The sequence below is a fragment of the Dickeya sp. CFBP 2040 genome (genome assembly GCF_012273755.1).
Classification (GTDB): Bacteria; Pseudomonadota; Gammaproteobacteria; order Enterobacterales; family Enterobacteriaceae; genus Dickeya; species Dickeya poaceiphila.
In genome coordinates this window covers 56,171-113,841 of sequence record NZ_JAAVXH010000096.1, presented here as the reverse complement: position 1 = coordinate 113,841, position 57,671 = coordinate 56,171, and the positions used below count along the sequence as shown (strand labels likewise).

Below are 57,671 nucleotides of genomic sequence, written 5' to 3'. Positions count from 1 at the left end.
CTCACGCCTGCGGCCTTGGCGACTATTTCCAGTTTATTCTGCGTGCCGGCCCGGATGGCCGCTCAAAGCCCTGCCGTGATCTGTATCAGCGGGCTGCCGAGCGGTTGAATTTGCCGTTGCACAACCTGCTGCATGTGGGGGATGATCTGACCACCGACGTAGCGGGGGCGATTCGCAGCGGCGTACAATCCTGCTGGATTAACCTGCATGACGGTAACCTGATGCAGATCCACGATTCCCGACTACTGCCGCATGTGGAAATTTTCAGTTTGGCATCGCTAACCACATTGCTATAATTCTGCTATTTTTACTGTATAGATAACCAGTGGAATTTGTCTCCGATCCGGAGGCCGGGTTCCCTTTTGACGGATAACCGACGCCTATGGACGTATCTGACCTGCTAGACAGTCTGAATGATAAACAGCGTGACGCCGTGGCGGCGGCGCGCAGCAACATGCTGGTGCTGGCTGGCGCAGGCAGTGGCAAAACCCGCGTGCTGGTGCACCGCATCGCCTGGTTGTTGACGGTGGAGAACTGCTCGCCTTATTCGATCATGGCGGTGACCTTCACCAACAAGGCGGCGGCGGAAATGCGCCACCGTATCGATCAACTGATCGGCACCAGTCAGGGCGGGATGTGGATCGGCACCTTCCACGGGCTGGCGCATCGTTTATTGCGTGCGCACCATCTGGATGCCGGGTTACCGCAGGATTTCCAGATTCTTGACAGCGAAGATCAACTGCGGTTGCTCAAACGCCTGATCAAGGCGCTGAATCTGGATGAGAAGCAGTGGCCGCCCCGTCAGGCGATGTGGTACATCAACGGCAAGAAAGACGAAGGGCTGAGGCCACAGCATATCGACAGCTACGGCAATCCGGTGGAGCAGACCTGGCTGCGCATCTATCAGGCTTATCAGGAAGCCTGTGACCGCGCCGGACTGGTGGACTTCGCCGAACTGCTGCTGCGCGCCCACGAATTGTGGCTCAACAAACCGCATATTTTGCAGCATTACCGCGACCGGTTTAACAACATTCTGGTGGATGAGTTCCAGGATACCAACCGTATTCAGTATGCCTGGATTCGCCTGCTGGCCGGCGACAGCGCCAAAGTGATGATCGTGGGCGACGACGACCAGTCAATCTATGGCTGGCGTGGGGCACAGGTTGAGAATATTCAGCATTTCCTGCGTGATTTCAATGATGTGGCGACTATCCGACTGGAACAGAATTACCGTTCCACCGCCAATATCCTTAACGCCGCCAACGCACTGATTGCCCACAACGGCGACCGGCTGGGCAAAAACCTGTGGACCGACGGCATTGATGGCGAACCGATTTCGCTCTACTGCGCCTTTAACGAACTGGACGAAGCGCGGTTTGTGGTCAGTCGCATCAAGGTGTGGCAGGAAGCGGGTGGCGCGCTCAGCGAATGCGCCATTCTTTATCGCAGTAATGCCCAGTCGCGCGTGCTGGAAGAGGCGTTGTTGCAGCAAAGTCTGCCGTACCGGATTTATGGCGGTATGCGCTTCTTCGAACGCCAGGAAATCAAGGATGCGTTGTCTTATCTGCGTTTGATGACCAACCGTAACGATGACGCCGCCTTTGAGCGTGTGGTTAACACCCCGACGCGCGGCATTGGTGATCGCACTCTGGATGTGGTGCGCCAGACCGCCCGTGATCGCCAGTTGACACTGTGGCAGGCCACGCGCGCGTTGTTACAGGAAAAAGTACTGGCTGGGCGTGCCGCCGCGGCATTACAGCGCTTTCTGGAACTGGTGGACGCGCTCGCCAGCGATACTGCCGATTTACCGCTGCATGTGCAGACCGACCGGGTGATTCGTGATTCCGGATTGTGGAGCATGTACGAGCAGGAAAAAGGTGAGAAGGGCCAGACGCGGGTAGAAAACCTGGAAGAACTGGTAACGGCGACTCGCCAGTTCAGCTATCAGGACGAGGATCAGGACTTGCCGCCATTGCAGGCGTTTTTGTCTCACGCGGCGCTGGAAGCCGGCGAGGGGCAGGCGGATGCTTATCAGGACGCGGTACAACTGATGACACTGCACTCCGCCAAAGGGCTGGAGTTCCCGCAGGTGTTCGTCGTCGGTATGGAAGAGGGGATGTTCCCCAGCCAGATGTCGCTGGATGAAGGCGGTCGTCTGGAAGAAGAGCGTCGGCTGGCGTATGTCGGTGTGACGCGGGCCATGCAGAAACTGACGTTGACTTACGCCGAAAGCCGTCGCCTGTACGGTAAGGAAACCTATCATCGCCCCTCGCGTTTTATCGGCGAACTTCCGCCGGAATGCGTGGAAGAGGTGCGGCTGCGCGCCAGCGTCTCGCGCCCGGTTAATCATCAGCGGCTGGGTACGCCTGTCAGCCAAAGCGACACCGGTTATAAGCTGGGGCAGCGGGTGCGTCACGCCAAGTTCGGCGAAGGTACTATTGTTAACGTAGAAGGCAGCGGCGACCACTGTCGCATTCAGGTGGCGTTTGTTGGTCAGGGCATCAAATGGCTGGTGGCTGCGTATGCTCGTCTGGAGGCGTTATAGCGAGTTCTCGCCATGATGGAGCGGCGTCTGGTCTGTGCTCATCGGATGTTACGGTTGGACACAGACTAATCATTTGTTTGTCTGTTGACAGGCTTTTTCATCTCGGCGTAACATGCGCGCATCATTATTCCCGGAGGACCCACGCCTTGGACACACCCAGTCGATACTGGCTCAATAACCTATTGATTAGGCATTACTTCTAAGGCTATCTTCCCTGAGCTGATAGCCTTTGGGGTTATCAGCGATATCGTTTTATCGCATCGAGTCAGCACCGTCTCATGGCTTGAAACCTGATGGTGACTTTTCCACCCTGTTTCTGTGTTTCAATCGCGTTTCGTCCCTTTTTGTTACATTTTGGGAGCATGGCCAATGCTGAGCGCATTCAAACTCGATAACTGCCGTTTAACTCGCCTGGAACTGGATGAAAGTGATGACCTGACCACCTCGTTATGGGTGGACCTGGTCGAACCGGACGTCGAAGAGCGAGAATTTGTGCAGAATCAGCTGGGACAAAGCCTGGCAACCCGACCGGAACTGGAAGACATCGAGGCATCGGCCCGTTTTTTTGAAGATGAAGACGGCCTGCATATTCACTCCTTTTTCTTTTTCGAAGACGCGGACGATCACGCCGGCAACTCGACGGTGGCGTTCACTATCCGCGATGGCCGCCTGTATACGTTGCGTGAGCGCGAATTGCCTGCTTTTCGTCTCTACCGTATGCGCGCTCGCGCACAGACGCTGGTAGACGGCAACGCCTACGAACTGCTGCTCGACCTGTTTGAAACCAAGATCGAACAGCTGGCGGACGAGATCGAAAATATCTACAGCGATCTGGAATCGTTGAGCCGGGTCATTATGGATGGCCGTCAGGGCGATGAGTATGACGATGCACTGTCAACGCTGGCGGAACTGGAAGACGTGGGCTGGAAAGTGCGTTTGTGTTTGATGGATACTCAGCGCGCGCTCAACTTTCTGGTGCGTCGTGCCCGTCTGCCGAGCGGTCAACTGGAACAGGCGCGCGAAATCCTGCGCGATATCGAATCTCTGCTGCCGCATAATGAATCGTTGTTCCAGAAGGTTAACTTCCTGATGCAAGCGGCGATGGGGTTTATCAACATCGAGCAGAACCGCATCATCAAAATCTTCTCGGTGGTATCGGTGGTGTTCCTGCCGCCAACGCTGGTGGCGTCCAGTTATGGTATGAACTTCGAATTTATGCCGGAACTGAAGTGGGCCTATGGTTACCCTGGCGCGCTGGTACTGATGCTGCTGGCTGGTCTGGCTCCGTACCTGTACTTCAAACGTCGTAACTGGTTGTAATACCAACGGCCCTTTCTCATTCTGACGACCCTTTCTCTGATAAGGGACTCATCAGCCTTGTGGGCAACGAGTCCCTTGCCCTATTTTTCCCCCAATACTTTTTGATAACGGACAGATTTCGCACGGATAAATGCCCGCGTGACAGGTTTAGGGAGTAGAATCTTATTACTGTTCTGATGCGGTAACAGGTGATGTGCATGGAGAGATTTTCCACATCGACACAATGGATCATTTTGTTGTCGGGTTCGTTGGCGTTGGGGGCCGGGCTGCAGCTTTGTCATGTTCCGGCAGCATTGCTGCTGGGGCCGATGTTGGTAGGGGTGGCGATGGGCCTGAACGGCACGACCATCCGCATTCCCCGTACATTTTTTTACGCCAGTAATGCCGTGCTGGGCTGCCTGGTAGCGCAAAGTCTCTCCCCTTCTATTTTGACACCACTGGTAAAAGAGTGGCCGCTGGTGTTGTTTATCCTGATATCGACGCTGGTTGCCAGCGGGCTGTCGGGTTGGCTACTGATGCGTTACAGCGAACTGCCCGGTTCGACCGGTACCTGGGGGGCTTCTCCGGGCGGTGCGTCGGCCATGGTGGCGATGGCGAGTGACTTTGGCGCCGATGTCCGGCTGGTGGCGTTTATGCAGTACCTGCGGGTACTGCTGGTGACCGCATCGGCAGCATTTGTTGCGCGCGCGAGCCTCGGACAAGGCGCACAAGCCAGCAATGCGCTGCTGGTCTGGTTCCCCTCGCTGGACTGGCGCTTCCCCGGCACGCTGGCCATGGCATTCAGTTGTGCCTGGGTGGGGCGGCGGCTGCGTATTCCTTCCGGGCAACTGTTGGTGCCGATGATCGTCGGTTCACTGCTGCATTCCTCCGGGACCATGGCATTACAAACACCGGAATGGCTGCTGGCGATGGCCTATGCCCTGATTGGCTGGAGCGTTGGGCTGTCGTTTACCCGACCCGTGTTTTTGCTGGCGCTGCGCACTCTGCCGAAAATGATGATGTCGATAGTCATGCTAATGCTGCTGTGCGGCGGGATGGCGTTGATGCTAACGCGTCTGTTGTCCGTCGATATCCTGACCGCCTATCTGGCGACCAGCCCCGGTGGGCTGGACTCTATTGCCATTATCGCCGCCGGCAGTCGGGTGGATATCGCGTTTGTTATGGCCATGCAGACGATGCGCCTGTTCTCCACCCTGATTTTCAGCCCGATTTTATCCCGTTATATCTCGCGTCACGCTGCGGCTGGTGCGGCGTAACCGCTGCTGGGTATAGAGCGCATCAAGCGTGAATATGCCCAGCGCCATCCAGATGAGCGCAAAGGTGACCAGTCGGTCTGATGTGATGGTTTCGCCATAGACCAGCACCGCCAGCAGAAAGGTTAGCGTCGGCGCCAGATACTGAAAGAAACCCAGCGTAGACAATCGCAGGCGTATGGCGGCTGCAGTAAACAACAGCAGCGGTACGGTAGTGACGATGCCGGTTGCCATCAGCAACAGATTGAGCGATAGCGGATTTTGACTAAAATGGCGGGTAGGTGAATCGGTCAGCCATGTCAGATAAATCAGTGCGGCAGGCAGTAACCACAGGGTTTCGAACAACATGCCGGTCTGGCCATCGATAGCGATCTTTTTACGCAGCAGGCCGTAAAGTCCGAAGCTGAAAGCCAGAATGAGTGCAATAACCGGCAGCGAGCCGAGCGTCCACAACTGAACCAGTACGCCACACACCGCAAGCAGCATCGCTATCCATTGCATGGGGCGGAAACGTTCTCTGAGAAACAGCATTCCCAGCAGTACGCTGACCAGCGGGTTGATGAAATAGCCCAGGCTGGCTTCCAGCATGTGGTTATGATTGACCGCCCAGATATACGTCAGCCAGTTACAAGCCACCAGAATGGCGGTAATCGCCAACAGTAATAGTTGTCGCGGCTGCCGGCAGGCGGTGCGCACCACACCCCATTTACGGCTTAGGCTCAGTAGCAACAACATAAACAAGAACGACCAGATAATCCGGTGACTGAGAATTTCATCAGCCGGTACCTGCCCAAGCTGTTTGAAATAAATCGGGGCAATACCCCAGATGGTATAAGCGCCGAGAGCGAACAATGCCCCCTGGCGGTGTTGTGACATACTCATTGATAGGAACCAATAAACCGCAGATGAAAAATCCAGTCTACCGGACCGCAACGCAGGTGTCTTGTTGTGGTGGGTGGTGAATTCCCTTCGACAGTTCATTATCCGGCAGTTTGCTTAATCGATAGGTCGTTTAACTGACCGTTCGTTTAACCGCCAGTTTGTTTAACCGACAATGTAGGTCGCGATGGCGCTGGCGATATGTGACTGTTTTTCGTTATGTAATTCCGCACGAGCGACGGCGATTTTATTACCGCCGCGCAGCAACTGGCTGGTGAGAATAAAGTGTTCACCGCGACCAGGGCGCAGGTAATCCACTCTCAGGTCGATGGTGCCCATGCGCGACAGCCGCTGCTGAAGCTCCTGTTCGCTTAATATGGTGTGGCGCAGCAATGCGCTGCCGACGCACACCAACCCGGCTGCCACATCCAGACCGGCGGCGATCACACCGCCGTGCAGAATCTGCTGCAATGCGTTGCCCACCAGCTTGTTCTGATTGCGGAAACGTAGCGTGACCGCTTCTGGCGAGAATGACTCCAGTGTGAGTCCCAGCTCCTGATTGAATGGCATCTGATAGATAAAAATATCGCTGACACGCTGACGTACCTTGTCCTGAGTAAGTGGTGTAGTAAGCATGTGTGAGTCCTTAATCACGCCTGTTAGGATGGCTGGTTAAATTTCATGTGGTTATGGGTTAATAAGTTGTTATTTTAGGTGCCGTTATGGTTTCTTGCTACTGTCGGTTGTGATAAGGACAGGAGAACTGCGCAAACCGGTCAAGCTGTGTACACTATCTGCCATTATTTCAGTTCGTTAGATCACGTATCTATCACGTTCTTTTGGGAGACGACGTACATGTATAAATCAGCTGGAATGGCCGTTGCGTTGATGCTGGCGGCAACGGCACAGGCGCAGGAAGCCCGTACTCAGGAAATTCATGATGCTCCGGCCATACCGGGCAGTATTATCGCCGGGCTGCTGCAAAAGCATGATACGCCGTTCATACTCTATCCTTATGAAAGCAACTACCTGCTTTACACTTACACCAGCGACATTAATAAACAGGCGATTGAAAGTTACAACTGGGCCGACCATGCCCGTAAAGACGAAGTAAATTTTCAGATTAGCCTTGGTTTCCCGTTGTGGCGTGGTATCGCCGGTGAAAACTCACTGCTGGGGGCCTCTTATACCCAGCGCTCCTGGTGGCAAATGTCCAATAAAAGCGAATCGTCTCCGTTTCGAGAAACTAACTACGAACCACAATTGTTTCTTGGCTGGGCGACGGAGTACCGCCTGGCTGGTTGGACGTTGCGCGATGTGGAACTGGGGTTCAATCATCAGTCTAATGGACGTGCTGACCCAACGTCGCGCAGTTGGAACCGGGTCTATGCCCGTCTGATGGCGCAAAACGGCAACTGGCAGGTAGAAGTGAAACCGTGGGTACGGCTGCATGACAGCGAAGATGATAACCCGGACATCATCCGTTACATGGGGCACTATCGGGTGCGGGTCGGCTACCATTGGGGAGACAGTATTTTCAGTGCCGAAGGCCGCTATAACTGGAATTCCGGTTACGGCAGCGGCGAACTGGGATGGAGCTATCCCATTACCGATCATGTCCGTTTTTACACCAAGGTATTCAGCGGCTACGGCGAGTCGCTGATTGACTACAATCACTGTCAGACCCGCTACGGCATTGGCGTGACGCTCAATGATATGTTCTAGCCACTCCGTCATGATGCCGGGGTGACTGCGAACCGTTGCAGAAAACCCGGCAACAGACGTTGCAGTTTTGACGAACGGCGCTGAAAATAGCGCCTGTTTGTTTTTTCAAAAGCGGTGAATAACGGTGAAGGCGTGTCTACGGCAGACGTATTGAGTGCGGACGTATTGAATAGAGAAACGCTGGCAATGCAGGTGCTGCGTGAAACCTTCGGTTACCAGCAATTCCGGCCTGGCCAGCAGGCTATTATCAATGCTGCTATCAGTGGGCGCGATTGTCTGGTCATCATGCCGACCGGCGGGGGAAAGTCCCTGTGTTATCAGATCCCGGCACTGGTGCTGGATGGGCTGACGCTGGTGGTATCGCCGCTGATTTCCCTGATGAAGGATCAGGTGGATCAGTTGCAGGCTTACGGTGTGGCGGCGGCCTGCCTCAATTCTACACAGAGTCGTGAACAGCAGCAGGAGGTGTTCAGCGCCTGTCGTCGCGGCGAACTGAAGCTGCTGTACATCGCGCCGGAACGCCTCACCACCGACGGCTTTCTGGAGCAACTGGCGTACTGGAATACGGCGCTGATCGCCATTGATGAAGCGCATTGCATTTCACAGTGGGGACACGATTTCCGCCCGGAATACCGTGCGCTGGGGCAGATTAAGCAGCAGTTGCCCGCGTTGCCGATTGTTGCACTGACCGCAACAGCCGATGATACCACCCGTCAGGATATCGCCCGTCTGTTGGATTTGCGCGACCCGCTTATCAATATCAGCAGTTTCGACCGCCCGAATATCCGTTATACGCTGGTGGAAAAATTCAAACCGCTCGATCAACTGTGGCTGTTTATACATGGGCAGCGCGGCAAGAGCGGTATTGTGTATTGCAACAGCCGCGCCAAGGTGGAAGATCTGTGCGCCCGGTTGCAGAACCGCGGACTGAGCGCTGGTGCCTATCACGCTGGGCTGGAAAATGACCGCCGTGCTCAGGTGCAGGAAGCGTTTTTGCGCGACGACCTGCAGGTGGTGGTCGCCACTGTGGCGTTTGGCATGGGCATCAACAAGCCCAACGTACGCTTCGTGGTGCATTTTGACATCCCGCGTAATATCGAATCTTACTATCAGGAAACGGGCCGTGCCGGTCGTGACGGCTTGCCCGCTGAAGCCGCGCTGTTCTACGATCCGGCGGACATGGCTTGGTTGCGTCGTTGTCTGGAAGAAAAACCGGCTGGTATGCAGTTAGATATCGAGCGGCACAAACTGAATGCGATGGGGGCGTTTGCCGAAGCGCAGACCTGCCGTCGTCTGGTGTTGCTCAACTATTTTGGCGAAAACCGTCAGCAGGCCTGCGGCAACTGCGATGTCTGTCTCGATCCGCCCCGGCGCTACGACGGGCTGGTGGACGCGCAGAAAGCGTTGTCCTGTGTCTACCGCGTCGGGCAACGGTTCGGCATCGGTTATATCGCTGAGGTACTGCGTGGCGCTAATAATCAACGTATCCGCGAATTCGGCCACGAAAACCTGCCGGTGTATGGACTGGGTAAGGATAAAACCCAGGAACAGTGGGTCAGCATTTTGCGTCAGTTGATTCATCTGGGACTGCTGGCGCAAAACATCGCGCATCATTCTGCATTGCAATTGACCGAGTCGGCACGACCGGTGCTGCGTGGCGAAGTGCCGTTACAACTGGCGGTGCCGCGTGTGGGAAGCCTGAGCAAACCACGCGCCAGCCAGAAAACCTACGGCGGCAATTATGACCGCAAACTGTTCGCCAAGCTGCGTAAACTGCGTAAATCCATCGCGGATGAAGACAATATTCCGCCGTACGTGGTGTTCAGCGATGCCACGTTGCTGGAAATGGCCGAGCTATTGCCGGTGACCGCCAGTGAACTGCTGGCAGTCAATGGCGTCGGCCAGCGGAAACTGGAGCGATTTGGCGCTCCCTTTATGACGTTGATCCGTGATCATCTGGATAACGGCGACGACTGAGACGTGCTCAGTCTGTTAGCCGGAGTGTTTGCCTTTTTCTGGCGCCAAACCATCGATCAGGCTTTGCGGGCCGTTGCCAACAGCGCGCCGACCAGAATAAACAGCGAGCCGAAAGTTCGGTTCAACTGTTTGATCTGACGCGGGCCTTTCAACCATAGCGCAATGCGCTGCGCCAGTGTGGCGTAGCCAATCATGACGATAATATCGACCACCACGGTGGTGACGCCGAGCACCAGATACTGCATCGCCTGAGGTTGGTGCGGAATAATAAACTGTGGGAACAGCGCCGCCAGAAACACGATGCTTTTCGGGTTGGTCAGGTTGACCAGAATCGCCCGTTTGAACAGCCGACGGCGAGGCATACTGTTGGCCAGCGTCTGCAAGTCCAGCGAACCTGCACTGCGCCATTGTTGAATCCCCAGCCAAATCAGGTAGGCAGCGCCGAGCCATTTCAGAGCGTCGAACGCCAGAACCGACTGAGACAACAACGCCCCCAGGCCGATCCCCACCAGCACGATGTGAATGGTCAGGCCCAGTTGCAACCCGGCGATGGAGGCTATCGCACCACGGTAGCCGTGGCTGATGCTGGTGCTCATGGTGTTGATGGCGCCGGAGCCGGGTGACAGGCTCAGAATTAATGTGGTGACGAGGTAGGCTAACCACCAGTCTTGAGTCATGGCCGATGCTCCCTGATTGCGATTTTTTATGCCACAATACGCCAATGCCTGCCTTTGTGCTATAGCTCACAAAAACCAATCGCTCACAACAATCAATCTGTTCGGCATGATTTACCTTGGGAGAGCCTGATGAGTCCGTATACGGAGTATCTGCTGACAAGGGAATGGCAGTACGCCGCGTTTGTTACCGGGCCGCTGCTGGATTTCTGGCGGCAGCGCCAGGAAGGGATGTTCATCGGCGTGGATGAAGTTCCTGTCCGTTTTGTACGTTTTACCTCGCCGTCGCACCAGCATCTGGTGGTGGTGTTGCCTGGTCGCACCGACAGCTACGTAAAATATGCCGAGATAGCCTACGACCTGTTCCAGTGCGGTTACGATGTGCTGGTGATGGACCATCGTGGTCAGGGGCGCTCAGGCCGGTTGTTAAAAGACAGCCATCGCGGGCATGTTAAGCGCTTTAGTGATTATGTGGACGATGTGGCGACACTGTGGCAGCAGCAGGTAGCGCCGGGGCACTATACGAAACGGTTCGCGCTGGCCCATTCGATGGGCGGTGCGATTCTGGCGCTGTTTCTGGCGCGCCAGCCGCAGGCGTTCGATGCGGTAGCACTTTGTGCGCCGATGTGCGGCATTCTGTTGCCGATGCCGCACTGGCTGGCCTGGCGCATTCTGAACTGGGCCGAGCGTCACCCGGCGATACGGGATTACTATGCCATCGGCACCAGCCCATGGCGTCCGTTGCCGTTTATGGCTAATGTGCTGACCCACAGCCTCGCGCGTTATCATCACCATGTGCGTTTTTATGCCGATAACCCGGATTTGCGTATCGGCGGCCCGACCTATCACTGGGTACGGGAAGCGTTGCTGGTAGAAGAACAGTTACTGCGGCAAGCGTCGGCAATGACCACGCCATTGCTGATGTTGCAGGCGCAAGAGGAGCGGGTAGTGGATAATGCTTGTCAGGACGCCTTCTGTCAGGCGTTGGCGGCAGCCGGCCACCCATGTGTGGATGGCCGTCCTTACGTCATTCGCGGTGCCCGTCACGACATCCTGTCGGAAAAGGATGCGATGCGGGCCGATGCCTTCGGGCGAATTTTGCAGCATTTCAATCATTATCATTAATACGTCTGTGCGGCCATGCCGCCCGGCACCAGCGGAGGTTGAATTTCAACATATGTACCCGATTGTTGCTTCCGATCTTGACGGCACACTGCTGTCACCCGATCACACCCTGTCACCTTATGCCAAAGAAACCCTGCGCCTGATGACGGAACAGGGCATTCATTTTGTGTTTGCCACTGGTCGTCACCATATGGATGTGGCGCAGATCCGCGATAATCTGGCGATCAGCGCTTACATGATTACCTCTAACGGTGCGCGGGTACATAACACCGATGGCGATCTGATTTTCAGCCACAATCTTGACCGCGATATCGCCCAGGATTTGTATGGCATGGTGTATCACCACCCGGAAATCCTCACCCACGTTTATCGTGGCGATGAGTGGTTTTTGTGCCGTCCCAGACCGGAAGAAGAGCGCTTTTTCGCCGAGACGGTGTTCCGCTACACACTGTTCGACCCGGAAACCTTGGGTACGGACGACGTCGGCAAGGTGTTCTTCACCTGTGAGGATCACGACAAGCTGCTGACACTGGAAGACGCGCTTAACGCACGCTGGGGTGATCGCGTGAACGTTAGTTTCTCTACTCTGAATTGTCTGGAAGTGATGGCAGGCGGCGTATCTAAAGGTCACGCACTGGAGCAGGTCGCCAAAATTCTCGGCTACACCATCAAGGACTGCATCGCCTTCGGCGATGGTATGAACGACTATGAAATGCTGTCGATGGCGGGCAAAGGCTGCATCATGAGCAATGCCCACCAGCGGCTGAAAGATATGCTGCCGGACAACGACGTGATTGGCACCAACATCGAGCAAGCGGTGCCAGGGTACCTGCGTCGTCTTTATCTGGGCGATGACGCCTGAGGTGCCGGGTGCACGTTATGCAGAAAGGCGACGGCTTTGTCTGGGAAGTCGGTGGACAAGCCGTCCACATCGGCTTGCCGATAAAGCAGGGCATAAAGCGCGTTGATGTGGCTAAAATAGACATGCTGCTGATAACTCCCCGCCAGTCCGGATCGGTCCGGCGGGGATAACGCGTATGGTTTATCGTCAGTAAACCATAGCGGGATGACGGGATCAGGCGCGCTTCGCCAGTTCTTCCTTGTGTTTCTTCTCGTTGATCATGGTCATAATCAACAGCAATACTGCCAGTACGCTACCGCCGATCATTACCAGGAAACCGCCGTTCCAGCCGAAGAAATCGACGGTATAGCCGACGATGGCGCTTGCTGCCACCGAACCGCCGAGGTAACCAAATAACCCGGTGAAGCCTGCGGCGGTACCGGCGGCTTTCTTCGGTGCCAGTTCCAGCGCGTGCAGGCCGATCAGCATCACCGGGCCGTAGATCAGGAAGCCGATGACGATCATGCAGATCATATCCAGAGTGGGGTTGCCTGCCGGGTTCAGCCAGTACACTACGGTGGCGATAGTCACCAGACTCATAAAGAACACGCCGGTAGCGCCGCGGTTGCCCTTGAACACTTTGTCAGACATCCAGCCGCACAGCAGCGTGCCTGGAATACCCGCATATTCGTACAGGAAGTAAGCTATCGACGACTTATCCAGTGCGAAGTGCTTCACTTCTTTAAGGTAGGTCGGCGACCAGTCGAGAATACCGTAGCGCAGCAGGTAGACGAACACGTTGGCAAAGGCGATGTACCACAACAGTTTGTTGGGGAACACATACTGCATGAGGATTTCTTTCGCCGTCAGTTCCTGTTCGTCTTTTTCGCTGTAATCCGTCGGATAATCGTTTTTGTATTCTTCGATGGGCGGCAGACCACAAGACTGTGGCGTGTCACGCATCATGGCGAAAGCGAACAGCGCCACCAAAATGGCGGCAATCGCCGGCATATAGAGTGCGGCTTTCCAGTCGTGGAACCAGGCCATCCCCAGCAGGAACAGCAGCGGCGGGATGCCACCGCCCACGTTGTGGGCGCAGTTCCAGATAGACACAACGCCGCCACGCTCTTTCTGCGACCACCAGTGCACCATGGTGCGGCCACACGGCGGCCAGCCCATGCCCTGAAACCAGCCACAAATGAACAGCAACACAAACATCACCATGATGCTGGACGTCGCCCACGGCACGAAGCCCATGAACAGCATGACTGCGGCTGCCAGAATCAGGCCGGCAGGCAGAAAGACACGCGGATTGGAACGGTCGGACACCGCACCCATAATGAATTTGGAAAACCCGTAAGCGATGGAAATGCCAGACAGTGCAAAGCCCAGATCGCCTTTGGAGAAGCCTTGTTCGACCAGATACGGCATCGCCAGTGCGAAGTTCTTTCTGACCAGATAGTAGGCGGCGTAGCCAAAAAAGATTCCCATAAATATCTGCCAGCGCAACCGACGGTAGAGTGGGTCTACCTGATGTTCCGCCACTCGTGGTCGATGTGCCGCAGGCTTGAAAATACTCAGCATAAATAAACAATCCCCGATAGTTATTTTCTATAACGCTCGCCAGCGTAGCGAATACGCGTTGTCTTCAGTGTGAGTCAATACGCAATTGTTACACTTTTATGACGGCTGGCGCTATTTTGGGCTTTAGGTAACACAAATGAAATAACCATTTTTCATTTTTGAGTGATTCGAATCACATATTCGGTGTTGTCTCGCGATTTAATTTTCGTTTTTTGAGTGTTTTTGTTCTTTATCAATCATTTTGACGGCGGTTTATGCCCCACTATATACAGGCATGATCCGGATTGAGGTAAAACGGAAATGGCGAACAACGGTTTGCGGCGAGAAACAGATGTAGTGATTATCGGCGGTGGCGCTACCGGCGCGGGAACTGCCCGCGATTGTGCGTTGCGCGGGTTGCGGTGCCTGTTGCTGGAACGGCACGACATTGCCACCGGGGCTACGGGTCGCAATCATGGATTGCTGCACAGCGGGGCGCGTTATGCGGTCACCGATGCGGAGTCTGCCCGTGAATGTATTGAAGAAAACCAGATTCTGCGACGCATCGCCCGTCACTGTATCGAGCCGACTGATGGCCTGTTTCTGACGTTGCCGCAGGATGATCTTGATTATCAAACCCGGTTTATTGCTGCCTGCCAGCAGGCGGGGATACGGGCGCAGGCTATCGATCCGCAGGAAGCGTTGCGACTGGAGCCAGCCGCTAATCCGGCACTGATTGGTGCAGTGCGCGTGCCGGATGGCACGGTAGACCCGTTCCGGTTGACCGCCGCCAATATGATCGATGCCTGTGAACATGGCGCGGAAGTCTTGACCTATCACGAGGTCATCGGATTGATCCGTCAGGGGGGGAGCGTTGTCGGTGTGCGCGTTTTCGACCACAAACGCCACCTGGCCAGCGAAATTTATGCGCAGGTAGTGGTTAATGCGGGTGGCATCTGGGGGCAGCGCATTGCCGAGTACGCCGACCTGAGTGTTCGCATGTTCCCCGCCAAAGGCGCATTGCTGATTCTGGGCCACCGCATCAATAACCGGGTGATTAACCGCTGTCGCCCACCGGCTGATGCCGACATTCTGGTGCCGGGTGATACCATTTCGCTGATAGGCACCACCTCGACCCGCATCGATTACGACCAGATAGACCACATGACGGTGACCCCGGAGGAAGTGGACACGCTGATCCGTGAAGGTAGCCTGCTGGCGCCGCAACTGGCGCAGACTCGCATTCTGCGCGCTTACGCCGGGGTGCGGCCACTGGTGGCGAATGATAACGACCCGTCCGGGCGCAGCGTCAGCCGCGGTATTGTGCTGTTGGACCATGCCAGCCGCGACGGGCTGGAAGGTTTCGTCACCATTACCGGCGGCAAGCTGATGACCTACAGGCTGATGGCGGAATGGGTCACCAACAAAGTGTGTGAAAAGCTCGGCCATCGGGCTGAATGCACCACCGCGTCACGCCCGTTGCCGGGTTCTGAACTCTCGGATGCAGACCAGCCGCAGGCTGCTTCGCCGTTATCTGCTCCATTGCGCGGTTCCGCCATTTATCGCCACGGACATCGTGCTGCGCCGCTGGTATCCGGCCAGCGGGTGGACAGCAGTCTGGTGTGCGAATGTGAAGCCGTGACGGCAGGCGAGGTGCGGTACGCGGTGGAGTCGTTGCAGGTTAACAACCTGACCGACCTGCGCCGCCGTACTCGCGTCGGCATGGGCACTTGTCAGGGGGAATTGTGTGCCTGCCGCGCCGCTGGCCTGTTGTGCCGACTGGGGCAATCCACGCCACAACAGGCGGTGTCGCAACTGAGTCAGTTTCTTAATGAGCGTTGGAAAGGTATGCGCCCCATCGCCTGGGGGAATACGTTGCGGGAAAGCGAATTTACCAGTTGGATTTATCAGGGCTTGTGCGGGCTGACCGACCGCCCGGAACAGGAGGGCGGCGATGCGTTATGACGTGGTGATCATTGGCGGTGGGCTGGCTGGGTTAGCCTGCGGCATTCGCCTGCAAGAACAGGGTAAACGCTGTGCCGTGGTCAGCGTCGGGCAAAGTGCGTTGACCTTTGCCTCCGGTGCGCTGGACTTACTGGCCGCACTGCCGGATGGTACAGCGGTCAGTCAACCGTTGACCGCGCTGGACGAACTGGCGGCACAGGCACCGCATCATCCTTACACTCTGATGGGTAAGGCGCGTGTCAGCCAACTGGTGGCGGACGCTGAAGCACTGCTGGCACGTTGCGGGTTGTGGCTGCGGGGAGAGAGCGGAAGTAACCATCAACGCCTGACTCCGTTAGGCAAGTGGCATCCGTGTTGGCTAAGCCCATCGGATAGCGTCACGCACGGCCTGTCAGGGACGCCAGCGTGGCGGCAACCGCTGGTTGCCGGCATCGAAGGATTTATGGATTTTCAGTCCCGACTGGTCGCCGGAGAATTACAGGCGCAGGGGATCGCCGCTCGCGCCGATGATGTGCGCTTACCGTTGCTGGATGCGCTGCGGCAAAATGCCAGCGAATTCCGTTCATTGGCTATCGCCCGGTTGCTGGATACCCCGGCAGGCATTGCAGCGCTGGCCGAAGAACTGATGACGCGGGCGAGCGGTAATGATGCGGTGATACTGCCTGCCTGCATGGGGCTGGAGGCGCAGGCACAACTGAATGCCGCGCTGGGTAAACCAGTCGGGTTGCTGGCGACGTTGCCGCCATCGCTGCCAGGAATGCGCCTGCATCAGGCCCTGTTGGGGCGTTTTCGCCAAATCGGCGGGACACTGATGCCGGGAGATAAAGTCTTGTCGGCGCAGTCGCATGAAACGGGCGTGACATTGTGCACCCGCAGTCACGGCGAGGTGCCGATGCGGGCTGACCATGTGGTATTGGCAAGCGGCAGCTTTTTCAGCAACGGTCTGGTGGCTGAACGTGATCGGGTAGTGGAGCCGGTGTTTGGGCTGGATGTCGATTTTCTACCGGTTCATGAGAACTGGAGCAAGCCCAACCTGTTTGCAGACCAGCCGTATTTGCAATTCGGGGTAGTAGCGGATGAGCAGTTGCACCCGGCTATCGGCGGCCATACTCAGCCCCGGTTGTATGCGATTGGCTCGGTATTGCGGGGGTATGACCCGTTACGACAGGGATGCGGCGGCGGGGTTTCGTTGCTGACCGCGCTATACGCTGCCGAGATGATCACAAGGGAGAACCGATGATGAGCCGGTCTGACACCAGTTTTGAGAATTGCATCAAGTGTACCGTCTGTACAACTGCCTGCCCGGTTGCGCGTGTCAATCCGCTCTATCCGGGGCCAAAACAGGCGGGGCCGGATGGCGAACGCCTGCGACGCAAAGACCCGGCACTATTTGATGAAGCGCTGAAGTATTGCACCAACTGCAAGCGCTGCGAGGTGGCGTGTCCATCGGATGTCAAAATTGGCGACATCATCCAGCGTGCCAAAGCCAGCCATAGCCAGCACCGTCCGACGCTGCGAGACGCTATCCTCAGCCATACTGACCTGATGGGTTCCGTCGCCACCCCATTTGCACCGCTGGTGAATACCCTCACCGGGTTGAAACCGATGCGTCAGTTACTGGACAAGGCGTTGAAAATCGATCACCGTCGCCAGTTGCCGCGTTATTCCCACGGCACGTTCCGCAACTGGTATCGCCAGCAGGCAGCGCATCAGTTGCAGTTTGCCGATCAGGTGGCCTATTTCCATGGTTGCTACGTCAACTACAACCACCCGCAACTAGGTCGTGATCTGATCCGCGTGTTTAACGCCATGGGTGTTGGGGTTCAGTTACTGACCAAAGAGAAGTGCTGCGGTGTGGCGCTTATCGCCAACCGTTTTCTCGATAAGGCACGTAAGCAGGCCAGTTTCAACCTGGCCTCGCTGGATGATGCGATTAACAGCCGTGGTCTGCCGGTTATTGCGACCTCGTCCAGTTGCACCTTTACGCTGCGCGATGAATATCCCCATCTGCTGGGGCTGGACAATCACCACGTGCGCGATGGCATTGAACTGGCGACCCGCCACCTTTATCGCTTGCTGGATCAAGGTCGAACATTGCCGTTGCAACCGTTGCCGCTGCGGGTGGTGTATCACACTCCCTGCCATCTGGAACGAATGGGGTGGACAGCGTATACCCTGGAATTACTGCGACGCATTCCGGGGCTGGAGTTGCAGGTACTGGATTCTCAGTGCTGCGGTATCGCCGGAACTTACGGTTTTAAAAAGGAAAACTATGACACCGCGCAGGGGATTGGCGCGCCGTTGTTCCGACAGATCGAAGCCAGTGGTGCTGATCTGGTGATTACCGATTGTGAGACCTGCAAATGGCAGATTGAAATGTCGACCAGTAAAGCCTGCGAACACCCCTTCAGCTTGCTGGCCAGAGCATTGCCCGCGTAAAGCGCTGCTCACGTAAAGTACTGCCCGCGTAAAGCACCCATGTTGAACCTCGCCTTCCCGGTTATTGGCTCCGGGAGGGCGCACCGCGCTATTTCCCTTCCTTTTTCAATGGTTAAACATCAACCACTTGATTCTGAAAAATAAATTTTTGGGATACTGGCAGGAATAACGGGCACGTCAGCCGGAGCAGGCTGCCCGGCGAACATTTTCTTTAAATTGAACAAAAAATCGCTTTACAGATGCAAATGATAATGATTATTATTGCCATGCGTTCCGGGAAAGCCTAATGAATCCATCTCTGTGACTCATCGCGGTTTTGCTGTGAAGGCACGACATTGCTCACATTGCTTCCAGTATTACTTAGCCAGCTCGGGTGCTGGCTTTTTTTTTATCCTGAATTTTTTGGAATCTGATTTCCAAATGTTGTTCCTGTTAACGCTGTTGCTACTATCCCTGGCCGCCACCCTGCGGGCTATCGCATTGCGATATCAAAAATTTCTCCCGGAAATTTTTTGAATAGAGCGGTGAGTTTTTTAGGCTTTCTTATTCCCGGCTGCTCGCTAGACTGAAAAAAACATTCGAGGAGCGCACCATGATTTATTTACGCAAAGCACAAGATCGCGGCCATGCTAACCACGGCTGGCTGGATAGCTGGCACACGTTTTCGTTTGCCGATTACTACGATCCGGATTTTATGGGGTTTTCCGCACTGCGGGTGATCAATGAAGACTATATCGAAGGTGGGCAGGGTTTTGGAACCCACCCTCACCGGGATATGGAAATTCTCACCTATGTGCTGGAAGGCACGGTGGAACATCAGGATAGCATGGGCAACAAAGAGCAGATCCCGGCGGGTGAGTTTCAGATAATGAGCGCCGGTACGGGAATTCGTCACTCGGAGTACAATGCCAGTCGGGACACGTTGCTGCATTTGTACCAGATTTGGGTAATCCCGGAAAAAACCGGCTTGACGCCGCGTTACGAACAACGTCGTTTTGACGAACCGCAGGGTCGCCAGCTGGTGCTGTCGCCGGATGCCCGCGACGGATCGCTGAAAGTGTTCCAGGACATGACGTTGTGGCGCTGGGCGCTGAAATCACAGGAAGAATCGGTCTACCAGACTGAGCCGGGCCGTTATCTGTGGATTCAGGTAGTGCGAGGCACGATAGAGATCAACGGTCAGCCGGCGAGTACCAGCGACGCGTTGGCTATCTGGGATGAGGCGTCCATCACCGTACGCGCCAGCGAAGACAGTGAAATCCTGCTGTTTGATTTGCCGCCGGTAAAGTGACCACGACATGCCAAAATCAAGTCGTTGGACAGCGCTTAGGTTATAATGGGCAGAATAAAGGCAGGCTAATGAGCCTGCCTTTCCGGTTTACATGATGTGTTTAGCTGCCTGTTAGCGACCTTCTCGCGGTCAGCCGGTAGCTTGTTGCAACATCAGCTATCAGGACTTCACGCTACGCACCAGCGTTTGCTTGCAAATATGTCCGAATGTGAGGAACTTATAATTATCGCCTCCCACGCCTACATCCGTTTGCGTTGGGATTCTAATTATCCATCCGCCAACATCAAAGGTTGAGTTCCAGGTATTGTAGTAACCTAGGCTGTAATCTCTGAATTCGGTTGAAAAATCACCATTACAGGCGTTTAACGCAATCGTGCCTGATGCGTTACCACTGGCGTCAGTGATGATAGAGTGAGCCATACTTTCATCAAATTTGATGTCGGTTTTGATATTCGTAGTTCGCTGATTGAGATAGAGAACTGCCTCTACATTTGGAATTCCCGCCCCGGTTGAATCAGTAAGACGCACATTCCAGTTAACGTTACGGTAGGCTTGTGTGATTAGGAAGCTATAGGCTGAGTCATTTACACCACCAGGTATATACAGAACATTATTTTCCCCTTTAACCGCATTGGTAAGCTTGGCAATTTTTGAACCGAAAGACAGCTGATAATATTGAGCTGGCGTCGGTAATTTTGCTGGATTAGGCGACACTTTTACCAGAATGATTTCATTCGGCTGTGACGGGGTGATGGTATGTTGCTCACCGGTATTACGCGTTACCCAGGTACTGCCTCCATCAGTCGAGTACGACAACAGCCAATAGCTGCTTGCAACGTTGTCTGCACCTGTCAGACGAAGCACAACCTGCTGACCATTGGTTGCAGTAAATGCGTAGTAATCCTTATCTAACTCATCGTCAGAGTTAGCTTGGATATTATACAAGCCATCAGGTAAAACGGTTGCCCACGATGGTGCATCATTGAGTTCGTATGGATCAATATTTGTATTAACGATGCTGCCGAAGGTAAATGCAGAACCATCCGTAACATTACCTTGTATATACCAATAGTAGTGGCCAGGCTTAAGCCGGTTGAGTGTGACTTCATCGTTGTTATCTGGATTATCAGAAGACGATACCAATGTCAGATTATTTTTTCCATCATCGCTCAACAACTCCAACAACACGTTTGTGCCTGCACTCTGGTTGATTACGTACGTTGTGGTTTTCGCATCTTGCGTGATTTCAAAATGGTAACAGGCGAATTGACCAGTTTGCAGGCCACTGAATGTATAAGATGCGTTTATTGACAGGGTCGGACACAATGGCGTAAATGTGCTGTCACTGGTGGCATCCAGGCTGCGTGATAAGGCGTTGGCCTGCTTTTTTTGCGTTGCCGCCTTTAGCACGGAGGCATTGGGTTTAATAATAATAACGCCGTCTTTTTCATTTTTGGTCAAGAGAGGCTTATTGGCTGCTATTTGACGCATTTTCTCCGGTGCATTAAATAAGTCTACAGGACCTTTGTTGGGCAGTTTTTCGATATCTTTAACCTTAACAGAAACACTGGTTTCAGCCATGGCTGAGCTGAGACTGAATGTTAACCCTGCTGCTATAAAACATAACCCAAGACGATAGAGCTTCATTTCTATAATTCCTTTTTCATAAATGACAGACATATAACTAAACGAAAGGTTGTGCTGTGCACATATTTCACTTTTTGTGAATCAGGGGGCTTTTCTACACAGGCATTATCGTAAAAATAGCTTTTTACGGATGTGGGTTAAACTGGTCGTATCGTATCAACCGCGCCTGGTGTGTTGCGTAACAATAGTCATTCCATCTGTTTTTTTGTTCTTTTTTTAGGGTATGTAGCTAACTAAAAATTCCATAAAAGTAAACTGACTGATCATTCAGTGACAGCGAGAAGAAATAATCAAACATGGCAAACCCTCTCACATTACTTTATGAGAGCCCATTTAATGTCAGTGTGATAATGAGTGGTTTGAATATGCATCAATGCATTTACACTTTTATTCCGTTCTCTTGTCGCCAACTACAGTATTCCCATTAAGCTACTTTTTTTGTAAGAAAAAGTAAAGTGTTGCTATGGCAGGTTTCTATAAAAATTCATCTAATTGCCTTATTACGACTACTCGTATCATCGGACTGATTTTTAGTTATTTTTTATTCAAACTGAATTGATAACTTGAAAAATGATATATATAAAATCATTAATTTAATAACATTATTATCATGATAATTATATGTTGTTGTATTTAGGTATTCAGTAAATATCGACATTTCGGGTGGTGGGGAAGGATAACAACGGATAACAAAGAGCAGATCCCTGCGGGTGAGTTTCAGATAATGAACGCCGGTACGGGAATTCGTCACTCCGAGTACAACGCCAGCCAGGACAAACTGCTGCATTTGTACCAGATTTGGGTGATCCCGGAAAAAACCGGCCTGACGCCGCGTTATGAGCAGCGCCGTTTCGATGCGCCGCAAGGCCGCCAACTGGTGCTGTCACCGGATGCCCGCGACGGATCGCTGAAAGTATTTCAGGACATGACGTTGTGGCGCTGGGCGCTGAAGGCGCAGGAAGCGTCGTCCTACCAGACTCAACAGGGCCGTGTGTTATGGATTCAGGTGGTACGAGGCACGATTGAGATCAACGGCCAGCAGGCGACCACCAGCGATGCGCTGGCTATCTGGGATGAAGATTCTATTACCGTGCGCGCCAGCGAAGACAGCGAAATCCTGCTGTTTGATTTGCCGCCGGTAAAGTAACAGTAACCGGCGTATGTCAGTAAAGGCGAGTCCACCGGGCTCGCCTTTACTTTTGATGGCAAGGCTTACGATGGCTGTGTTGTCGAAGTATCAGCTTCACTGCTGGTTGTCACCGGCGTCGACTGGATGGGAACGATTTCGATGGTGGTGCCCGGTGTATAGGCGTTGTCCGGTGTATAAACGACGCTGCCCGCCGTGGTCGTGACCGGATTATCGGTACTGGTTGCTTTTTTGAATAGGTCGGCGTAGGTCAAGGTGGGCTCGCCTTCTGAAATGGTCACCCGGGCAGACTGAGGCGGCTCGGTACCTGCTTTTTGTGCCTCAAGATGGGCCATCAGTCTACGCACGGTTTCCTCGCCGTCTTGTTGGTTATTCGTGCTGGCTGTTCTTGTACCTTCTACCCTGACATAGTTCATGCCCGTTTCTTCAGATTTGATGAACGTGACTTTCGGGTTTGATATTACCATTGAGGGGGTGGCGGCATATGCTCCAGTTTGAGAAATGCTAGTCATATTATTGTCTCCAGAGTGTTATTCATGCTGCCAGTGGCAGCCAGATTGAGATTGATCAGCCTCGATACCCGTCATACTTCACGTTATAGGTGTGTTGACGTTATGGCTGCGTTGGCCGTATTACTCGCCCTGCAAGGGCGCAACGCATTGCACGGTGCAACACGCGAGCGTGTTGTCCTGCAACTTGACTTATTGAGAGTATCTATTCAGGTTTATTCGCTTTCACTGAGGGAAAGCCAGGTTTCTGTATCCCGACATTTTTTATGGCATGTAATGATGGGTGCCATTCCGGCAATAATACAATAGTCGTATGTGAAACGGCTTATAATAAAAAATCATTTGTGACCATGTTACTTCATTAAAAATTAATTAATTTATTGGCGTGTCTATTTATTGAAAAATTAATTAATAATAAAGGAATAATATAACTAGGTTGGTTTCGGGATACCGTCATACAGTTGTTATCATCGGTGTTCAGATAGATATTCTGCTAACCATTTCTTTAGTACAATCGGCGTTTTGAGTCGCGGGGATGTCAACGGATGATAAAGAAAAAAAGACCGGTATTGCAGGATGTCGCCGACCGGGTTGGGGTGACCAAAATGACGGTCAGCCGCTATTTGCTCAACTGCGAGTCGGTATCCGCCGTGTTGTGCGTGTTGAGATGCAAGATTGCTGCAACGCACCGCGCTACTACCTGGTCCAGCGTGCCGTTGCTATCCACCGTGATGACATCAGTTTCCGTCTCATCCGGTTCTTCCAGCGCATCAAACTGGCTTTGCAGCAGCGCTGTCGGCATAAAATGGCCGGCACGCGCCTGATGGCGTTGCACAATCACCTCAAAACTGCCTTTCAGATAAAGAAATACCAGGCCGTCGTTGCCTTCGCGCAAGCGGTCACGGTAACGCTTTTTCAGGGCAGAGCAGACAATAATGCCGGTTTCGTTTTTATTCAGCAGGCTATAAGCGACATCGTTCAGGCGTTCCAGCCAGGGGGCGCGGTCATCGTCGTTGAGCGGCTGGCCGCCAGCCATTTTCTGAATATTGGCTCTTGGGTGCAGATCGTCGCCATCAATGAATCTGGCGTTAATCTCCCGTGCCAGTTGGGCACCTACGCTGGATTTACCGCTGCCGGAAACCCCCATCAAAATAATACGTTGTCCTGACATAATCGTCATCGCTCTATCCCAAACGGTCACTTAAATGCTGCGCACGTGTTCTGGACCCTAGCACGTTACCGGCATCATGATACCGGTAACATTGTGCATTGTGATGTATGTCACGCCGGGTAAGTATGACCTACAGCCATTACGGCGATTACTTCTGGTGGGGTTGTCAGCGCCGGGCGTCAGTACGCATTGATGATTGACGGGATATATCCGTTCTCTGCGTTCTCAGGGAAACGGAGAGAACGGGGTGAGGTTACAGCTTCAGGTAGGCCCGAACGCCGTCCAGGAACATTTGGGTGGAGAGCATCACCAGCACCAACCCCATCAGCCGTTCCAGCGCGTTGACGCCTTTGTCGCCTAACAGCCTCAGGAACAGGTTTGACAACAACAGCACGACCACGGTGATGGCCCAGGCAATGAATAGCGCCAGCGTCAGATGCGGCAACTGGTTCGGGTACTGGTGGGAGAGCAGCATCAGCGCGGCCAGAATCGACGGTCCGGCCACCATCGGAATAGCCAACGGCACCAGAAACGGCTCATCACCGGCGGGCAAGCCGCTGGTAAAGCCTTCCTGTGTCGGGAAAATCATGCGGATGGCAATCAAAAACAACACGATACCGCCGGAAATAGACACGGTTTCTGTACGCAGATTCAGTATCGCCAGAATCTTCTCGCCCGCGAACAGGAACACCAGCATCACGCCCAGTGCGATGATCATCTCTCGAATCAGCACCACGCGTCGCCGTTTGGGATCAAGATGTTTTAGTACCGACATAAACACCGGCAGATTGCCGAGTGGGTCCATAATTAACAGCAACAGGACGGTTGCCGAGATCATTTCAGTCATGGTGGCGGTAAGCTCCTCTCATCCCAGCCTGTTGTCAGGCACATTAGGCGTGTTGCTGAAAACGCCTGAGTCATCGAATAAATTCACTTGCGACTTCTGATACATTTTGTAAGGTTGACAGACATCACTTAAAACTATGCTCCCTGCCTGAAACGGCAGTCGGATTGCTTTTTGTCACCCCAGGCAGGACGGTTACCATGAAAAATGTTGGTTTTATTGGCTGGCGCGGAATGGTCGGTTCGGTACTCATGCAGCGCATGGTGGAAGAACGCGATTTTGATTTAATCCGCCCGGTATTTTTTTCGACGTCGCAGCACGGCCAATCGGCGCCGGCGCTGGGCGGCCAGCAGGGTGTCCTGCAGGATGCCTATAATCTGGACGCGCTACGCGCGCTGGATATCATCATCACCTGTCAGGGCGGCGATTATACCAATGAAATCTACCCAAAGCTGCGTGAAAGTGGCTGGCAAGGGTACTGGATCGACGCAGCATCGTCTCTGCGAATGAAAGATGATGCGATTATTATTCTGGACCCAGTCAACCATAGCGTGATCAAGTCCGGTCTGGACAAAGGCATCAAAACCTTTGTGGGCGGTAACTGTACCGTCAGCCTGATGCTGATGTCGCTGGGCGGCCTGTTCGCCAACGACCTGGTAGAGTGGGCATCCGTTGCCACGTATCAGGCGGCGTCCGGCGCGGGCGCGCGTAATATGCGTGAACTGCTGATTCAGATGGGTCAGTTAAACGCAGAAGTCGCCGGCGAACTGAGCGACCCGGCTTCCGCCATTCTGGATATTGAACGCAAAGTGACGGCGCTGTCACGCGGCGGTCTGGACGTGGAAAACTTCGGCGTGCCGCTGGCCGGTAGCCTGATTCCGTGGATCGACAAACAACTGGAAAACGGCCAGAGCCGCGAAGAGTGGAAAGGTCAGGCAGAAACTAACAAGATCCTGAACACCGCCAGCACCATTCCGGTGGATGGTCTGTGCGTGCGTATCGGTGCGCTGCGTTGCCACAGCCAGGCTTTCACGCTCAAGTTGAAAAAAGATGTGTCGATTGCGGAAATCGAGCAGATGCTGTCAACCCACAATGACTGGGTGAAAGTGGTGCCGAATGACCGGGAAATCACCATGCGTGAACTCACCCCGGCGGCGGTAACCGGTACGTTGTCCACCCCGGTGGGCCGTCTGCGCAAACTGAATATGGGTCCACAGTACCTGTCTGCCTTCACTGTCGGCGACCAACTGCTGTGGGGCGCTGCTGAACCGTTGCGCCGTATGCTGCGCATCCTGCTGTAATTTCTGCTGCCTAAACGCGCCTTGCCGGGCGCGTTTTATTTTTCTTCACCCCTGTCTGGCAATCATCTGCTGTGCTGCTTGTCTCTCTTTGTCGTGTTAGGGATTTGCGTATCGTTTTGCGTTGAGTCACGATCATCATGACCAACCCCGGCATAATGGGGCGACCTGCGTGGCGCCACGCCGGAAGATTCTTTTCGCTTTTCTGTGAGGCTGACATGCAACGACTGACTATTTCTCTGGATGACTCACTGGCTGAAGCGCTGGATGCCCTGATGCTGCGCAAAGGCTATGCCAACCGTTCGGAGGCATTTCGTGACATGTTGCGGCGCGAACTGGGTGAAATGACGGCGGCGCAGGATAAAGACGTAGAGTGCGTGGCGGTGCTGAGCTATGTGTACGACCACCATGAACGCCAGTTGTCGAGCCGACTGGCGGGGATGCAGCATGAACACCATCACCTGACCGTCTCTACCATGCATACTCATCTCAGCCATGACGAGTGTGTGGAAACCGTGATTCTGCGTGGCCCGACCGAGCGTGTAGAACGGTTTGCCGCCTCAGTCATTGCCCAGACGGGTGTGCGCCATGGCCGGTTGAATCTGATTCCGATGGCGCAGGAGGCGAATGAAATATGACCGGCAGCGTACACACAAGCAGCAGAATGTGTGGACCCGGCTGACGCATAGGGTGAGATGCTAGCGGACCTGACGCGGGTCGTGCCGGGAAATTGCTGGGTCAGGATTCATCAACTGCATGAATTTAAATAATATAAAATATTTTCATGCTGTAATAATACATAGTGCTTGCTTTCAGGTCCGATGAATGCGTTAATAACCAAACGGTTTGTTAGTCAGACCTATTTATGCCAAGCATTTTACTAAAGTAGTCCTCAGTCCAAGCGTTATCCTCAGATATCACTTCCCCTGAATCTCTTTTTTTCTTGCTCATAAGTATTTCCTGCATTGCAGACCCCTGTTGCCCTCAAACGGGCTGGAAAAAAATTACGAGGTAATATGATGTCTAATAAAATGACTGGTTCAGTAAAATGGTTTAACGAATCTAAAGGTTTTGGCTTTATCAGCCCGGCTGATGGCAGCAAAGACGTATTCGTACATTTCTCTGCGATTCAGAGTGACAGCTTCAAAACGCTGTACGAAGGCCAGAAAGTGGAATTTGTTATCGGCAACGGTCCGAAAGGTCCTTCTGCTGAGAACGTAGTAGGGCTGTAATTTCACGGGTCATCCTCATCGACGATAGCGAAGATGGCGTTAGCCGGAGCAGTGACGTGATGTGATACCCTGATTTGCCTGAGAGCGGCTTCCCCAAAAGGGAAGCCGTTTTTTATTTCAGGTGTGTCGTTGTGGTAAGCGGGTTTCGCGCTACGTTATTCCACCCGCAACGGTACTCGCACCCGCACGCGGGTAAAACGTTCCGGCTCGCTGGTGACGGTGATGCCGTAGTGATGGCCGTACCGCGCCTTGATGCGCCGATCCACCAGATTCATACCCAGTCCATCGCCGCCGTTACGCGGGTTATAAGTGCCGGCGTTGTCCTCAATCGTCAGTTCCAGCATGTTGGCATAGGCGCGGGCTTCAATGTGCAGATGCCCATTGTCCAGCATTTGGGAGATACCGTGCTTGATGGCGTTTTCCACCAGCGGCTGCAAGGAAAAGGCAGGCAATCTGGCTGCTCTGAGCGATGACGGAATAGCTATCTCTACCGTCAGCAAATTGGTGAAACGTGCCTTTTCAATATCGAGATAGGCGCTGATGTGCTCCAGCTCATCATTGAGTGCGACTTCGTCGCCACTGCGTTTGAGGTTTTTGCGAAAAAAGGTCGATAGCGACAGTACCAGTTGGCGCGCCTGATCCGGATTACGACGAATCACCGCCGACAGGGTATTGAGGGCATTGAACAGGAAATGCGGATTGACCTGCGCATGTAGCAGTTTGATTTCGGATTGTGCCAACAGTTGTTTCTGCTGCTCGAAGCGTCCGGCGAAAATTTGGGCTGACAGCAGATGGCCGATGCCTTCACCCAGCAGCCGGTTAATACGGGAAAATAGCTTATTCTTCGGTTCATACAGTTTGATGGTGCCGATTACCCGTTGTTCTTCGCCGCGCAGCGGGATCACCAGTGCGGAACCGAGTTGACAGTGCGATGAGATAGCACAGCAAAAAGGTGCGTTGTTACTGTCAGCGTATACGACCTGATTGCTATCGATAGCCCGATGTGTGTGGGGGGAGGTAATCAGCGAACCGGCCAGATGGTGGTCATCGCCGGTGCCGATAAATGCCAGCAGTTTTTCCCGATCAGTGATGGCGACTGCGCCAACGCCCAGCTCTTCATACAAAATGCGCGCCACCTGCATACTGGTGCCGGAATTAAACCCTTCCCGCAATATGCCTTCGGCTCTGGCGGCAATCTGCAAAGCCCGCGTAGAGAATGTCGATGTGTAGGTTTCAAATACTGCCCGGCGGTCCAGCAGGATGCGCATAAACATGGCGGCACCGATGCTGTTGGTGACTATCATCGGTAAAGCGATGCTTTTGACCAGCGCCAGCGCATCGCCAAACGGTCGTGATAGCAGCAGGATAATACTCATCTGCAGCACTTCCACCACCAGGGTTGTGGCGGCGATGACCAGTGGCTGAAACAGCAGGTCGATGCGATAGCGTCGGGTCATGTAACGGTGCAGCAGGCCACCTGCCAATCCTTCCATGATGGTGGAAAACATACAGGCCAGCGCGGTCATGCCACCCAGCGAGTAACGATGCAAACCACCGGTCAATCCGACCAGAACCCCTACCGATGGCCCACCCAATACGCCGCCCAGCAGCGCACCAATCGCGCGGGTATTGGCGATGGAGTCACCAATGTGCAGACCGAACCAGGTACCAAGGATGCAGAACATGGAGAACGTCAGGTAGCAGATCAGTCTATGCGGCAGAGTGATGGTGACCTGCGTTAGCGGGATGAACAGGGGTGTTTTGCTTAAAAGATAGGCAATGACCAAATGGACGCATGTTTGTTGCAGCAATGACAGAATCAAATCAACCTGACTGATCATAAACGAGACACCTCCTTGTTGGGTCAGGCAATTTTACGTGCTGTTCTCTAAGGGACCCCGAACAGGATCAATATTCGCTAAGACTATGATTAATTATTTTTTCTTATGGTTTTGGGGCGCAAAAATTTATCCGATATCTCAAATCTTTTCTCTTTTCTTGACTAAGATGAATCTTAGGCTTACCTGAAGAACACTTCGCAGCGGCGAGTATTACTGCGATGTTTCATTTTCTTAGGTCAGTTCTCTTCTTGGTGGGGGCAGGCTGGTTCCTTTTCTGTTACTGCCGCGGGGCATTCGCATACCAACTCAGAATGCTGAAGAAATGGCCCGTTGCTTTAACAGCTTTACTTTATTTAGATAGTTAATTCAGAGGACGGATGCCATGTCAGGATTTTCCGATCAGAACGTCATTAATCTCCTTTTTTCCGGCCATTATGCCGATCCTTTCGCCGTATTGGGTATGCATGTCACCTCATCGGGGGTGGAGGTTCGCGCGCTTCTTCCCGATGCCAGTGATGTACAGGTAGTAGACGCACACAGTGGGCGCAAAGTAGCGAGCCTGCAGTGTCAGGACTCACGCGGTTTTTTCGCGTCGGTGATTCCCCGCCGCAAAAAACCATTCAGCTATCGGCTGGCGGTGACCTGGCAGCAGGATACACATGTCATTGATGATCCTTACCGCTTTGGCACGCTGTTGCAGGAATTGGATATCTGGCTGCTGGCGGAGGGGCGCCATTTGCGGCCATTTGAAACACTCGGCGCGCATCCATCCACGCTGGATGGCGTTGATGGCACCTGCTTTGCCGTCTGGGCGCCGAATGCCCAGCGCGTGTCGGTGGTCGGTGATTTTAATTTTTGGGATGGTCGCCGTCATCCGATGCGGCAGCGGCGTGAAAATGGCGTGTGGGAACTGTTTGTTCCCGGCGTCGGGCTGGGGCAGTTGTACAAATTCGAAGTCATCGACTGCTACGGCAATGTGCTGGTGAAGTCTGATCCCTATGCCTTCGCGTCTCAAATGCGTCCGGATACCGCATCGGTGGTCAGTGCGTTGCCGCCAGTATTGCCGGTCGATGAGGCACGAAAGCGCGCTAACGATTTGCAGTCGCCGATTTCCATCTACGAGGTGCACCTGGGTTCATGGCGGCGGCACAGCGACAATAATTTCTGGCTCAGTTACCGCGAACTGGCAGACCAACTGGTGCCCTATGTGAAAGAGATGGGGTTTACCCACGTTGAGTTGATGCCGGTGCATGAACATCCGTTTGACGGCAGTTGGGGCTATCAACCGTTGGGACTTTACGCGCCGACCAGTCGCTTTGGTTCGCCGGATGATTTCCGTTATCTGGTCAGCGCTTTTCATGACGCGGGCATCAATGTTTTGCTGGACTGGGTTTCCGGCCACTTCCCGACGGATAGCTATGGTCTGGCGCGTTTTGACGGCACCGCACTGTACGAATATGCCGATCCGAAAGAGGGCTATCATCAGGACTGGAACACGCTGATTTATAACTTTGACCGTCATGAAGTCCGTAATTATCTGTCGGGTAACGCGTTGTACTGGACTGAGCGTTTTGGTGTGGACGGGCTGCGGGTGGATGCGGTGGCGTCGATGATTTACCGCGATTACAGCCGCCGCGACGGGGAGTGGGTGCCGAACCATTACGGCGGTAAGGAGAACCTGGAAGCGATAGGATTCCTGCGCTACACCAACCAGATGCTGGGGCAAAACCACGATGGCGCGGTCACTATCGCTGAAGAGTCTACCGATTATGCCGGGGTGACATTGCCGCCGGAGCATGGTGGGCTGGGTTTTCACTACAAGTGGAACATGGGCTGGATGCATGACTCGCTGGCCTACATGCAACTCGACCCGGTGCATCGCAAATATCACCACGACCTGCTGACCTTCGGCATGTTGTATGCCTACAGCGAGAACTTCGTTCTGCCGTTGTCGCACGATGAAGTGGTGCACGGCAAGCGTTCGCTGCTCGATAGAATGCCCGGCGACGCCTGGCAGAAATTCGCCAACCTGCGCGCGTATTACGGTTTCATGTGGGCTTATCCCGGTAAAAAGTTGCTGTTCATGGGCAGCGAATTTGCGCAAGGACGGGAGTGGAACCACGATGCCAGCCTCGACTGGCACCTGCTGGATGAACCCGATGGCTGGCACGCCGGCGTGCAACAGCTGGTGCGCGACCTCAATCACTGTTACCGCCAGACCCCGCCGCTCTATCAGTGCGATTACCTGCATCAGGGGTTTGAATGGGTGGTGGTGGATGACCATGAAAATTCGGTATTTGCCTTTATTCGACGCGATGCCGACGGCAACGAAATACTGATTATCAGTAACTTTACGCCGGTGCCCAGAGAGGGGTATCGCGTCGGTATCAATCAGCCGGGGCAGTGGCGCGAAGTGCTGAATACCGATTCCTGGCATTACCACGGTAGTAACCTTGGCAATCAGGGATTGGTGCGCAGCGAAGCGGTGGGCAGCCATTCCCGGCCTCAGTCGCTGGTGTTGACGCTGCCGCCGCTCTCCACCCTGTATCTGGCGAAGGAGGCGTAATGGTTGACCTGCTGGCGGGGCGCCCACGACCGTTAGGCTCTTATTTCGATGGTGAAGGTGTGAACTTTGCCTTGTTCTCATCTGGGGCATCGCGGGTGGAGTTATGTATTTTTGATGGCCTGCGGGAGCAGCGGTTGCCGCTGATGGCCCGTACCGGCGATATCTGGCACGGCTACCTGCCGGATGCACAGCCAGGCTTGTGTTATGGCTACCGTGTAGATGGTGTGTTCGATCCGCAACGTGGGTTGCGTTTCAACCCCAACAAGCTGCTGCTTGACCCTTGCGCCCGGCAGATGGATGGCTGGGTGGTGGATGACGAGCGGCTGCACGGCGGCTACGACCAGCCCGATGCGGCGGACAGCGCTGAAGTCATGCCGCGCAGCGTGGTGGTGGATGAACGTTATGACTGGCAGGGCGACAAATTGCCGCGCACGCCCTGGAGTCAGACAGTGTTGTATGAAGCGCATGTGCGCGGGTTGACCCGGCGGCATCCACGCATTCCGGCAGCGATACGCGGCACCTACGCCGCGCTGGCTCACCCCGTGATGCTGGAGTACCTGACGCAACTGGGCGTGACCGCCCTGGAGTTGATGCCGGTCCAACAACATGCCGACGAACCCCGTTTGCAAGCGATGGGATTGCGCAATTACTGGGGTTACAACACGCTGCTGCCGTTTGCGGTGGACAGCAGCCTGGCGGCAGGGGATGACCCGCTCAACGAGTTCCGCGACACCGTACGAACACTGCACAACGCCGGGATCGAAGTGATTCTGGATGTGGTGTTCAATCACAGTGCGGAACTGGATGCAGACGGTCCGACCCTGACGTTGCGCGGCATCGATAACGTTAGCTACTACTGGCTGACGGAGGATGGCGGCTATCACAACTGGTCGGGATGCGGCAACGTGTTGCGGCTTGATAACCCGGCGGTGTTGCAGTGGGTGATTGAGTGTCTGCGGTTCTGGCACGAGGTCTGCCATGTGGATGGTTTTCGTTTTGATCTGGCGACGGTTTTGGGGCGCACGCCGGATTTTTCCGCTTCAGCCCCGTTCTTTACGGCGCTGCGTAATCACCGGTCGCTGCGCGACTGCAAGCTGATTGCCGAACCCTGGGACATCGGTCCCGGTGGCTACCAACTGGGCCAGTTTCCTGCGCCGTTTGTCGAGTGGAACGACCGTTTTCGTGACGACATGCGTCGTTTCTGGTTGCACGGCGACCTGCCTGTTGGGGTGTTTGCCCGCCGTTTTGCCGCCTCCAGCGAGGTGTTTGAGCGCAATGGTCGGCGGCCCTGGGCGTCGGTCAACATGCTGACCTCCCATGATGGTTTTACCTTGCGTGATCTGGTGTGTTTTAACCACAAACATAACCAGGCCAACGGGGAACAAAACCGGGATGGCACCAACAGCAATTTCAGTTTCAACCATGGAACCGAAGGGCTGGAAGCGGATGACGCAACGCAGGCACGGCGGCGTACCAGTCAACAGGCGTTGCTGACTACGCTGCTGTTATCGCAGGGAACGCCGATGCTGCTGGCTGGCGATGAATTTAGCAACAGCCAGCAGGGCAACAATAACGCTTACTGCCAGGACAATGCGCTGGCCTGGTTGCACTGGGATCAGGCGGATACCGATTTACTCGCGTTTACGTCTGGGTTGATCCGTTTGCGCCGCACCATTCCTGCTCTGCAGCGGGAGCACTGGTGGCGTGACGGCGAGGACGACGTACGGTGGTTGAATGCACAAGGAGAAACGCTGACACCGTACGAATGGGAGCAGGGAGAACATCGGTTGCAAATTCAGCTTTCTGAACGCTGGTTGCTGTTGGTCAATGCTGCGCCGCAGGCGAGCGATTTCTCTCTCCCTGAAGGGAAATGGCAGGTCGCACCGCCGTTTTGCACAGCAGATCATCCACTCAATGGACGTGTTTGGCGTGGGCAGGCGAATGCAGTGTGTGTACTGGTAAAACAATAAAAAAAGGAGTCTTACATGGTAAGTACTGACAAACACGATCCTCTCATGCTGGCCAGGCAGTTGCCTCTGAAATCTGTGGCGCTGATTTTGGCGGGCGGGCGTGGGACCCGGCTGAAAGACTTAACGGCGCATCGCGCCAAGCCCGCAGTGCACTTTGGCGGTAAATATCGAATTATCGATTTTGCCCTCTCTAATTGCCTAAATTCCGGTATCCGCCGAATTGGCGTGATTACCCAGTATCAGTCGCACACGCTGGTGCAGCATATCCAGCGTGGCTGGTCGTTTCTGAATGTTGAGATGAACGAATTTGTCGATTTGCTGCCGGCGCAGCAACGGCACGACGAAAACGATCACTGGTATCGTGGTACTGCCGATGCCGTATGTCACAACCTGGATATTATCCGGCGCTATGGCGCGGAATATGTCGTGATTCTGGCGGGTGACCACATCTATAAGATGGACTATTCCCGTATGTTGCTGGATCACGTGGAAAACGGCGCCGAGTGTTCGGTAGCTTGCATCCCGGTCCCCATCAGTGAAGCGCACGCCTTTGGCGTGATGAGCGTGGATAAAGACAACCGCATTATCAGCTTCGATGAAAAACCGGCCAAACCCACAGCGATGCCGGATAACCCGGATATGGCGCTGGCCAGCATGGGGATCTACGTATTTAACGCGAACTACCTGTATCGGATACTGGAGGAGGATATCTGTACCTCAGATTCCAGCCATGACTTCGGTAAAGATCTGCTTCCGAAAATTGTCGCTCAGGGCCATGCCTGGGCACACCCCTTCACGCTCTCCTGCGTTATCTCGTCTGACAATGCGCCGCCATACTGGCGCGATGTGGGAACGCTGGAAGCTTACTGGCGCGCTAACCTTGACCTGGCTTCGGTGATGCCGGAACTGGATATGTACGACCATAACTGGCCGATCCGTTCGGCAATGGAAGCGTTGCCGCCTGCCAAATTCGTACAGGACCGCTCCGGCAGCCATGGGCTGACGATGAACTCGCTGGTCTCCGGCGGATGCATTGTTTCCGGTTCGGTAGTGACGCACTCGGTGCTGTTTTCGCGGGTGCGAATTAACTCCTTCTGCAGCATCGATTCATCCGTGCTATTGCCGGATGTCAACATAGGGCGTTCATGCCGTTTGCATCGTTGCATTGTTGATCGCGCCTGCGACATTCCTGAAGGCATGGTGATTGGCGAGAACGCCGAGGATGACAGCCGTCGCTTTTATCGTTCTGAAGAAGGGATTGTGCTGGTGACGCGTGCCATGCTGGCCAGGCTCAAATCCTAGCCTGACGGTATCCGACCAATGCTGGTCGGAGGCTTGATGCTGCTCGCGTCTGGGGCGAGGGCAGCGGAATGGGAGACAAGATGCGGGTATTACATGTGTGTTCAGAGCTGTTCCCTCTGTTGAAAACCGGGGGACTGGCAGATGTAGTGGGGGCGTTGCCCAGCGCGCAGATTGAGGCGGGGATGGATGTGCGGGTGCTGTTGCCTGCGTTTCCCGACCTGAAAAAGGGGATTCCGGATACGCAGGTGGTACGGGAGCTGGATACGTTTGGCGGCCATGTCACATTACGTTACGGTCATTACAACGGGGTGGGCGTCTACCTGATCGATGTTCCTCACCTGTATGAACGGGCCGGCAGTCCTTATCACGACACCTCGTTGTTCGCCTATACAGACAACTTTCTACGTTTCGGTCTGTTGGGCTGGATGGGGGCGGAAATGGCCAGCGGCGTTGATCCGTTCTGGCGACCGGACATTGTACATGCCCATGACTGGCACGCCGGGCTGGCCTGCGCCTATCTGGCGGCGAAGGGCCGACCGGCAAAATCAGTATTTACCGTCCATAATCTGGCTTATCAGGGATTATTTGATGCCCGTCACATGTCGGATCTGCGGTTGCCGCCGGAGTACTTCCAGATGTACGGGCTGGAATTTTACGGCCAGATCTCGTATCTCAAGGCCGGGCTGTACTATTCGGATCATATCACCACCGTTAGCCCGACCTATGCCCATGAAATCACCCAGGCTGAATATGGCTACGGTATGGAGGGGTTGCTGAAATCACGGGAAGAGGCTGACCGCTTGTCCGGTATCCTCAACGGGGTGGATGACGATATCTGGAATCCGGCGCACGATTCGCTGCTCACTGCCACCTACAGCCGCGATGCGCTGGCGCGCAAGGCGGAGAACAAGCGGCACTTGCAGACGGCGATGGGGCTTAAGGTGGATGATCGGGCGCCGGTGTTCGCTATTGTCAGCCGTCTCACCAGCCAGAAAGGGTTGGATATCGCGTTGCAAGCCGTGCCGGATTTGCTGGAACAAGGGGGACAACTGGTGGTGCTGGGGGCAGGCGACGCTACCTTGCAGGAAGGTTTTCTGGCGGCGGCGGCGGCGTATCACGGTCGTGTCGGCGTACAGATTGGTTATCACGAAGCATTTTCGCACCGCATTATTGGCGGGGCGGATGTGATTATGGTTCCTAGTCGGTTCGAACCCTGTGGTTTGACTCAGTTGTATGGTCTGAAATACGGCACGTTACCGCTGGTCAGACGCACCGGCGGACTGGCGGATACCGTGGCGGATTGCTCGCTGGAAAATTTGGCCGATGGCCTGGCGAGCGGTTTTGTGTTCAGCGATTGCAATGCTGCGTCGCTGTCGCGGGCGATTCGTCGGGTTTTTGTATTGTGGTCGCGCCCTTCGCTGTGGCGCTATGTACAGCGTCAGGCAATGGCAATGGATTTTAGTTGGCAGGTTGCTGCAAAGGCCTATCGTGCGCTTTATCAACGTTTGTGGTAGTACGCATCTGTGGGAATGACATTATGAACTCTCCATTTATCTACAACTCACCTACGCTCAGCGTAGACGCGTTGAAACATTCTATCGCTTATAAGCTGATGTTTACCGTCGGCAAGGACCCCAGCGTCGCCAGTAAACATGACTGGCTGAATGCCGCCGTGCTGGCGGTACGGGATCGTATGGTAGAGCGCTGGCTGCGGTCTAATCGTGCACAGCTATCGCAGGATGTCCGGCAGGTTTACTACTTGTCGATGGAGTTCCTGCTGGGGCGTACGCTATCCAACGCTCTGCTGGCGATGGGCATGTTCGACGATCTGCGGGACGCGCTGGAAGCGATGGGGCTGGATCTGAACGAACTGCTGGAAGAAGAGGACGATCCGGCGTTGGGCAACGGCGGCCTTGGTCGGCTGGCAGCCTGTTTTCTCGACTCGCTCGCCACCATGGCGCTGCCGGGACGCGGTTACGGCATCCGTTACGAATATGGCATGTTTCGGCAAAATATTATCGACGGCAAGCAGGCGGAATCACCGGATTACTGGCTGGAATATGGTAACCCGTGGGAATTTGTTCGCCACAGCACCCGCTACAAAGTGCGCTTTGGTGGCCGCATCCAGCAGGAAGGCAGTAAAACCCGCTGGCTAGAAACTGAGGAGATCATTGCCTGCGCTTATGATCAGATAATCCCCGGTTTTGATACCGACGCCACCAATACCCTGCGGCTGTGGGCGGCGCAGGCCAGTAACGAAATCAACCTCGGTAAATTCAATCAGGGTGACTATTTCGCGGCGGTGGAGGATAAAAACCACTCCGAAAACGTGTCGCGTGTGCTGTACCCCGATGACTCTACATATTCTGGCCGCGAACTGCGCTTACGTCAGGAATACTTTCTGGTGTCCGCTACGGTGCAGGATATTCTCAGCCGCCATTGGATGATGCATAAAACCTACGCCAATCTGGCGGAAAAATTTGCTATCCATCTCAATGATACTCACCCGGTGCTGGCGATTCCGGAACTGATGCGCTTGTTGATCGACGAGCACAAGTTCACGTGGGATGCGGCCTGGGAGGTTGTCACCAAGGTATTCTCCTACACTAACCACACCCTGATGGGGGAAGCGCTGGAGACATGGCCGGTCGATATGATGGGCAAAATCCTGCCGCGCCATCTGCAACTGATCTTTGAAATCAACGAACGTTTTCTGGAGGATGTGCAGGCGCGTTTCCCGAACGACAACGCGTTGCTGACGCGGGTATCGATAGTGGATGAAACCCATGGACGCAAAGTTCGTATGGCATGGCTGGCCGTGATCTGTAGCCATAAGGTGAATGGGGTGTCTCAGTTACATACTGACCTGATGGTACAGTCGCTGTTTGCCGATTTCGCTCGTATTTACCCGGACCGTTTTTGTAACAAAACCAATGGCGTGACTCCCCGGCGCTGGCTGTCGCTGGCGAACCCGTCACTGTCTAAAGTGTTGGATGACGCGATTGGCAAAACCTGGCGCACGGACCTGAGCCAACTGGAAGACCTGAAGCCGCATATCGATTTTCCCGCTTTCCTGCAGAAGGTACGTAAGGCCAAACAGGAAAACAAAAAGCGGCTGGCGATATACATTGCTCAGCATCTGGATATTGTGGTGGACCCGAATGCGCTATTTGATGTGCAGATCAAGCGTATTCACGAGTACAAACGCCAGTTGCTCAACGTGTTGCACCTGATAACGCTGTACAACCGCATCAAGGATGACCCGGATCTGGAGCGCGTACCGCGCGTCGCCATCTTTGCCGGTAAAGCGGCATCGGCGTATTACATGGCCAAACACATCATTCATCTGATCAATGATGTCGCCAACGTGGTGAACAACGATCCGGTAGTGAAAGACAAACTGAAAATTGTCTTTATCCCGAATTACGGCGTGAGTCTGGCGCAGATCATTATTCCGGCGGCTGACCTGTCGGAGCAGATCTCGCTGGCGGGTACCGAAGCGTCTGGCACCAGTAATATGAAATTTGCGCTCAACGGCGCACTGACTATCGGTACGCTGGACGGTGCCAACGTCGAAATGCGTGAACGGGTCGGGGAAGAGAATATCTTCATTTTTGGCAATACGGCGGAGCAGGTGGAAGAATTACGTCGTAACGGTTACAACCCGCGTGAATTCTACAATCAGGACGAAGAGTTGCACCGGGTGCTGACGCAAATAGCGACCGGCGTGTTCAGCCCGGACGATCCACACCGCTATGCTGATTTGTTTGATTCACTGGTCAATTTCGGCGATCACTATCAACTACTGGCGGATTATCGCAGTTATGTGGATAGCCACGACAAAGTGGACGAGGTATACCGCGATGAAGATGAATGGACGCGTCGTACCTTGCAAAACATTGCCAATATGGGCTATTTCTCCTCTGATCGCACTATTCAGGAATATGCCGATGACATCTGGCATATCAAGCCGACACGGTTGTAGGTTGAAAATAGAATAACGAGCGATGGAAAGTAGTGAAACGGCTTCCACATGGAAGCCGTTTTTCTTTGGGATTAACCCGCTTTCGCTAACTGGCTGCGGTAGCTGGCAAGCCAGTCGGCGACGCGCTGCTTTTGGGCGTCGTCCAGCCACATGCCGAGCTTGGTGCGGCGCCAGATAGCGTCTTCCAGCGACACAACCCACTCATGTTCTACCAGATAGCGTAACTCGGCTTCGTACAGGTTATGACCGAAATGTTCGCCCAGATCGCTTAAGGCTTGCGCATTACCGAGAATTTTCTCGCTCTGAGTACCGTAGGTACGGCTGTAACGGCGCGCCAGCGCTTCCGGCAGGTTATAACGGCGGCGTAATGTCGCGGCATAATCTTCACGGTTGCCGCTGATGTCGCCACCGGGCAGAATCGCGTTGCGAGTCCACGCTTGTCCGGCCTGCGGGTAGTACTTCACCAGCTTTTCCAGTGCATGTTCGGCTAATTTGCGGTAGGTGGTCAGTTTGCCGCCGAACACCGACAACAGCGGCGCCTTACCGTTTTCATCGGCCACTGACAACGTGTAGTCGCGGGTGATGGCTTGCGGTGAATCCGATTCGTCGTCGCACAGCGGGCGTACACCCGAATACGTCCAGACGATATCGTCGCGCGTCAGCTGCTTTTTGAAGTGATCGTTATACACATCCAGCAGGTAACGAATTTCGTTGTCATCGATCTTCACCTGATGCGGATCGCCGTGGTACTCCACATCCGTGGTGCCGATGATGGAAAATTCGTCCTGCCACGGAATCACAAACACAATACGGTGGTCTTTATTTTGCAGGATGTAGGCTTGTTGTTCCTGATGCACGCGCGGAACAACGATATGGCTGCCTTTGATCAGACGAATGCCGTACGGCGATGGTAGCGCCAGACCGTCGTCAAAGAACTGGCGTACCCACGGGCCGGTCGCGTTGACCAGTCCTTTTGCCTGCCAGCGGTGGGTTTCACCACTGTGCGTATCTTCAGCATCGACGATCCACAGGCCGTTTTCACGGTGGGCGCGGGTGACTTTCATGCGCGTTTTCACCTCGCCGCCGCGGCGTACCACTTCCTGCGCGTTCAGCACCACCAGACGTGCATCGTCCACCCAGCAGTCGGAATATTCGAAACCGCGCGTCAGTTCCGGCTTCAATACAGATTCATGACCAAACCGCAACCCGTGACTGGACGGCAGGCTAACGCGTTTACCCAAATAGTCATACATGAACAGACCGGCGCGGATCATCCAGGCCGGGCGCAGATGCGGTTGGTGCGGCAAGCGAAAACGCATCGGGAAAATGATGTGCGGCGCCATCTTTAGCAGCACTTCGCGTTCAGATAAGGCTTCGCCCACCAGGCGGAACTCGTAATGTTCCAGATAGCGCAGGCCGCCGTGAATCAGCTTTGAACTGGCGGAAGAGGTGGCGCAAGCCAGATCCTGTGCCTCCAGCAGCAGGACGGACAGCCCACGACCGGCGGCATCCGCTGCGATGCCAGTACCGTTAATGCCTCCGCCGATCACGATCAGATCTTGGGTTTCCACGTTTTCTCCTCCGCCACGTCAAAAGCTGTGATAGTCGTAAAAAATCTACAATGTTCGTTTTCGCTCACGATATTAATCGAAAACAAACATGTTAGCCAAGCGTTAACCAATTAAAAACATTTGTGCGTGATGTTGCTAACAGTTTCTCGTCTGATTTGATTAAAAATAATGCCTCCTGTGCTGACTCGTGCGATGACTTTTCCTGCAACGTGGCACTATACCCCTGATGTTTGCCCGGTCTATCTGGGCAGTGGGTGGGTTACAATGCTGGCAATTTCAGTCGTACCCGCTGATAACCCCCCCTTTTATATTAAGCAGTATTAAGAAAGACGAGGCAGACTATGGAGCAGTTTGAGGCAATCGATATTGAGCAGGCGTATCAGCGCTGGCAGCAAGGTCAGGTGCTGGTGGATATTCGTGACCCGCAGAGTTTCGGCGCTGCGCATGTACCAGGTTCAACTCATCTTACCAATGAAACGCTGTCCGATTTTGTGCGCGGCGCTGATTTTGAGCAGCCGGTGATGGTGATGTGCTACCACGGCATCAGCAGCCGTAATGCGGCGGATTACCTGTTAAGTCTTGGCTTTGAAGCGGTGTATAGCGTGGATGGCGGTTTCGATGCCTGGCAAAAACGCTTTCCGCAGGATGTGGCGGCAGGGTAATCCTGAACCGGTATGGCACCTGACGCGCCATACCGTCTGTTTATAAAGCCGTCTGTTTACAAAACCAGCTGGTTATCAAACTGCAATCGGTTTTTTAACAAACAAGCCGTAGCTCAATGCACCCAGCATCAGCAAGCCTGCGCCCAGAAAGAAGACATTGGTGAATACCCCAGTGGCATCCAAAATCACGCCGGTGATGATAGGAGCGCTGGCCGCGCCGAGAAAACCACCGAAATTCTGAATCGCTCCGAGTGACGCTACCTGTTCTTTAGGGGCGATGTCGGTCGCCAGCGTCCAGATGACACCGGAAGGCAACTGCGAGCAGAAATAACCCAATGACAGCAGCAAAATAGACAGCGAGGTGTTGCTGACAAACGGAATCGGCGCGACAAAACAGGCTGCCAGTGCCGCCCCCATGACGATCGGAATTTTACGGGCGGTAATGGTGTTGACGCCGCGACGGATCAGACGATCAGAGATGGCCCCGCCGCACAGCACGCCGAGAATACCGGCGAGGAACGGAATAGAGGCGATCCAACCGGTTTGTTTCAGCGTAAAGCCGAGGGATTTTTCCAGATAACCCGGCAGCCAGGTCAGATAAACCCAGATGGTGAACATGATGGAGAAATTACCCAGAATCATGAACCAGGTGGTTTTATGGCGGAAAAGTGCTCCCCAGCCTTGTCGGGCTTTTGCTGCGTCATGGCCGGGCGCTGTTGTCACTGCGGTGTCAGCGTGGATGTTGCGCTCTTCGGCCTCTGTTGGTTCACGGTAAAACTTCAGCCAGATAATCAGCAACGGAATGCCAGCCAGACCAATGGCAATAAACATACCCCGCCAGCCCAGCGTCAGCAGCAGCACGGTCAAAATCGGCGGCGCAATGGCGTTGGCTATCTGTGAGCCGGTATTGATGATGGCGGTCGGCAGGCCGCGTTCGCGGGCAGAAAACCAACGATGGGTGATTTTAATGCCTGACGTAAAAAAGGGCGATTCAGCGATACCCAGCAACATGCGTAAGCCATAAAACATAGAATAGCCGTTGATGAATCCAGCCAGCACGGTAAAGGCTGACCATAACCCTACTGCGCCGGAAAACATCTTTTTCGGCCCCAGTTTGTCCACCAGCCAGCCTGCCGGCAGGTTGGCGAGTGCATAAGGCCACAGGAAGGCGGACAGTAGCAACCCCATCTGAGTGGCGCTAAAACCGAATTCTTTGGCGATGGTGGTATTGGCAATACTTAAGTTGGCGCGGTCAAGGTAATTGATGACCGCCGCCATCAACAGAATGAAAATGATCCCCCAGCGTAAGCGGGTAATCGGCGAGGCAGGGATAACCCTATTATCTTGTAAGGCAGAAGTCGTATTTTTCATAATAATCAGCAATCCGTAAATAAACTGATGTGAATTTTAATAACTGCTTTTCGAATAAAAGAGGGACCATTGCTTTGGCAACATGGCCGATGTAGATCTTCCGGAAAGAAAACGGCAAACATGCCGGGTGTTAATGAAATAAAACTCTCGTTTTGCGTTTCACGATAAAAAACAATATCGTGATGTTCGCTTTTATCTTCAATCACGCTATTACGACGGCTACCTCGCGCAACGCCGATAGTTTCTTCTCCCTGTAATAAATATTGAATGTCAACATACTGGAAATGCGATTCTGCCAGCCTGTCCGTGGCCGGTTCGGTGGTGAATTCCTGTAATAAGCAGAACATTTTTCCGGGGATAATGTCATATTTCCCGGTCGCCATAACGGCGAAATCGGTTGTAGAGATATAATCGATGGCTTGATGAATAATGGGATGTAACGCGTATTTTTCCAGAGCCCAGTTTTGTTGATCGCAAATAATCATAGTGGGTTATTCCTGGTGAGCGACAAGGTTGTGTCATTAAACCGGCAGGTGGGATATTTCCACCTCCCGGACAATACGCCGGTAAAAAAAGTGACGTTATCGTTATTAGATTTTTTGTTGGTAATGCTCGGTTCCCTGACGAATTTGATCCAGGATCACCGACAAGGCCCAGAATTTTTCCAGCACATTATCGCCGGTGACCCGGCAGTGATCGTGCTCGAAAGTTCCCAGACGCTGGTGGTAAATTTTGGCGTTTTTGGGGTAGCCCAACGTTTCGGTCACTGCCGCCAATGACAGGAAGGTCGCCAGTTCCTGCGCCAGTTCTGGTTGCTGATGGCTTTGGGAATAAAGCCACTGATATAGCTCCGGGTGGAAATTGGTGAACACGCCGCTAAAGCCTTTGGAACCGGCGCGCATTGCCGGAAACGCGATGGCGGCGTTGGCGTTGATGATATTCAGCGGTGTGCCGGCAGTGAGTTTCACCCGGCGTTCTACCGTTGGCAGGTCGCAGCTCACGTCTTTGAGTACCACAAAGCGGCCACTGTTGGCGCAGTGCATCAATTCTTCATCGGTTAACAGACGGCGATACGGCGCCGGGCACTCGTACAGGCCGAGCGGCAACGTTGCAGGCAGGGATGCCAGCAAGGTCTCCAGCGTCTCAAAGAACGTCGCCGATCCCTGGTTTTTCGGGTCCAGATGGTTGGTGACCAACACCAGTGCGTCGATGCCGGTTTCCGCCATCGCTTGCAATTCGGCTATCTGGTTATTGATGTCGTCGCTGATGTGACCGGAGGCGATAACCGGTATGCGTCCTGCGACCTGTTCTACCACGAAATGCGCCAGATTTACGCGCTCCTCCAGGCTGAGAAACAGCATTTCGCTGGACTGGCAGACCGCGAACAGCGCGTCCACGCCTTTGTCCAGATACCAATCGATCAATTTCGCCAGACCGGGGTAGTCTATTTCATTGCTGGTGTTAAACGGGGTCAGCATGACGGGAACGATGCCTTCGATGCTTTTCATTTTCTTGCTCCTTGCCCGAAAATCGCTTCGGGGTGTTTAAAATAGGGGGGGGATTAGCGTTGCGCCAGCCGGTTCGTCACTTGCTGATGCGTTGGCATATTGGCGGCTCCTTCTCGTTCGACTGCCAGCGAGGCAAACGCATTCGCGTACGTGGCGGCTTGCGCCACGCTCTGCCCGGCGGCGACGGCGGCGGCGAAGGCACCGTTGAACGCATCGCCAGCGCCGGTGGTATCCACGCTGACGGCGGGAAAGGCCGGGATATGCTGAAATTGCTGGCCGTCAAATAACAGGGCGCCATTGGCGCCCATGGTGATTATCACCCGTGTGGCGCCAAGCGCATGGATTTTTTGCGCGGCTTGTCTGGCACTCTCAAGGTTACTGATCTCAATACCGGATAAGAGCGAGGCTTCCGTTTCGTTTGGGGTGATGATATCCACATAATCAAGACAGGAGACGACGTCATCGGAATAAGGCGCCGGATTCAGGATAATTTTGGTGCCGAGCGCTTTGGCCAATTTCATGGCGCTCAATGTCGCCGGGAAGTTATTTTCCATTTGCAGCAATAACACGTCTGCATCTTCGAGGTCAGGCATAATCTCAGCGATTTCTTCATCGGTCAGTGTTTTATTCGCCCCGGAATAAATGGCAATCATATTTTCGCCATTTTGTTGCGAGACATAAATAATCGCATTGCCGGTGGGTTCTGTTTCAGACTGATATAATTTAAATGAGTGAATAGGAGATTTTGACAAATGCTCATACGCGAAATGACTGAATTGGTCTTTTCCTACTTTCGATACGAAATGGACTTTCGCACCGGCCATGCTGGCCGCCATAGCCTGATTAGCGCCTTTTCCTCCCGGTCCCAGCGCACTGCCCTGCGCCAGCAATGATTCTCCGCCTTTAGGAAAACGGGCGACTCTGGCGACAATATCCACATTAAACGAACCAAGAATACAGACCTTGCCTTTCATGGCGTTATCCTTTTTTCGGATACTTCTATTTCTTACCTGATTCTTTATTTTTTTTAACAGGACTTCGAAGTCTTTCCCGGTTTCGGTAATAAGCTGAGATTGCAGACTGCGTCGAATAATAATGGCGCCGCCGTGACAGCGCTGAACCAGGCGTTGTCGGGCCAATGCATTCAGATCACTACGGATGGTTTCTCTGGTGACGGAAAAAACCTCGGCCAGATACTCCACGCTGACGCGATCATGTTGATCCAGATAGTCCAGAATCTTGTTTCTGCGTTCTTCAAGAAACATACCGTTAACACCTCTTGAATGAGAGTAATGGAGTCGTTCTGGTTGAAAAGTGACCGTGATCATAGGATGTCGGATAAAACGGAAGTAAACAAAAATTCTTACTACCTATCTATCAGGCGACAAGAGAGGCTGTCAGTACGCAGGGTGGCGAGATGTGAAAACCATCACATTCATATTGAAATAGGGAGGATTACCCGCGGTTATTGCACTGCGTTCCGGGCAGTAAATGTTTTAGAATCGAGAATATAAATTCATTGGCGCAAAGCGGTGGGCTATTGTCATGATCCGAATTGTTGCTTTCTCCAATCCGCGTCTGGCGCAGGCGTTTGTCGATTATATGCACACGCATCAGATCCGGCTGGTTGCCCGCATTAACGACAACGAAGTGGATATCTGGTTGCCGGATGAAAGCCAGCAGGAGCGGGTGAGGCAGGAACTGGAACGCTTTCTGCAAGAGCCGTGGCACGAACGCTATCAGGCGGCCAGTTGGCATAGCGGCACCACCAACAGCGGGCTGCGTTACCCGTCATTTTCCTACTTGCAGACGTTGCGTCAGCGTGCGGGACCGCTAACGCTGGGAATGCTGGTGGTCACCATTGCTGTCTACCTGTTGATGCAGGTTTATGGCGTGGAGCGCATGATGCTGCTGCTGGCCTTTCCGGGTAGCGCGCAGACTTTGCAGCTATGGCGCTGGTTCAGCCACGTGCTGCTGCATTTCTCATTGTTGCATCTGCTGTTTAACCTGATGTGGTGGTGGTATCTTGGCGGCCCGGTGGAACGTATGTTGGGCACCCGGCGATTGTGTGTGATTCTGTTGCTGTCGTCCGCGCTCAGCGGTTGGGCGCAGTCCTGGTTCAGCGGCGTCTATTTCGGTGGTTTGTCCGGCGTGGTCTACGCCCTGATGGGGTATGTCTGGTTGCGTGGTGAACGTGAGCCAGACGGGCCGTTGTATCTTCAGCGCGGCTTGATGGCCTTTGCGCTGGTATGGCTGGTGGCGGGCTATTTCGATATTTTGGGCATGTCGATAGCGAATGCGGCTCATGTCGCGGGGCTGCTCGTTGGCGTGTTGATGGCCTGGTGGGATACCCGCCTGCGCCACCATTAAGCCATCGTACTGTTTATCGCAGCGCAACTGGCGTGCGTATTGTTACCCAGTGCGGCGGTGTTTTAGTTGGCCGACATGACGGCATGTCGGCGTTTGAGGGGACCAAGGTGAAGCAAACTCAGCGGCACGACGCCATTATCGATCTGGTGCGTCGGCAGGGATACGTTAGTACCGAAGAACTGGTGGAGCATTTTGCCGTCAGCCCGCAGACCATTCGCCGCGACCTGAATGATCTGGCGGAACAGAACAAGATTCATCGTCATCATGGTGGAGCGGCGTTGCCGTCCAGTTCAGTGAATACGGCCTATCATGATCGTAAAATGATGTGGTCTGATGAAAAAGCCAGGATTGCGAGGCAGGTCGCCAGCCAGATTCCAGATGGTGCTACGCTTTTTATTGATATTGGTACGACACCGGAAGCCGTGGCCCACGCGCTAATGAACCATAAGGATTTGCGGGTAGTCACTAACAACCTAAATGTGGCAACGTTACTGACCGCCAAAGAAGATTTTCGCCTGATTCTGGCCGGCGGCGAGGTGCGCAGTCGGGACGGCGGCATCATGGGCGAGGCAACGCTCGATTTTATTTCCCAGTTCCGGCTTGATTTCGGCATCCTTGGAATCAGCGGTATTGATATGGATGGTTCGTTGTTGGAGTTTGACTACCATGAAGTTCGCACCAAACGCGCTATCATCGAAAATTCCCGTTGCGTGATGCTGGTGACGGACCATTCGAAATTTGGCCGTAACGCTATGGTTAATTTGGGCAATATGGATTTGATCGACTATCTTTTTACCGATCAGTTACCGCCCCCCAGTGTGCTGAAAATAATTGAACAACATAAGGTACAGTTGGAGTTGTGCTGATCCCGACGTGCCTTTTTCCATCACTGACAAGAGGAGAGAGGCACGATGTCCCCCTTATTCAATCGCTCCCAGTTTAGCGCTGCTCTGCAGCGTCAGTTGCAGGCGTGTGCTAAACCGTCTTTGCAGGCGTTGTCGCTGCGCCAGTGCTGGCAACTGGTGAGCGCCGCGCTGACGGAGCAACTGGATGGGTTGACGTCTGCCAAACCATCCTTGCCTGATGCATCACCTGTGGCGTCGCGGCATGTTAATTATCTGTCGATGGAATTTCTGCCTGGTCGCCTGACTGGCAACAACCTGCTCAATCTGGGGTGGTACGACGCGGTGGCGGAGGTGCTGGCGCAGCACGGTCTGGCGTTGAGCGATGTGCTGGAGCAGGAAACTGACCCGGCGCTTGGCAACGGTGGGCTGGGAAGGCTGGCTTCCTGCTATCTGGACGCCATGGCGACGGTCGGCCAGCCGGCGATTGGCTACGGTCTGCATTATCAATACGGTTTGTTCCGCCAGCATTTTGACGCTGGTTTTCAGCGCGAAGCTCCGGATGACTGGTTGCGTGACAGCTACCCTTGGGCACGTCCCCGCCCGGAACTGGCGGTGGAGGTCGGTTTTGGCGGCGAACTGGTGATGCAGGCGGATGGCAGCGAGCGTTGGATACCGGATCAGGTCGTCATCGGTGAAGCGACTGATATCCCGGTGATGGGTTATCACAATGGTCGGGTGCAACCGCTGCGATTGTGGCAAGCCACCCATAGCGAGCCGTTTGATCTTGAGCAGTTCAACGCTGGTCATTACCTGAAAGCCGAACAGCAGGGAATTTCTGCCGCCAGCCTGACCAAGGTACTCTACCCGAATGACAATCATGCAGCAGGCAAAAAACTGCGCCTGATGCAGCAGTATTTTCAGTGTGCCTGCTCAGTCGCGGACATCTTCCGGCGGCATGAGCGTGCAGGGCGACCGTTGGAGACGTTGCCCGATTATGAAGTGGTGCAGCTGAACGATACTCACCCGACGCTGGCGATTCCTGAAACCCTGCGTCTGTTGCTGGATGAGCATGAATGGTCGTGGGAACAAGCCTGGCAGTTTACCGGGCGTTTGTTCGCCTATACCAACCATACCCTGATGCCGGAAGCGCTGGAGTGCTGGGACGAACGGCTGTTTGGCCGGTTGTTGCCGCGCCATCTGTCGATTATTAAAACCATCAATGAGCACCTGCGCCAGCAGGTGGACGCGCGCTGGCCGGGGGATAGGCACGTTTGGGCGCGGCTGGCGGTGGTGCATCGCCGTCAGGTGAGAATGGCGAATTTGTGCGTGGTGGCCTGTTTTGCGGTTAACGGGGTGGCGCAGATGCACTCTGAACTGGTGGTGCGCGACCTGTTTACGGAATATCACCAGTTGTGGCCGACGAAGTTTCACAATGTGACCAACGGCATTACGCCGCGCCGTTGGCTGAAACAGTGCAATCCGGCGCTGTCTGCGCTGATAGACGAGACGCTGAAGACCGGGTGGGGCAACCGGCTGACGCTGCTGGACGGCCTGGTGCCCTACGCGCAGGACAGTGCCTTCCGCTCGCGTTATCGCCAAATCAAGCAGGATAACAAAACCCAGCTGGCACAATTTTTACGGCGTGAATACGGCATGATTGTTGACCCGACCGCGCTGTTTGATGTGCAAATCAAGCGGTTGCACGAATACAAACGGCAGCACCTGAATCTGCTGCACATTTTATCGCTGTATAAGCAATTGCGTGCCAACCCTGGATTGGATATCGTGCCGCGCCTTTTTCTGTTTGGCGCCAAAGCCGCGCCGGGGTATGTACTGGCGAAAAATATTATTTACGCCATTAACTGCGTGGCGGAGCATATCAACCGCGACAAGCGGGTGAATGATCGCCTGCGCGTGGTTTTCTTGCCGGATTACCGTGTTTCGCTGGCGGAGCGGATTATTCCGGCTGCTGACGTGTCGGAGCAGATTTCCACCGCAGGTAAGGAAGCGTCGGGTACCGGAAACATGAAGCTGGCATTGAATGGCGCGTTGACGGTAGGCACGCTGGATGGCGCCAATGTGGAGATGGCGCAGGAAGTGGGTGCCGAGAATCTGTTCATCTTCGGGCATACCGTCGGGCAGGTAAAAACATTGCTTGCCGATGGTTATGAACCTGCTCGCTATATTGCCGCCAATCCATTATTAAAGGACATTCTTGATGAACTGGCGGATGGGACATTCAGTAATGGGGATAAAACGGCGTTCGCGCCCTTGTTGGATAGCCTGCTAAAACTGGGTGACCCCTATCTGGTACTGGCTGATTTCGCCCCTTACTGCCAGGCTCAACAGCGTGTTGATGCGTTGTATCGTGAACCTGATGAATGGACGCGTCGCTGCATTCTGAATACTGCCCGTATGGGTATGTTCAGTGCTGATCGGGCAATTCATGATTATCAGCAACGCATCTGGACGATGCGTGATTAAGGAATCAATACCATGGCGTTGAGAGCAAAAAAATCTGTCCCCCACTGTCCGGGGATCGCTGATACCTATAAAGATGCTTACGGTAATGAACAGGTTGTAGACAACGAAACCCGCCAGGCACTGCAACAACTGCTTGATGTCACGGAGCCGACAACGGCGCCATTGCCTTCGGTGTACGTGCTCCGTCAGGGGCAGCAGAATAGGTTGCTCCTGCGTGATGAGGGCGACTATATCTGGACGCTCACCTATGAAAAAGGCGGCATTATCGAAGGGCGTTCACATGGTCAGGCGGCGCTGGCGTTGCCGGATAACCTGCCGCCTGGCTACCACCAACTGGTACTGACGCAGGGGGAGCAGCAGTGGTCTTGCCGGGTAATTGTGGCGCCGGCGCGGTGTTATGAGCCAGAACCGTTGACACAAGGAAGGCGTTGGTGGGGCGTCATGGTGCAGCTTTATACCCTGCGTTCGTCAGACAACTGGGGGATCGGCGATTTCGGCGACTTAAAAACGCTGGTGGAACAAGTGGCGCGTCGGGGCGGTGCGTTTGTCGGCCTGAACCCACTACATGCGCTGTATCCGGCGGAGCCGGAGGCCGCCAGCCCGTATAGTCCGTCATCACGCAACTGGCTGAATATCGTCTATATCGATGTGAATCAAGTGGATGATTTTCATCAGAGCGATGCCGCTTGCGAGTGGTGGCAACAAGATGACGTTCAACGGCGATTAACCGCTGCCCGCGCCAGCCGATGGGTGGACTATAGCGCCGTCACCAGCCTGAAACTGACGGCGCTGCGTCTGGCGTTTAACCACTTTACTCGCCGCAATGTACTGGACCCACGTAAAACGGCCTTTCAGCATTTCCTGAAAACCCATGATGAAAGCCTGTTGCAGCAGGCAACCTATGACGCATTGCAGGCGTGGATGAAACAGCAGGATGAAGCGGCTGCCGACTGGTTGCAGTGGCCGCAGGAATACCACGATGCGCGCAGCGAGGCCACGTTGCGATTCCGGCAGGAACATGCCGACGATGTGCAGTTTTATTGCTGGCTACAGTGGCTGGCGCATGAACAACTGGCGGACTGTTTTTCCCTCAGTAAACAACTGGGTATGCCGATTGGTTTATATCGAGATTTGGCGGTCGGCGTCGCAAAGGGCGGCGTGGATACCTGGGGTGATCAGCAATTGCATTGCATGTCGGTGACGATTGGCGCGCCGCCTGATCCGCTGGGGCCGAGCGGACAAAACTGGAACCTGACGCCGATGCACCCGACACTGTTGCGCCAGCGCGGCTATCAGCCTTTTATCGATCTGTTGCGCAGTAATATGGCGCACAGCGGCGCGTTGCGTATCGACCATGTGATGGGCTTGCTGCGTCTGTGGTGGATTCTGAATGGCCGCACGGCTAACCACGGTGCCTACGTGCTTTACCCGGTGGATGACCTGTTGGGAATACTGGCGCTGGAAAGCCATCGCCATCGTTGTCTGGTGATCGGCGAAGATCTGGGAACTGTGCCGGAGGAGATCATCAACAAACTGCGCGACAACAGTGTTTATTCTTATAAGGTACTGTTTTTTGAAAAAGATCAGCACGATCATTTTCGCGCTCCTGATGAGTATCCACCCCGTTCAATGGCTACCATCACCACTCATGACCTGGCAACGCTGCGTGGTTACTGGCAGGGCGTTGATCTGACGCTGGGCAAGGATCTTGGGTTGTATTCCACGGATGCGTTGCTACAGCAGCAACACATCGCACGTGAGCGCGCCAAGCAGGGGCTGCTTGATGCTCTGCATGAACAAGGATTGCTTCCGCAGCGGGTCGGGCGCAATGCGGCATTGACCAGCATGAGCGCTCAGCTTAATCGTGGTGTGCAACGCTATCTGGCGGACAGCGCCAGCGCACTGTTGGGGTTGCAGCTTGAAGACTGGCTGGACATGTCTACACCGGTGAATGTGCCGGGTACTCATCAGGAATATCCCAACTGGCGGCGTAAACTGAGTCGTCCGCTGGATTCCATTTTCACTGATCGTTATCTGGAGCGGCTGATTCGGGATATCGATTTGCGCCGCGGTGGACCGGTGCCATCGAGAACCTCAAAAGCGGGCAACGTCGCTGCTGACGACAAATCACAAGAGACGAAAAAAACCTGAGTGTCAGGTGGTGTACGTCGCTGGAAGAAACAACGAGCGGTCAGGTAACTGACCGCTCGTGATGAAGTAAAAACAGGCCGACAACATCGTTAGACGGTAACATCGTCAGAATCGTATCCTGTTATCAACGAGATCCTGTTATATCAACGGTATCCGGTTAATATCCGGTTAATAGTAAGAGTGCTCGCCGCGCTGGTGTTCGGTCAGGTCACGTACCCCTTTCAGCTCAGGGAATTTCTGCAACAACTCTTTTTCAATGCCTTCCTTCAGGGTGTAATCCACCATGGAGCAGCCGTTGCAGCCGCCGCCGAATTGCAGAATGGCGTAACCTTCCTCGGTGATTTCCATCAGCGATACGCGACCGCCATGACCAGCCAGTTGCGGGTTGATCTGGGATTGCAGTACGTACTCAACCCGTTCCATCAGCGGAGCATCATCGCCGACTTTGCGCATTTTGGCGTTCGGCGCCTTTAAGGTCAGTTGGGAACCCAACTGGTCGGTCACGAAGTCGATTTCGGCGTCTTCCAGATACGGCGCGCTGAGTTCATCCACATAGGCGGACAGCTTTTCAAACTTCAGCTCGGTATCGTTCGGCTCGACGGCATCGGGCGGGCAGTAGGACACGCCGCACTCGGCGTTCGGTGTACCGGGATTGATGACGAAGACACGAATCTGGGTGCCTTCTTCCTGTTTTGCCAGCAGCTTGGCAAAGTGCTCCTGAGCAGCGTCGGTAATACGAATCATAATGTTAACTCAATAGTTGACTACGCCAGTTGGTTATAATACGCCCATCAAGACGGTTACGACAAGGTGCGACATACACACCACACCTGAACCTGCCGCGCACCAGCGTTGAGCAGCGTCCGGCTGATCTCCGCCGCCGTGCTGCCGGTGGTCACGACATCATCCAGCAATACTAACCGTTTACCGACAATCTGTTGGTTGACGACATCGTGTCGGCACCGGAATGCGCCGCGCAGGTTACGGCGACGGGAGCGCGCGCCCAGCGTCTGTTGGGGCGCGGTATAACGTACGCGGATCAACACATCAGGATGATAGGCGCAACCCAGCCAGTGCGCCAACTGGCGCGCGAGCAGGTCGGTTTGATTGAACCCTCTGCGCCAATGGCGCTGTCGATGCAGCGGAACGGTGATGATGGCGTCAGGACGGGGATACGCGTCGGGCAGTGTCAGCGCAGTATCCCGACGGCGTAGCAGCCATTGCAGTAGTACCAGTCGCGCCAGCGCCGGGGTCAGTTCGGTGCGTCCCTGAAATTTGAGCCGTTTGATGAGGGTGGTCAGCGGTGGCTGGTAGTCGCTGACGAACAGCAACGACTGCCATGGCGGCGGCTGTTGCAGGCAGCGTCCGCACGGCAGAACGTTGGACGCCGAAGGCAGTCCGCAGCGTGGGCAGCAGGTGACCGGCAGCGGCAGATGACGGCGGCAGTGACTGCATATCCCGTGATGACTATGATAGAGCGGCTGCTGGCAGAGCCAGCACTGTGCCATGATCGTCAACATCGTCTCTTTCCCTGAGCAATCAGGCATTACCGGCGGCATGGCCTGAATCATTCCACTTCTGACGGAGGACACTATAACTCATGGGATCACTGCACTGGCAAACTGAAGGGGAAGGCAGATGTGAACTTGTGATGCTGCACGGCTGGGGAATGAATTCGCAGGTGTGGAACAGCATCGTCGTGCAGCTTGCCCCGCATTTTCGGCTGCACCGGGTGGATTTGCCAGGTTATGGTCAGAGTCAGGCATTTGGGGCGATGCCGCTGATCGACATGGTGCAGCAGGTGCTGGCGCAGGCGCCAGAGCGGGCGGTGTGGTTAGGCTGGTCGCTGGGGGGGCTGGTGGCCAGCCAGGCGGCGCTGAGTGCGCCGGAGCGGGTCAGCGCGCTGATCACACTGGCGTCGTCACCGTGTTTTGAGGAACGTGATGGCTGGCCGGGTATTCGCCCACAAGTGCTGTCCGGTTTTCAGCGTTTGCTGAGTGATGATTTCTTCGGCACCATCGAGCGATTTCTGGCATTGCAGACACTGGGGACGGAAAGCGCCAGAAAAGATGCGCGTGCGTTGAAGCTGGCGTTGTCGGGCCAGCCATCGCCTTCCACCGAGGTGCTGACCGCCGGGCTGGGGATTTTGCGCGATACCGACCTGCGCGAGCCGCTTCGCACGCTCACCATGCCGTTCCTGCGGCTGTACGGCGCACTGGACGGGTTAGTGCCGCGCAAAGTCGCCGCACTGATGGATGAGCAGTATCCGCACTCCACTTCGGTGGTGATACCGAAAGCCGCCCACGCGCCGTTTATCTCTCATCCGGAGATGTTTGTGGAGCAGGTGGTGAATTTTGTTCAGGAGAGTGTGCTGGTAGGGCGCTAGTGTGAAGCACTGATTACGCTAGTCGCCGCTACAAAATACAGGGTTCAGACTGGATAGCCTGAACCCCGACAAGAGCTATCACCGTTTCTTAAACGCCGCTGCCAGTGCGTCACTCATGGCGCTGTTGCCAGCCGGGTTACTGGTCTGGCGTGGGCGTGCCTTGTTGCCCGCCTGCGACGATGGTCGGGAGGCATTCGCGTTGTCGCGCTCGCGTCCGCCGCTGCGACGGCTATTGCCCTCACCCGGCTGTTCGTCCAGTCGCAGGGTCAGCGCGATGCGCTTACGTTGCAGGTCCACCTCCAGCACTTTCACCTTAACGATGTCACCGGCTTTCACCACCTGATGCGGGTCTTCCACAAAGCGATCCGACAAGGAAGAGATGTGCACCAGCCCGTCCTGATGTACACCGATATCCACAAACGCACCAAAGTTGGTGACGTTGGTGACGGCACCTTCCAGAATCATGCCCGGCATCAGGTCGTTCAGGGTTTCCACCCCATCGGCGAAGCTGGCGGTTTTGAATTCCGGTCGCGGGTCGCGCCCCGGTTTTTCCAGCTCTTTGATGATGTCGGTGACGGTCGGCACTCCGAAGCGATCGTCGGTAAAGTTGGCTGGCTTTAGCGTACGCAGCGCACTGGCGTTGCCCATCAGATCCTGCAGTTTTTGCTCGGTGGCGGCCAGAATGCGTTCCACCACAGGGTAGGCTTCCGGGTGGACGGTAGAGGCATCAAGCGGATTATCGCCGTGGTTGATACGCAGGAAGCCGGCGCATTGCTCAAAGGCTTTCGGACCGAGACGGCTGACTTTCAGCAGCTGTTCGCGGTTGTTGAAGCGGCCATTTTCGTCACGCCAACTGACGATATTCTGCGCCATCAGCCGGGTGAGGCCCGCCACACGGGTGAGCAACGGCACTGAGGCGGTGTTGAGGTCAACGCCGACGGCGTTCACACAGTCTTCCACCACGGCGTCCAGCTTCTTCGCCAGTTGGGTCTGGCTGACGTCATGCTGGTACTGGCCGACGCCGATGGATTTCGGGTCGATCTTAACCAGTTCCGACAGCGGGTCTTGCAGGCGACGGGCGATAGACACCGCGCCGCGCAACGATACGTCCAGATCCGGGAATTCCAGCGCTGCCAGTTCGGAGGCAGAGTACACCGACGCGCCTGCTTCACTGACGATCACCTTCTGTGCTTTCACTTCCGGGAACTGCTTCTGAGTATCGAGGAAGAAACGCTCGGTTTCGCGGGATGCGGTGCCGTTGCCGATGGCGACCAGCTCCACCTGATGTTTGATGCACAATGCCGCGACGACGGCGGCGGCTTTGGCGGCCTGACCGGTGTGCGGGTAGATGGTATCGGTCGCCACCAGTTTGCCGGTGGCATCCACCACCGCTACTTTCACGCCGGTGCGCAGACCGGGGTCCAGCCCCATGGTGGCGCGCATACCGGCAGGCGCCGCCATCAACAGGTCATGCAGGTTGCGGGCAAACACGTTGATGGCCTCGTCTTCGGCTTTTTCACGCACGCTGCTCATCAGCTCGGTTTCCAGATGCAGCAGCACCTTGATGCGCCAGGTCCAGTTCACGACTGCACGCCGCCAGTTGTCCGCCGGGGCATTGCCGAGCCGTAATCCCAGATGTTCGACGATGATGTGCTCGCAGTGGCTCTCTTTGGGCGGTTCGTCAAACTGTGGGTCGGCGTTAAGCGCCAGTTGCAGCACGCCTTCGTTACGGCCACGGAACATCGCCAATGCCCGGTGCGACGGCACCTGCGACAGCGGTTCGTGGTGGTCGAAGTAGTCGCGGAATTTTGCGCCTTCTTCCTCTTTGCCTTCTACCACGCGTGATACCAGATGAGCGTTTTTCCACAGATAATCGCGTACCTTGCCCAGCAGCACGGCGTCTTCGGCAAAGCGCTCCATCAGAATATAGCGAGCACCATCCAGCGCGGCTTTAACGTCGGCCACGCCGTTATCGGCATTGACGTAAGCCTCGGCAACGAGTTCCGGGGGTTGAGCGGGGTCGTTCCACAGGCTGTCCGCCAGCGGCTCCAGTCCGGCTTCGATGGCGATTTGCCCACGGGTGCGGCGTTTGGGTTTGTAAGGCAGGTAGAGGTCTTCCAGCTCGGTTTTGCTGAGCGTACCGTTGATGGAGGCTGCCAGTGCGTCGGTCAGTTTGCCCTGTTCCTCAATTGATTTGAGGATGGTCTGGCGGCGTTCTTCCAGTTCGCGCAGGTAGGACAAACGGCTTTCCAACTGACGCAGTTGGGTGTCATCCAGCCCACCGGTGACTTCCTTACGGTAGCGGGCGATAAACGGGACCGTGTTGCCCTCGTCCAGCAGTTGAATAGCCGCACTGACTTGTTCGGTTCGCGCCTGCAATTCGCTGGCAATAATCTGGCTTAATGCGTTGTTCATAGTGTTATCAACAAGATAGTGTTATTAGCGAGATAATGAATGTTGTAAGGATAGACAACTGGGGGACAGTTATACGGATTGACGGCGCAAAATGCCAGTCAGACAAACGAGGAAAGGCCGCCCGGTGGGGGAGTAACGATGCCTGTATCAACAGGCATCGTGTGATGGCTAATCCCCGGTGAAGCCTTGTTCGCGGGCATTGATTTGCCAGTACAACAAGGCGGGATAGGCAGTGGTTCGTTGTTGTTGCTCTGTATTAACGGGGTGTGCGGTGGTTTGTGTGAGCATCGGGTTGGCCGGGTCCCACGGATAGCGTGCGCTACTGCCGATAGGCATCGCGCCCTGCTCATCTATCCACAGTGCCTGATTGTAGCCAAATGCGCGCGTTGTATCGTCCTGTTCTGCCAGCATATTGCGCCCACCGAGTGCGTAATAGGGCGTATCGGAGAGGCTGTAGGCATAGAGCGTTGGAAAGATATCCTTGTGCGAGCCGGGGCGGGATGGGTCAAAACGCCAGGTGGTTTGCGCCAGAATGGTTTTGGGCACGTACAGATAGAAGGGAACCGCACGATCAAGGAACTGCTCGTGCGGATACTGGGCCTTCAGACGGCGCATCTGGTGGTCGCCGGTCGCTGCGATCAGCGTTGATTCGCCGATGGGTGATGATTTCACCGCCGTAATAAATGCACCCAGCGCATTGGTGGCGTATTGGTAGGTGGCGGCGATGGACTCTTGTTCCTGTGGCGTCACTTCAGCATGAGCCATCATCTCTGGCCCGGCATGTACGGGGTGCGGGTGA

General features: G+C 54.6%; 44 protein-coding genes and 3 pseudogenes (2 of these 47 running past the window's edge). 28 read left to right on the top strand and 19 right to left on the bottom strand.

Translation table 11 applies throughout. From position 1 onward, the window contains the following. The 4 genes from yigB to Dpoa2040_RS15060 form a co-directional block, all read left to right on the top strand. On the top strand, positions 1–296 hold the 3' portion of the coding sequence (gene yigB, locus Dpoa2040_RS15075; protein ID WP_168641782.1) for a 5-amino-6-(5-phospho-D-ribitylamino)uracil phosphatase YigB. Its footprint begins 421 nt before the window's first position; 296 of the gene's 717 nt are visible here — the last part of the coding sequence; its start codon lies off the left edge, out of view; its stop codon occupies positions 294–296. Positions 297–382: 86 nt separating this feature from the next. Then, complete coding sequence (gene uvrD, locus Dpoa2040_RS15070; protein ID WP_168641781.1) at positions 383–2,545, top strand: DNA helicase II; 2,163 nt, start codon at positions 383–385, stop codon at positions 2,543–2,545. Between the two features lie 369 nt (positions 2,546–2,914). Continuing rightward, positions 2,915–3,865 carry a magnesium/cobalt transporter CorA gene (corA, locus tag Dpoa2040_RS15065; protein WP_012767971.1) on the top strand — a complete coding sequence of 317 codons (951 nt, stop codon included), beginning with the start codon at positions 2,915–2,917 and terminating at the stop codon, positions 3,863–3,865. A 197-nt stretch (positions 3,866–4,062) separates the two neighbouring features. After that, positions 4,063–5,121, top strand: coding sequence for an AbrB family transcriptional regulator (locus Dpoa2040_RS15060; protein ID WP_168641780.1), 1,059 nt, complete (start codon positions 4,063–4,065; stop codon positions 5,119–5,121). On the opposite strand, the gene rarD is transcribed toward Dpoa2040_RS15060, so the two are convergent. Together rarD and Dpoa2040_RS15050 are read right to left on the bottom strand one after the other, a co-directional pair. Further along, the gene (gene rarD / locus Dpoa2040_RS15055; RefSeq protein WP_168641779.1) at positions 5,077–6,000 is read right to left on the bottom strand and encodes an EamA family transporter RarD; all 924 of its coding nucleotides are present in this window, start codon (positions 5,998–6,000) and stop codon (positions 5,077–5,079) included. The two genes, Dpoa2040_RS15060 and rarD, sit on opposite strands and share 45 nt — an antisense overlap. Before the next feature lie 162 nt (positions 6,001–6,162). After that, positions 6,163–6,633, bottom strand: a complete 471-nt coding sequence (locus Dpoa2040_RS15050) for a thioesterase family protein (RefSeq protein WP_042873260.1) — start codon at positions 6,631–6,633, stop codon at positions 6,163–6,165. A 219-nt stretch (positions 6,634–6,852) separates the two neighbouring features. On the opposite strand from Dpoa2040_RS15050, the gene pldA reads away from it, so the two are divergent. Next, the gene (gene pldA / locus Dpoa2040_RS15045; protein ID WP_042873258.1) at positions 6,853–7,722 is read left to right on the top strand and encodes a phospholipase A; all 870 of its coding nucleotides are present in this window, start codon (positions 6,853–6,855) and stop codon (positions 7,720–7,722) included. Between the two features lie 132 nt (positions 7,723–7,854). Continuing rightward, positions 7,855–9,699 carry an ATP-dependent DNA helicase RecQ gene (recQ, locus tag Dpoa2040_RS15040; RefSeq protein ID WP_168641778.1) on the top strand — a complete coding sequence of 615 codons (1,845 nt, stop codon included), beginning with the start codon at positions 7,855–7,857 and terminating at the stop codon, positions 9,697–9,699. Positions 9,700–9,755: 56 nt separating this feature from the next. On the opposite strand, the gene rhtB is transcribed toward recQ, so the two are convergent. Next, entirely contained in the window at positions 9,756–10,376 is a 621-nt protein-coding gene (rhtB, locus tag Dpoa2040_RS15035) for a homoserine/homoserine lactone efflux protein (protein WP_168641777.1), read from the bottom strand. Between the two features lie 129 nt (positions 10,377–10,505). Here rhtB and pldB point away from each other — a divergent pair, with 129 nt between their 5' ends. Further along, a complete protein-coding gene (gene pldB, locus Dpoa2040_RS15030; protein ID WP_168641776.1) occupies positions 10,506–11,498 on the top strand; it encodes a lysophospholipase L2 in 993 nt (330 codons plus the stop codon). A 52-nt stretch (positions 11,499–11,550) separates the two neighbouring features. After that, the gene (gene yigL, locus Dpoa2040_RS15025; RefSeq protein WP_168641775.1) at positions 11,551–12,360 is read left to right on the top strand and encodes a sugar/pyridoxal phosphate phosphatase YigL; all 810 of its coding nucleotides are present in this window, start codon (positions 11,551–11,553) and stop codon (positions 12,358–12,360) included. On the opposite strand, the pseudogene glpQ reads toward yigL, so the two are convergent. Further along, positions 12,339–12,479, bottom strand: a pseudogene (gene glpQ, locus Dpoa2040_RS18405) (glycerophosphodiester phosphodiesterase); the annotation flags it as partial. The gene yigL and the pseudogene glpQ overlap by 22 nt on opposite strands. Before the next feature lie 94 nt (positions 12,480–12,573). Further along, positions 12,574–13,923, bottom strand: a complete 1,350-nt coding sequence (gene glpT, locus Dpoa2040_RS15015; protein ID WP_168641773.1) for a glycerol-3-phosphate transporter — start codon at positions 13,921–13,923, stop codon at positions 12,574–12,576. 300 nt (positions 13,924–14,223) lie between these two features. On the opposite strand from glpT, the gene glpA reads away from it, so the two are divergent. The 4 genes from glpA to Dpoa2040_RS14995 all read left to right on the top strand — a co-directional run bounded on the left by glpA (position 14,224) and on the right by Dpoa2040_RS14995 (position 19,597). After that, positions 14,224–15,867 (top strand): anaerobic glycerol-3-phosphate dehydrogenase subunit A, encoded by a 1,644-nt coding sequence (glpA, locus tag Dpoa2040_RS15010; RefSeq protein ID WP_042873247.1) that lies wholly within the window; start codon positions 14,224–14,226, stop codon positions 15,865–15,867. Then, entirely contained in the window at positions 15,857–17,107 is a 1,251-nt protein-coding gene (glpB, locus tag Dpoa2040_RS15005) for a glycerol-3-phosphate dehydrogenase subunit GlpB (RefSeq protein ID WP_168641772.1), read from the top strand. Before glpA ends, glpB begins: the two co-directional genes overlap by 11 nt. Further along, a complete protein-coding gene (gene glpC / locus Dpoa2040_RS15000; RefSeq protein ID WP_168641771.1) occupies positions 17,104–18,306 on the top strand; it encodes an anaerobic glycerol-3-phosphate dehydrogenase subunit GlpC in 1,203 nt (400 codons plus the stop codon). The genes glpB and glpC overlap by 4 nt, the downstream gene beginning before the upstream one ends. Positions 18,307–18,898: 592 nt before the next feature. After that, positions 18,899–19,597: a pirin family protein gene (locus Dpoa2040_RS14995; protein WP_168641770.1), complete on the top strand. Its 699-nt coding sequence runs from the start codon at positions 18,899–18,901 to the stop codon at positions 19,595–19,597. A 159-nt stretch (positions 19,598–19,756) separates the two neighbouring features. On the opposite strand, the gene Dpoa2040_RS14990 is transcribed toward Dpoa2040_RS14995, so the two are convergent. After that, positions 19,757–21,244, bottom strand: coding sequence for a hypothetical protein (locus tag Dpoa2040_RS14990; RefSeq protein ID WP_168641769.1), 1,488 nt, complete (start codon positions 21,242–21,244; stop codon positions 19,757–19,759). 688 nt (positions 21,245–21,932) lie between these two features. Between Dpoa2040_RS14990 and Dpoa2040_RS14985 the strand changes: the two are divergent. After that, positions 21,933–22,391, top strand: a pseudogene (locus Dpoa2040_RS14985) (pirin family protein); the annotation flags it as partial. 65 nt (positions 22,392–22,456) lie between these two features. On the opposite strand, the gene Dpoa2040_RS14980 reads toward Dpoa2040_RS14985, so the two are convergent. Then, on the bottom strand, positions 22,457–22,903 hold the full coding sequence (locus Dpoa2040_RS14980) for a mucin protein (RefSeq protein WP_168641768.1): 447 nt from the start codon (positions 22,901–22,903) through the stop codon (positions 22,457–22,459). Between the two features lie 545 nt (positions 22,904–23,448). Between Dpoa2040_RS14980 and Dpoa2040_RS14975 the strand changes: the two are divergent. Beyond that, positions 23,449–23,583, top strand: a pseudogene (locus tag Dpoa2040_RS14975) (LacI family DNA-binding transcriptional regulator); the annotation flags it as partial. On the opposite strand, the gene Dpoa2040_RS14970 reads toward Dpoa2040_RS14975, so the two are convergent. Together Dpoa2040_RS14970 and Dpoa2040_RS14965 are read right to left on the bottom strand one after the other, a co-directional pair. Further along, positions 23,520–24,071: a gluconokinase gene (locus tag Dpoa2040_RS14970; RefSeq protein ID WP_168641767.1), complete on the bottom strand. Its 552-nt coding sequence runs from the start codon at positions 24,069–24,071 to the stop codon at positions 23,520–23,522. The pseudogene Dpoa2040_RS14975 and the gene Dpoa2040_RS14970 overlap by 64 nt on opposite strands. Before the next feature lie 253 nt (positions 24,072–24,324). Continuing rightward, entirely contained in the window at positions 24,325–24,918 is a 594-nt protein-coding gene (locus Dpoa2040_RS14965; protein ID WP_042873234.1) for a YhgN family NAAT transporter, read from the bottom strand. Between the two features lie 197 nt (positions 24,919–25,115). Between Dpoa2040_RS14965 and asd the strand changes: the two genes are divergently transcribed. The 3 genes from asd (at position 25,116) to Dpoa2040_RS14950 (ending at position 27,445) form a co-directional block, all read left to right on the top strand. Next, complete coding sequence (gene asd / locus Dpoa2040_RS14960; protein ID WP_042873233.1) at positions 25,116–26,216, top strand: aspartate-semialdehyde dehydrogenase; 1,101 nt, start codon at positions 25,116–25,118, stop codon at positions 26,214–26,216. A gap of 215 nt (positions 26,217–26,431) precedes the next feature. Continuing rightward, positions 26,432–26,851 (top strand): nickel-responsive transcriptional regulator NikR, encoded by a 420-nt coding sequence (gene nikR, locus Dpoa2040_RS14955; RefSeq protein WP_168641766.1) that lies wholly within the window; start codon positions 26,432–26,434, stop codon positions 26,849–26,851. A gap of 381 nt (positions 26,852–27,232) precedes the next feature. Beyond that, positions 27,233–27,445: a cold shock domain-containing protein gene (locus Dpoa2040_RS14950; RefSeq protein WP_012768004.1), complete on the top strand. Its 213-nt coding sequence runs from the start codon at positions 27,233–27,235 to the stop codon at positions 27,443–27,445. A gap of 155 nt (positions 27,446–27,600) precedes the next feature. Here the strand turns inward: Dpoa2040_RS14950 and Dpoa2040_RS14945 are convergent, their stop codons facing one another. Then, positions 27,601–29,286, bottom strand: a complete 1,686-nt coding sequence (locus tag Dpoa2040_RS14945; RefSeq protein WP_168641765.1) for a sensor histidine kinase — start codon at positions 29,284–29,286, stop codon at positions 27,601–27,603. Positions 29,287–29,668: 382 nt separating this feature from the next. Here Dpoa2040_RS14945 and glgB point away from each other — a divergent pair, with 382 nt between their 5' ends. The 5 genes from glgB to glgP all read left to right on the top strand — a co-directional run bounded on the left by glgB (position 29,669) and on the right by glgP (position 39,109). After that, positions 29,669–31,852, top strand: coding sequence for a 1,4-alpha-glucan branching protein GlgB (glgB, locus tag Dpoa2040_RS14940; protein ID WP_042873228.1), 2,184 nt, complete (start codon positions 29,669–29,671; stop codon positions 31,850–31,852). Next, the gene (glgX, locus tag Dpoa2040_RS14935) at positions 31,852–33,822 is read left to right on the top strand and encodes a glycogen debranching protein GlgX (RefSeq protein WP_168641764.1); all 1,971 of its coding nucleotides are present in this window, start codon (positions 31,852–31,854) and stop codon (positions 33,820–33,822) included. Before glgB ends, glgX begins: the two co-directional genes overlap by 1 nt. A 15-nt stretch (positions 33,823–33,837) precedes the next feature. Next, the gene (glgC, locus tag Dpoa2040_RS14930; RefSeq protein WP_168641763.1) at positions 33,838–35,124 is read left to right on the top strand and encodes a glucose-1-phosphate adenylyltransferase; all 1,287 of its coding nucleotides are present in this window, start codon (positions 33,838–33,840) and stop codon (positions 35,122–35,124) included. A gap of 80 nt (positions 35,125–35,204) precedes the next feature. Further along, positions 35,205–36,638 carry a glycogen synthase GlgA gene (glgA, locus tag Dpoa2040_RS14925; protein WP_168641822.1) on the top strand — a complete coding sequence of 478 codons (1,434 nt, stop codon included), beginning with the start codon at positions 35,205–35,207 and terminating at the stop codon, positions 36,636–36,638. A 23-nt stretch (positions 36,639–36,661) separates the two neighbouring features. Further along, positions 36,662–39,109: a glycogen phosphorylase gene (gene glgP / locus Dpoa2040_RS14920; RefSeq protein ID WP_042873220.1), complete on the top strand. Its 2,448-nt coding sequence runs from the start codon at positions 36,662–36,664 to the stop codon at positions 39,107–39,109. A 71-nt stretch (positions 39,110–39,180) separates the two neighbouring features. On the opposite strand, the gene glpD is transcribed toward glgP, so the two are convergent. Then, complete coding sequence (glpD, locus tag Dpoa2040_RS14915; protein WP_168641762.1) at positions 39,181–40,680, bottom strand: glycerol-3-phosphate dehydrogenase; 1,500 nt, start codon at positions 40,678–40,680, stop codon at positions 39,181–39,183. Between the two features lie 341 nt (positions 40,681–41,021). Here glpD and glpE point away from each other — a divergent pair, with 341 nt between their 5' ends. Beyond that, on the top strand, positions 41,022–41,342 hold the full coding sequence (glpE, locus tag Dpoa2040_RS14910; protein WP_042873215.1) for a thiosulfate sulfurtransferase GlpE: 321 nt from the start codon (positions 41,022–41,024) through the stop codon (positions 41,340–41,342). A gap of 75 nt (positions 41,343–41,417) precedes the next feature. Here glpE and Dpoa2040_RS14905 read toward each other — a convergent pair whose 3' ends face one another. The 4 genes from Dpoa2040_RS14905 to rbsK all read right to left on the bottom strand — a co-directional run bounded on the left by Dpoa2040_RS14905 (position 41,418) and on the right by rbsK (position 45,486). Continuing rightward, positions 41,418–42,713 (bottom strand): MFS transporter, encoded by a 1,296-nt coding sequence (locus Dpoa2040_RS14905; RefSeq protein ID WP_168641761.1) that lies wholly within the window; start codon positions 42,711–42,713, stop codon positions 41,418–41,420. A gap of 5 nt (positions 42,714–42,718) precedes the next feature. After that, complete coding sequence (locus Dpoa2040_RS14900; RefSeq protein WP_168641760.1) at positions 42,719–43,198, bottom strand: YhcH/YjgK/YiaL family protein; 480 nt, start codon at positions 43,196–43,198, stop codon at positions 42,719–42,721. A gap of 105 nt (positions 43,199–43,303) precedes the next feature. Then, positions 43,304–44,221 (bottom strand): dihydrodipicolinate synthase family protein, encoded by a 918-nt coding sequence (locus Dpoa2040_RS14895; protein ID WP_168641759.1) that lies wholly within the window; start codon positions 44,219–44,221, stop codon positions 43,304–43,306. A gap of 53 nt (positions 44,222–44,274) precedes the next feature. Next, entirely contained in the window at positions 44,275–45,486 is a 1,212-nt protein-coding gene (gene rbsK, locus Dpoa2040_RS14890) for a ribokinase (protein ID WP_168641758.1), read from the bottom strand. A gap of 280 nt (positions 45,487–45,766) precedes the next feature. Between rbsK and glpG the strand changes: the two genes are divergently transcribed. The 4 genes from glpG (at position 45,767) to malQ (ending at position 52,071) form a co-directional block, all read left to right on the top strand. After that, complete coding sequence (glpG, locus tag Dpoa2040_RS14885; RefSeq protein ID WP_168641757.1) at positions 45,767–46,591, top strand: rhomboid family intramembrane serine protease GlpG; 825 nt, start codon at positions 45,767–45,769, stop codon at positions 46,589–46,591. Positions 46,592–46,698: 107 nt separating this feature from the next. Further along, positions 46,699–47,457, top strand: a complete 759-nt coding sequence (locus Dpoa2040_RS14880) for a DeoR/GlpR family transcriptional regulator (protein WP_042874104.1) — start codon at positions 46,699–46,701, stop codon at positions 47,455–47,457. A gap of 45 nt (positions 47,458–47,502) precedes the next feature. Then, positions 47,503–49,920, top strand: a complete 2,418-nt coding sequence (malP, locus tag Dpoa2040_RS14875) for a maltodextrin phosphorylase (protein ID WP_168641756.1) — start codon at positions 47,503–47,505, stop codon at positions 49,918–49,920. 12 nt (positions 49,921–49,932) lie between these two features. Further along, positions 49,933–52,071: a 4-alpha-glucanotransferase gene (gene malQ, locus Dpoa2040_RS14870; protein WP_168641755.1), complete on the top strand. Its 2,139-nt coding sequence runs from the start codon at positions 49,933–49,935 to the stop codon at positions 52,069–52,071. A gap of 168 nt (positions 52,072–52,239) precedes the next feature. On the opposite strand, the gene nfuA is transcribed toward malQ, so the two are convergent. Both nfuA and gntX read right to left on the bottom strand, forming a co-directional pair. After that, on the bottom strand, positions 52,240–52,815 hold the full coding sequence (nfuA, locus tag Dpoa2040_RS14865) for a Fe-S biogenesis protein NfuA (RefSeq protein ID WP_042873204.1): 576 nt from the start codon (positions 52,813–52,815) through the stop codon (positions 52,240–52,242). Between the two features lie 56 nt (positions 52,816–52,871). Next, entirely contained in the window at positions 52,872–53,591 is a 720-nt protein-coding gene (gene gntX, locus Dpoa2040_RS14860) for a DNA utilization protein GntX (protein WP_168641754.1), read from the bottom strand. An 80-nt stretch (positions 53,592–53,671) separates the two neighbouring features. Here gntX and bioH point away from each other — a divergent pair, with 80 nt between their 5' ends. Further along, positions 53,672–54,457: a pimeloyl-ACP methyl ester esterase BioH gene (gene bioH / locus Dpoa2040_RS14855; protein WP_168641753.1), complete on the top strand. Its 786-nt coding sequence runs from the start codon at positions 53,672–53,674 to the stop codon at positions 54,455–54,457. A gap of 78 nt (positions 54,458–54,535) precedes the next feature. Here bioH and Dpoa2040_RS14850 read toward each other — a convergent pair whose 3' ends face one another. Next, positions 54,536–56,872 (bottom strand): Tex family protein, encoded by a 2,337-nt coding sequence (locus tag Dpoa2040_RS14850; protein WP_168641752.1) that lies wholly within the window; start codon positions 56,870–56,872, stop codon positions 54,536–54,538. 168 nt (positions 56,873–57,040) lie between these two features. Next, positions 57,041–57,671, bottom strand: the final stretch of a protein-coding gene (locus Dpoa2040_RS14845) for an LTA synthase family protein (protein WP_168641751.1). It continues 1,364 nt past the right edge of the window; 631 of the gene's 1,995 nt are visible here — the last part of the coding sequence; its start codon lies off the right edge, out of view; its stop codon occupies positions 57,041–57,043.

What these genes read in the sequence shown, in the direction of transcription:
- glgX (WP_168641764.1), top strand. Translation starts at nt 31,852, where the DNA reads ATGGTTGACCTGCTGGCGGGGCGCCCACGACCGTTAGGCTCTTATTTC.
- nikR (WP_168641766.1), top strand. Translation starts at nt 26,432, where the DNA reads ATGCAACGACTGACTATTTCTCTGGATGACTCACTGGCTGAAGCGCTG.
- corA (WP_012767971.1), top strand. Translation starts at nt 2,915, where the DNA reads ATGCTGAGCGCATTCAAACTCGATAACTGCCGTTTAACTCGCCTGGAA.
- Dpoa2040_RS14850 (WP_168641752.1), bottom strand. Translation starts at nt 56,872, where the DNA reads ATGAACAACGCATTAAGCCAGATTATTGCCAGCGAATTGCAGGCGCGA.
- uvrD (WP_168641781.1), top strand. Translation starts at nt 383, where the DNA reads ATGGACGTATCTGACCTGCTAGACAGTCTGAATGATAAACAGCGTGAC.
- Dpoa2040_RS14970 (WP_168641767.1), bottom strand. Translation starts at nt 24,071, where the DNA reads ATGTCAGGACAACGTATTATTTTGATGGGGGTTTCCGGCAGCGGTAAA.
- glpT (WP_168641773.1), bottom strand. Translation starts at nt 13,923, where the DNA reads ATGCTGAGTATTTTCAAGCCTGCGGCACATCGACCACGAGTGGCGGAA.
- rarD (WP_168641779.1), bottom strand. Translation starts at nt 6,000, where the DNA reads ATGAGTATGTCACAACACCGCCAGGGGGCATTGTTCGCTCTCGGCGCT.
- glpB (WP_168641772.1), top strand. Translation starts at nt 15,857, where the DNA reads ATGCGTTATGACGTGGTGATCATTGGCGGTGGGCTGGCTGGGTTAGCC.
- Dpoa2040_RS15050 (WP_042873260.1), bottom strand. Translation starts at nt 6,633, where the DNA reads ATGCTTACTACACCACTTACTCAGGACAAGGTACGTCAGCGTGTCAGC.
- pldA (WP_042873258.1), top strand. Translation starts at nt 6,853, where the DNA reads ATGTATAAATCAGCTGGAATGGCCGTTGCGTTGATGCTGGCGGCAACG.
- bioH (WP_168641753.1), top strand. Translation starts at nt 53,672, where the DNA reads ATGGGATCACTGCACTGGCAAACTGAAGGGGAAGGCAGATGTGAACTT.
- Dpoa2040_RS14900 (WP_168641760.1), bottom strand. Translation starts at nt 43,198, where the DNA reads ATGATTATTTGCGATCAACAAAACTGGGCTCTGGAAAAATACGCGTTA.
- Dpoa2040_RS14965 (WP_042873234.1), bottom strand. Translation starts at nt 24,918, where the DNA reads ATGACTGAAATGATCTCGGCAACCGTCCTGTTGCTGTTAATTATGGAC.
- glgA (WP_168641822.1), top strand. Translation starts at nt 35,205, where the DNA reads ATGCGGGTATTACATGTGTGTTCAGAGCTGTTCCCTCTGTTGAAAACC.
- asd (WP_042873233.1), top strand. Translation starts at nt 25,116, where the DNA reads ATGAAAAATGTTGGTTTTATTGGCTGGCGCGGAATGGTCGGTTCGGTA.
- Dpoa2040_RS14990 (WP_168641769.1), bottom strand. Translation starts at nt 21,244, where the DNA reads ATGAAGCTCTATCGTCTTGGGTTATGTTTTATAGCAGCAGGGTTAACA.
- Dpoa2040_RS14980 (WP_168641768.1), bottom strand. Translation starts at nt 22,903, where the DNA reads ATGACTAGCATTTCTCAAACTGGAGCATATGCCGCCACCCCCTCAATG.
- malP (WP_168641756.1), top strand. Translation starts at nt 47,503, where the DNA reads ATGTCCCCCTTATTCAATCGCTCCCAGTTTAGCGCTGCTCTGCAGCGT.
- glpE (WP_042873215.1), top strand. Translation starts at nt 41,022, where the DNA reads ATGGAGCAGTTTGAGGCAATCGATATTGAGCAGGCGTATCAGCGCTGG.
- rbsK (WP_168641758.1), bottom strand. Translation starts at nt 45,486, where the DNA reads ATGTTTCTTGAAGAACGCAGAAACAAGATTCTGGACTATCTGGATCAA.
- rhtB (WP_168641777.1), bottom strand. Translation starts at nt 10,376, where the DNA reads ATGACTCAAGACTGGTGGTTAGCCTACCTCGTCACCACATTAATTCTG.
- glgB (WP_042873228.1), top strand. Translation starts at nt 29,669, where the DNA reads ATGTCAGGATTTTCCGATCAGAACGTCATTAATCTCCTTTTTTCCGGC.
- glpC (WP_168641771.1), top strand. Translation starts at nt 17,104, where the DNA reads ATGATGAGCCGGTCTGACACCAGTTTTGAGAATTGCATCAAGTGTACC.
- glgP (WP_042873220.1), top strand. Translation starts at nt 36,662, where the DNA reads ATGAACTCTCCATTTATCTACAACTCACCTACGCTCAGCGTAGACGCG.
- pldB (WP_168641776.1), top strand. Translation starts at nt 10,506, where the DNA reads ATGAGTCCGTATACGGAGTATCTGCTGACAAGGGAATGGCAGTACGCC.
- Dpoa2040_RS14905 (WP_168641761.1), bottom strand. Translation starts at nt 42,713, where the DNA reads ATGAAAAATACGACTTCTGCCTTACAAGATAATAGGGTTATCCCTGCC.
- Dpoa2040_RS14945 (WP_168641765.1), bottom strand. Translation starts at nt 29,286, where the DNA reads ATGATCAGTCAGGTTGATTTGATTCTGTCATTGCTGCAACAAACATGC.
- Dpoa2040_RS14895 (WP_168641759.1), bottom strand. Translation starts at nt 44,221, where the DNA reads ATGAAAAGCATCGAAGGCATCGTTCCCGTCATGCTGACCCCGTTTAAC.
- Dpoa2040_RS15060 (WP_168641780.1), top strand. Translation starts at nt 4,063, where the DNA reads ATGGAGAGATTTTCCACATCGACACAATGGATCATTTTGTTGTCGGGT.
- Dpoa2040_RS14995 (WP_168641770.1), top strand. Translation starts at nt 18,899, where the DNA reads ATGATTTATTTACGCAAAGCACAAGATCGCGGCCATGCTAACCACGGC.
- glpA (WP_042873247.1), top strand. Translation starts at nt 14,224, where the DNA reads ATGGCGAACAACGGTTTGCGGCGAGAAACAGATGTAGTGATTATCGGC.
- gntX (WP_168641754.1), bottom strand. Translation starts at nt 53,591, where the DNA reads ATGTTGACGATCATGGCACAGTGCTGGCTCTGCCAGCAGCCGCTCTAT.
- Dpoa2040_RS14950 (WP_012768004.1), top strand. Translation starts at nt 27,233, where the DNA reads ATGTCTAATAAAATGACTGGTTCAGTAAAATGGTTTAACGAATCTAAA.
- glgC (WP_168641763.1), top strand. Translation starts at nt 33,838, where the DNA reads ATGGTAAGTACTGACAAACACGATCCTCTCATGCTGGCCAGGCAGTTG.
- malQ (WP_168641755.1), top strand. Translation starts at nt 49,933, where the DNA reads ATGGCGTTGAGAGCAAAAAAATCTGTCCCCCACTGTCCGGGGATCGCT.
- yigL (WP_168641775.1), top strand. Translation starts at nt 11,551, where the DNA reads ATGTACCCGATTGTTGCTTCCGATCTTGACGGCACACTGCTGTCACCC.
- glpG (WP_168641757.1), top strand. Translation starts at nt 45,767, where the DNA reads ATGATCCGAATTGTTGCTTTCTCCAATCCGCGTCTGGCGCAGGCGTTT.
- nfuA (WP_042873204.1), bottom strand. Translation starts at nt 52,815, where the DNA reads ATGATTCGTATTACCGACGCTGCTCAGGAGCACTTTGCCAAGCTGCTG.